Raw genomic sequence first — 57,052 nt, forward strand, 5'->3', positions numbered from 1 at the left:
CGTTTTAAAGATCCTTAACTGATATCCTGGTCAGCTGATCACTCACCAATATCTTTTATTTTTCCATACTTGACGTTTGATAACGCCGAGTGGTGTATGATTAACTTGTCTAACTTTTAAAATCTGTAATTATGGGATTTGGTGGTGGAGCTCAAGCTATGATAACTATTCTCAAAAATAATGAGAAGATGAAGGCTCAGAGATCAAGGTCTAAAGGCCTTTCAGGTAGTTATGAAAACATTAAATTAAATTTAGATTACCCAAAAGCAACACCTAAAATGCTTCGGGATATTCGGGAACAAAAAATTCAAGATAGAAAAAGAACACTTTTTAATCAGTTCTTATTAGTATGTTGCATTCTTGTAGTCCTATCTATTATGATCTATTTTATGTTCTAAAAAAAGAAAGCCACCCATTGGGTGGCTTATATACAATTCGTTACAATTTCAATAATTATGATAGCGCTTCTTTTATTCGCCTAACAGCTTCAATAATTTGTTCGGTGGAAGCTGCATAAGAAATTCTGATACAATTGGAGTTTCCAAAAGCTTCTCCAGTAACTGTAGCGACGTTTGCTTCTTCTAAAAGATACATGGCAAAATCGGAGGCGGAGTTGATGGTTTTTCCTCTAAAAGTTTTTCCAAAAAAGGCTGAAACATTGGGGAACACATAAAAGGCTCCTTCAGGAACATTGCATTGGAATCCTTCAATGTCACCTAAAAGTTTTAAAATTAAATCACGACGTTCTTTAAACTCCTCAACCATGAATTGGATTCTTTCTGGAGATTCAGTCAATGCCGTAATAGCAGCTCTTTGTGCAATACAGTTGGTTCCAGAAGTTATTTGTCCTTGCATTTTGGTACATGCCTTGGCAATCCATTCTGGGGCACCGATGTATCCAATACGCCATCCCGTCATGGCAAAAGCTTTTGCCAAACCATTAACAGTAATGGTGCGGTCGTACATATTTGGAATAGCAGCAAAACTAAAGTTTTTGGCACCATAACTTATATGCTCATAGATCTCATCAGACAAGATATAGATATCTGGATATTTTTCTAAAACTTTGGCCAATGCTCTGTATTCTTCTTCAGAATAAATAGTCCCACTTGGGTTGTTTGGCGAATTGAAGAAAATCATTTTTGTCTTTGGAGTAATAGCGGCTTCCAATTGCTCTGGAGTGATTTTAAAATCATTTTCAATGGAAGAAGGAATCTCTTTATAAGTGGCTTCGCATAGTGTTGCAATGGCTGAATAGCTTACCCAATATGGAGCAGGTAATAATATTTCATCACCTGGATTCAATAAAACTTGAGCTACATTGGCAATAGATTGTTTAGCTCCTGTTGAAACAACTATTTGATTTGGTTTATAATCCAAGCCGTTGTCTCGTTTAAACTTAAGACATACCGCTTCCTTTAAATCCACATATCCATCAACTGGAGAATATGAATTGTAATTGTCATTCACTGCTTGTATAGCAGCTTCCTTAATGAAGTCAGGAGTGTTAAAATCTGGTTCTCCCAAACTTAATCCTATAATATCTTTTCCTTCGGCTCTAAGCTCTCTTGCTTTTGCCGCCATAGCCAAGGTTGCAGAACTTGGCAAACTTTTGATTCTGTCAGACAGTTGGTCCATCGCCATAAAAAATTATGCTTGTAAGGCAGGTTTCATTCCCATTTCTCTTAAGTATCTGAAATGAGCGATTACTGCTTTTCGGGTTGTTTTATATTCGTTATACGGTAAATTGAATTCTTTTGCAGTTTCTCTAACTATCTTAGAGATTTTTGAATAGTGAACATGACTTATATTTGGAAATATATGATGCTCCACTTGGTGGTTTAAACCACCGGTAAACCAGTTGACAATTCTGTTTTTGGTAGAAAAATTAACGGTTGTATTTAATTGGTGGATGGCCCAAGTATTTTTCATAGTACCATCTTTTTCAGGTAATGGCATTTCTGCTTCTTCCATGACATGAGCCAATTGGAAAATAACACTCAAAATCAATCCTGCCGTATAGTGCATAACGAAGAAACCAAGAAGGATTTTCCACCAAGTCACATGATCCATGATAATAAGAGGCAATACAATCCAAACACTTACATAGATAAGTTTTGAGATTACCAATTTACTCCAATTCCAAACCGGATTTGGAAATTTCCCATATGATAATTTACGTTTCATGTAACGTTTCATTTGTTGCCAGTCGGTCGTGATTGCCCAATTAATGGTAAGTAGACCGTAAAGTAAAATGGAATAAAAATGTTGGAATCTATGGTACCAACGCCATTCGGCATGTTTTGAAAACCTAAGAATTCTTCCAGCTTCCAAATCTTCATCATGACCATGAATATTGGTATACGTATGATGCAGCACATTATGTTGCACTTTCCAATTATAAACGTTACCTGCTAAGATATAAATGCTGCTACCCATTAAACGGTTAACCCATTCTTTCTTTGAGTAGGAGCCATGGTTTCCATCGTGCATCACATTCATACCAACTCCGGCCATTCCAATTCCCATGACAATGGTCAAAAGTAATTGTGCCCAACCTGGCATGTCCAAAGTGAGTAGTATAAAATAAGGGGCTAAAAACAAAGAAAACATGACAATGGTTTTTACCCAAAGTTTCCAATTTCCTGTTCTTTTAATGTCATTTTCTTTGAAATAGGTGTTAACTCTCTTATTTAATGTTCTAAAAAAGTTAGCTGAATCTGTTCTCGAAAATGATAAAGTTTTGTTCGTCATCGTTCAAATATTTTCATAAATTGTTACGTGCTTACCTGACACTATAACGTGCCAAAGATACATATAATGTGAACCTATCCTTAAAAAGTTTTCATAAAAATATGCACAATAATTTACCTACTTTTGTCGAAAATTTAGAGTATGGACCTAATCCTTAAATATTTTCCTGATCTAACGGAAGACCAAATTAATAAATTTCGAAAGCTTGAGGAATTGTACCAAGATTGGAATTTGAAAATCAATGTAGTCTCTAGAAAAGACATTGATGAACTTTATTTAAGACATGTTTTACATTCTTTGGCGATTGCTAAGTTTATCCAATTTAAGGATGGCACAAGAATTATGGATGTAGGTACAGGAGGGGGATTCCCTGGGATTCCATTGGCTATTATGTTTCCAAATTGCCAGTTTCATCTGGTTGATAGTATTGCTAAAAAGTTGAAAGTGGTCAATGAGGTTGTTGAAGGATTGGGACTTACAAACGTGAAAACCACACATACTCGGGTTGAGGAAATCAATGAGACTTATGATTTTATTGTCAGCAGAGCGGTGGCGGCAATGCCAACCTTTGTAAGATGGATAAAAGGGAAAGTGGCTAAAAAGAGTCTCCATGAAATAAAAAATGGGGTGATTTACCTTAAAGGAGGTGATTTGGCAGATGAACTGGAGAATTTTTCTACAGCACAAATATTTGAGTTGAACCAATATTTTGATGAGGACTTTTTTGAAACCAAAAAAATAGTCCACCTACCCATTAAATTCAAAGGATAAGTCTTACTTAACAATCAGTTTGGATTGGAAAATGCCATTCTGTTGCGTTTTGATATTTAGAACATAAATGCCGGAAGTCAATCGCAAAGGGATTTGGGTTTTAAATGATAAATCCATGTGTTGTTGATATACCGTTTTACCAGTTAAATCTACTATGGATATTTCGGCATCATTTAACTGATGACTTGAAATTATCGAAAGGGATTCGGAAACTGGATTTTTTTCAAGTCTTATGCTGAGGTTATTCTGCAATACATCTTCACTCGTCAAGGTTTCATTAAATATTTCATTGAGAGCAAATGCTGCATTTCCATTAGTCAAAGTTACATGAGGTTCATTATTTGAAGGAATATAAGTGTTGTCAAATGGGGTGTTATTTAAATTGGGAGTATTATACCAGTTCAAATCGGAAATGGCCAAAGAACTTAAGGTGGGGATAAAATTGAAATATTGCGTGTTGAGGTTAGCAACAAATTCGGCGATTAAAGGATTGCTGCCATTATCAAAAGAATACATGTTGAATTGTCCTCCAGGAGCACTATCTAAACCATCCGAGAATGAAGTAGCTTCTGAATCTGCTGAAAAGGTATAAACGTCCTGCCATCCCCAAAAGTTAACCTGACCAATAAAATGGGTTACCTCTATGGATTGATTCGACAAAGGAGTAAAATGTAATGTGATGATAGCTTGCGTATCAAGGCCGCTAACCTGTCCCGTATCGAAGGTATGATTTAATAATTCCATACCCGGGGTTCCTGTCATCATGCCAGTGCCACTTCCGTTAGAGATTGCCACGTTTCTGATATCCTCAGGAAATCCCATGGCATCGAGTTCTGATTGGAAAGTATCTCTGAAGTTTGGTGCGCCAATGGGTAATGTTTGATTTGGATCTTGTTCATAACTGGAACCGGATTGCAAATGCCCTAAGTAATGGTCAATCAACATTTGTTTGGCGGCTGCACTATTCAATAAATTATTAACAAAAGGTTCTGCTTCAGTAAGGGCAGGATCTCCATTCACCATATAGTTGAAAAGATATTGGATGCCAATAGGAACATTTGCTCCTAAATGGGGAGTGTCAAAAGAAATAAACAAACGTGTGTCATGATCCATACTATTTTGCTCCATGTATCTCAGAGCATAGCGGGAAATTAATCCACCCATACTTGGGCCAACAACCACATTCTCTTCAGTACCCGTTTTCATCCCATTAATGGTATTAATGAGCTCAACAAATATAAAGGCATTCCGTTGGATAAAATCGGCACCGCCATCTATGATGGTAGTTCCATCCGAGGTACTTGTGTATATTGGAAAATTTAAAACTACAATATCAAACCCTTGATCTCTAACGTCATCTCCCAAGTTTTCGCCATTACCATAGTCAAGTAGAGGGTAGATAAGCAAAATGTCTCGATCATCACCAGGATCAAATCCATCTACCACAAAAATGGGTTTGTCCAGAACGCCGTCCACATTGTCGTAATAGATTTTATATTCTCCAGTTCCCAAATGGGGCATGGGATCATCAAAACCTTGGTATGGAATGGTTGAATTGATAGTTGAAATGGCACTCTCGCCACCAGGTTGGGCGAAATTGTATATAGGAAAAAGAAATAGTAGAAAGAGGTAATATTGTTTCATAAGTAAGTTTTTCAATAATTTACTTCTTAAAGATAAACTTTTTACTAATAATTTACTTGAATACAGGTGTTTAAGAAATAAAAATACCTTGAAGTGATCTTCAAGGTATTTAATTTTGTTGATTATAGATCTAAATATTTATAGTCTATAGTATTCTTTTAAAATGCCGTAGCGATATTTAAAGTGAAGCCTGTATTTTGAGGCACGTAGCGACAAATACCACCTACACAGACCAATCCACCCCTTTGTCTTCCATAGCTAGCCCCAATCCTGGTGGAGCCTTTGGTGAAGCTGCCTCCAAAATTGTAATAGTGAACATCTCGATCCTCGTTAGGGTTTCCATAGTTCCACATATCCATAGCAAAAATGCTAAACTTGGAATTGAAATTGTATTCTAAAGTAGCTGCCGCCCAGTTTTTCGCGCGGTCAAAGGTTTTGTCATCAGACCAAAGGTGCTGTCCTTCCATTCTTATGGATTTTCCATTTCCAAATTTATGTGTAGCTTCAGCTGTCAATATGGTAGCATTCACTTCGCCAGTCGTATCTTCTATATATTTTTTGTTGTAAAAAGTGTTGATTCCAGAAAAAATGGTAGTCCATGTTGAGGATAATTTTTTTCTGACCTCCAAGCTTACTTCTCTAAAGTAATTTTCTCCAAAACTTAAAAACCCATCAGAGGTATAAGTTCTTTCTACCTCATTGAATTGTCCTCCTACACCATACCAATTGGAATAATTAAACGCTAGTTTGGTACCATATTTACCGCCCAAAGTAGTTTCTTTTTTAAAGCTATAATAGACGTCCAATTGCCCTCCTATTTCTCCGGCTTTTGCTTGCGGATTGAAGGTTAGTCTTGGTTGCGATTGATAGACGTAAATATTGGCCAAACTGTAATCATGTTGTTTGGTCAGGGCAGGAAGATAATTTAGGTAGTTTTGGTTATAGACATTAGAGCCTTGGTCTCTTTGGGAGAAAAAAGCCATGTTTTCCATACGTCTTAAAGTGGCATCAATTCCTAGTCCGCTTTTTGCATATCCAAAATTTAATAACAAAGCATTTCCACTGAAGTACCTATTAGGGAATAAGGTTCCCAATTCTTGATAAATATCTTCTGTTTTAAAAACATATTCCAAAGAAGAATAAAAATTACCTTCTGAATAATCTAAACGTGTAGAGAAAGCACTGGTCAAATCATTATAATTTGGGTTGTCTATGTCCAAATCTTCCATACGACCTACATAACTTAAGCCTATATTGATTATGGAGTTTTCAAATCCAAAAATATCACTGGCCCCAATTTCGGTGTTGAATCCATAGATTTCTCCACGAGATACTTCAAAACCGTCGCGTTGTCTTCCATATAAACCGGTGAATTGTAGATATGACGTTGGTGAATAGGTAACATGGGCACCTCTCAAGGCATTGTTGATTCCCAATTGCCTGTCCTCCCAGGACCTTAAAATCAGGCCGCTACCAAACTGTTCGTAAAAATAACCCAAGGTTGCTTTTAATTTTTCTGATTTATACCCAACGGCAAAGGTTCCTACATTTGTTCCTTCGTATTTTGGATAAAGATTTAAAAGTGCTTGAGGTTCATAGGCTTCCCCTTGAATGTTGGCAAACCAATTTTTATAATTATAGTTGAGTCTCAGGTAGGTGTTGGATCTAAAATGGTCTTCTTCTGAAAAATCGCCTAGTTTTGGATCATCAACATAATACTGGGAGTTGGATTCCAAACCTCCGCTAAGATGGCCAAAATCTTGTGCAAGAGCATGACCTACAGCCAAAACCATAACTATGGTTAGTAGTTTAAACTTCATATTTTTTTTGGGATCTAATTAGTTGGCGAATTCTTTTACTTTCGCAAATAATTCTTCTTCGGCTCCAGGAGTATATCCAGAATGTCGATAAAGAATTTGATTATTTTTTACAATTAAGGTTACTGGAACCGTAGGTGCATTTAATAGTCTTTTTAAATCGCTGTTGGTGTCTAGAAGTACATCAAATTCCCAGCCTTTACCATTCACTAAGGGTTTTACACGTTTTACCGTTCTGGAATCATCTATGGAAACAGCATATAATTTTACATTGGTTTCATCTTGCCAATCACTGTAAACCTCGCCAATGGCATCCAACTCATTTTTACAAGGCACGCACCACGTTGCCCATAAGGAAACAATAGTCAGTTGATCATTTTTGGAGATGTCCTGAATGTTGACTAAGGAACCATCGAGATTTTTTAAACTTAAATTGGGAAGCTCGTCCTGTGCACGGACAAAAGTAAGCCCAAATACAAAGGAAAGAGTGAGAATTAAGATTTTCATTAGCTTATATATTTTAAAAAATTTCGGGCAAAGTTAGACTTTTTGATATAAAATGAAACTTTTAGGGTTGTTTTTGTAAAAATCAATTAAAATTTTAACGATTTAAAGAATTTATATATATTCGCCACCATTGCACAAAAACAACAATAACTTAACTGAAAAGGTAATGAAAGTAAAACAAACAATCTTCAGAGTATTTTTATTCGTTCTAACGGGTTTGATGGCTTCTTGTAGTTCATCAAGCACTGATGAAGGAGGAGGAACGGAACAAGCATCTTCTATAACAATTTCTTCAAATGCAAGCTCCGTTTATTTAGGGGAGTCTTTTGCATTTACTGTTATGGATAACTTAGGAAACAATGTAACTGCCCAGTCGACGATTTATTTCAATGGTAATGCAACAAGCAGTGCTAATTACACACCATCTCAAGGAGGAACTTTTGATGTTTATGCCAAATATAATAATTTGACAAGCTCTGACATTTCAGTAACTGTTAATGTGGAAGAAACATTATCTTCCATTGTATTAACGGGAGATAAAGAAGCTATGGTTAATGGGGAGACGATCACTTTGACAGCGACTGGAAATGAAGGAACTGATTTTACAGCAGAAGCAACATTTTTTGTAAACGGGGTGGCATTGGAAGGAAATACCTATGTGGCTTCAGAGTACGGAAATATAACTTTCACGGCGTCTTATGATACATATGATAGTAGTGCTCTTAATGTTCTTGTAGGGCACACTGAAAAAGTATTGATTGAAGATTATACGGGAACCTGGTGTGGATGGTGTCCAAGAGTCGCCTACGGTATTGAGTTGGTTGAAGAAGAAACTGAAAACACTGTAGTAGTGGCAATTCACCGTGGAAATAGCAGTGGTTCTTACTATGACCCATACAATTATCCAGCTGAAGATTTAGAAGATTTTATTGGATTAACGGGTTATCCAACAGCTAAATTGAATAGAATTTTTGGATGGGCTTCTCCTGAACCTAATTTTGTAGGGCAAGTATTGAATTATCAAGGCGATGTAGTAGAGCAAGGATTGGCTATAACCTCTAACTTAAATGGTTCAACATTGGACGTGACAGTAAAAATAAATGCTATAGGAGGCCTTCCAGCAGGAACTAAACTTGTAGTTGGTGTTTTAGAAAATGGACTGGTTCAAGACCAAACAAATTACACAAGTTATTATGGTGGTGGATCTGTTCTTTACAATTTTGAACACAATCATGTATTAAGACAAATGCCTGCGGGATTATTTGGAGAGGAAGTATCGGCCAGTGATATGGATGCTACTTCTGGTTTTTATTCTAAAGAATACAGTTTCCAATTGAGCTCTTCAATTCAAAATTCAAATAACTTAACCTTGGCTGCATTTATTACCAATTCGGCGGGAGCAGCAATAAACTCTCAAAAAGCAACCGTGGGAGAAACTAAGGACTTTGACTAAACTAAATACCTTATTTGAAGAAAGCGGAATTTGATTCCGCTTTTTTTATTTTTAGTTCGTTAAAGTTTAATTATAGTAATAAAAAAACCTTGAAGATTACTTCAAGGTTTTTTCTTTTTATTTGATTTTAGATTATCCTAAAAATGGATATCTATAATCTGTTGGAGTTACAAATGTTTCTTTAATAAGTCTAGGTGATACCCATCTTAATAAGTTTTGTGCACTTCCAGCTTTATCATTAGTTCCTGAAGCTCTTGCTCCACCAAATGGTTGTTGTCCAACAACAGCTCCTGTAGGTTTGTCATTGATATAGAAGTTACCAGCACTATTTTCAAGTGCTCTTGTAGCTTCATTAATAGCATACCTGTCTGTTGCTAAAACGGCTCCAGTTAAGGCGTATTCACTAGTTTCATCAAGTAATTGAAGAGTTTCAGAGTATTTGTCAGCTTCGTAAACATATATGGTGATGACAGGGCCAAACAATTCGGTACACATAGTTGTGTATTTTGGATTAGTGGTCAAAATAACCGTAGGCTCAATAAAGTAACCTTTAGATTTGTCATATCCACCTCCAACAATAATTTCAGCATCATCATCAGCTTTAGCTTGGTCGATATATTTGGCCAATTTATCAAAAGAGCCTTCATGGATGACAGCTGTTATGAAATTACCCATATCTTCTGGAGATCCCATTTTAAAGGAATTGACGTCTTCAATAACATAGTTTTTCACATCTTCCCAAAGGTTGTCTGGAATGTATGCTCTTGAAGCAGCGCTACATTTTTGTCCCTGCAATTCAAAGGCACCTCTTGAAATAGCGGTCGCTACTTGTTTCGCATTGGCAGATTTATGAGCGATAATAAAATCTTTACCACCAGTTTCACCTACAATTCTAGGGTAGGTTTTGTAATTGTGGATGTTATTACCAATTTGTTTCCACAGTTCCTTAAAAATAAAAGTAGAACCTGTAAAATGCAATCCAGAAAAATCTGGGTGCGATAAAATGGTGTCCGAAATCATAACTGGATCTCCAAAAACAACATTAATGACGCCATCTGGAACTCCTGCTTCTTTGAAAACATCCATGACAACTTTTGCTGAAAAGACTTGGCTGTCACTTGGTTTCCAAACAACTACGTTACCCATTAAAGCCATACATGAAGGTAGGTTTCCAGCAATTGCAGTAAAATTAAATGGTGTTACAGCATAGGTGAAACCTTCAAGAGGTCTATATTCCACACGGTTCCATGCATCTGACGTGCTTTCAGGTTGCTCTGCATAAATATCAGTCATGTATTGCACATTGAAACGGAGGAAATCAATTAATTCGCAAGCAGCATCTATTTCGGCTTGATGAATGGTTTTGGATTGAGCAATCATGGTGGCGGCATTAATTCTAGCCCTATAAGGACCGGCAATTAATTCTGCAGCTTTTAAAAAGATACCTGCTCGTTGTTCCCAAGGCATTTGAGACCAAGATTTTCTAGCTTCTAAAGCTGTAGAGATTGCTTCTTCTACATGTTTTTTTTCTGCTAAGTGATAGGTTCCTACACTATGTTTATGGTCATGTGGAGGAGACATGGTTCTGGTATTTCCAGTGGAAACATCCTGACCATTGATATAAAGAGGGACATCAATTTGACTATTGAACATCTCTTTGTATGCTTTCAAAACCTCTTCCCTTTCTGAAGAACCTGGAGCATATGATTTAACCGGTTCATTTACAGCAATTGGGACATTGAAAAATGCGTTCGCCATAGATTTTATGATTTTATGGTGTTACTAAATTTTGGAGTACAAAGGTATGTTTTTTATGTGGTTTTTAGTGTAACAAGAGTATCAAAACAAAGTTAAATGCCATAAATTTTGTAAGTTACACGCCAGTATTTTAGACTGCTTGATTTATGTGTACAGTAACGCTAGTTGCGATAGGAGATAGTGGATTTGTATTAACTTCTAATAGGGATGAAGATCCGCAGAGGGAGACCATTGCTCCAAAGATTTATTTTGAGGAAGGAGTAACTATTTGGTGTCCTAAGGATAAAGTGGCTGGAGGAACATGGATTGGTTTAAGTGATAAGCAACGGGTTATTTGTCTCCTTAATGGCGGCTTCACGAGACACAAACGACTGGATAAATACAAAATGAGCCGAGGGGTTGTTGTGAAGGAATTATTAATAGCTGATAATTTTTTGAATTGTATTTCCAAATTTGACTTTTCTCATATTGAACCGTTCACCATTGTAGCTACCGATTGGAATGATTCGCTTTGTTTTTTTGAAATCGTTTGGGATGGATTAGAGGTACATCAAAAGGAATTAGAATTGAAAACCCATATTTGGTCCTCAACGACATTATATGATGAGCAAATGAAATCGGAACGACATCAATGGTTTAAAGAATTTAAAGAGGGTCATAGTCTAAATGAAAAATCTCTTCTGAAATTTCACAAAGCCTATAACTTGAATAAGTATGGTATTATAATGGATCGTGGTTTTGTCAAAACGACCAGTATCACTCAAATAGTGATGAAAAAGGAAGAAATTAAGACTAAGTTTTTAAATCTTCAAGAGGAAGATTCTATGATTCAGGAGACATTTTCCAAAAACCAATTTTATTCATGAGTAACTCGGGAATTATTATTGTTTTGGCTTATCCAGAGACTATTGTTAAGGTGTCTAATGAGTGGTATTCGCCATTATTGAAATATGCAGGAATAGGAAAAAAGGATTATGTAAGGGCAGGTCATGCAGCATTAGTGCTTATTGAAAAGGGCAAAGGTGAAATCTGTTATTATGACTTTGGCAGATATATTACGCCACAGCCAATGGGGCGAGTTAGAAGTAAAGAAACAGATGGTGAATTGGATTTTTCACTGGAAGCCCAATTTACGAATGGTCAAATGACAAATTTGGAAGAAATCTTGTCTTTTTTGGCTACACAACCACAATTTACTCATGGAGTAGGTAATATGTATGCGTCTGTTTGTGATGAGGTTGATTTTGAAAGGGCCAAAGCATTTATTAATGAAATGCAAGATAAGTTACTCATTAGGTATGGGGCTTTTGTGAAAAAGGCCTCTAATTGTGCCAGATTTGTAACAGATGTTTTAATAGCTTCAACGACTAATAAAGTGACCCAGAAAAAATTAATCGGTTTAAAGAGATTTACTCCTAGTACGATAGGAAATGTTGTGGCGGCGGCCAATGATTTGGGAGTCTTTAAAGTTTCAGAAACTGGATTTATCGAACCTTTTTCCTCGGATGTTGGTAAGATAAACAAAGAATGTCTGCTTGATCCTTTAAAGGATTTCAAGCCCAGTTCTTTAGGAACTATGGTCCCCCAAAAAGTGGGTCACGCGGGTCAAAAGGCTCAATGGCTATCTGGTATTGGTTCTGGTGCTTGGTTTGAAATTTTGGAGACTGATGGGTGCCAAGTTGTATTCAGAAGAATTTCCCCAAATGGACATATTGATGTGCATGATGTGTTTTCAACAGAAACTGCGGTTATTGATTGGAATAGTCCATTTGAATTTACACATCACTCCAATTGTAAATTTTTTCATATTCAGCAGGAGGATAAAATTGTGCGGTTTAATAGAGGTATTAATTAAGTGCAAAGGGAGCACTTAGCTTAAAGCTTGGGATAATCACCTGAAACTTATTGGCTGAAGAAAAATTAACCATATTAAAATGACCGCTCATGCAGCCGAAAGGAGAAGATAACAAACAGCCTGAAGTATAGGTGTGTGATTCTCCTGGGTTTAAGACCGGTTTTTTTCCAATAACTCCTTCTCCATTGACGGTTTCAATGTGATTTAATGCATCTTTAATGGTCCAATGTCGGGCAAGTAACTGAACCACATCTTTGCTCTGGTTCTCAATTGTTACCTTGTATCCATAGGCAAATTGAATCCTATAATTCTTATAGAAAGTTCCTTCAAAAGTGGTTTCTACAGAAATTTTAATCCCCCTAGTGACTTGCTGTACCATTTTTGGCTAAACGCTTAAAAAAGTTTTGGTTCTTGCTAAAATAAGAAATTTTAATTGTAAAATGTAAAAAAATAGATGTTAATGATGATTGTCAGGGTTTTAGTTTGAAATATTAATAGAGCTAGCCTCTCCCATTCCAACCAGACGATCAAATCTACTACCTAAATCTCTAAAATAAACTAAGACTTTATAGTTGTTTTCGGTTTGATAAAAATTGCCGCCAATTGCTCCTTCATCTATATTTCCTTTTCTATCTACAAGAACATACTTGTAATTGTAAAATCCTTGTTTCAATAAAAGGAATCCCTCATAGACATTTCTATCTGCATTATAGGTCATTTCATTTTCCTTACTTATAGCATAGTTGTTATAATTTCCATATATATAAGGTGTTTTACCAAGGAATGGTTCGTTGGCCAATAATGAGAAATGAATCCAAGCATAATCGGCTTCAATACTAGGGTTTTCTACATCAAGGGCGGTTATTATGAAATTTCCATTGATATCTGGATTGTACGTATATGGACGATCTTTTCTGGCAATATTGGTAAATAAATAATTGTTATAAAGGTCATGTAATTCAATAAATTGAATGGCATTATTGGCCGCCCTTATGTCTTTGTTGTCAAAATAAAAGTACTCATTGCCAGCCCAGAAACTAGATTCCTTGGTGTATTTGTAGATTAATTCATTACCCATGGTGTATTGAGGCTTCAGGTTGGAGATAGCAGAGTTTAAATTATTATTTTGAATAATTAAGGTTTTTACCGTCTGATCAGGATTGGTAAACTCAATAGAGCTAGAGTTGATGGATATATCAACACTTTGTTTTTCTTCAATAAACCTAACATCTCTTGATCGTTTAATAGCAACTCCAACTTGAGCGCTTTGTTCATAAATCATGAATTTTCTAGAAAACACCAATTCATCATACTCATTGTAAATATGAATCATGTAGTTTCCAGAAATCTTTAAGCGACGTGTTCTTTCATTAGGAATAGTAAGCTCGTAATGAGAATAAATTTGATAAGTGTTGAACGAATTTTGATAGGTCCTTATTCTTTGATTATCATAGCCATCCATAAACTCCGCTTTAGCTAGTACAGAAGGTGTCCAATCAAAATTATAATATTCTATTTTATAGTAGAAGTCAGCTTCTTCCCCATTCAAGGCATCAAATTCCAATTGAATAAAATCTCCTAACTTGATAACTGGGAGCTGACTTTCGTTGGTGTCTCCTTTAAAAGTAATTGTTTTAATATGTTCGGGCGGGTTGACTTCTCTAGTGACCTGAGCATTGGTGTTAATTGAATAAAGAAGAAATAGGAGCGTTAGAGTTAGTCGGATTACCATTCGTTTGTCATTTGTTTTGTAAATATAATCAAATTTTATGCCTTGATATAAAGGGTTTATGATGGCCCTAAAATTAACCTTTTAAAAAAGGTTGGAGCGGTTGATATTATTAACTTTACAATAATTTCAATAGGTTGAGATTTAGGGAGGTTGCTAAACTGATCTAAATCATCATTTTTCCAGAAAGTTTTAGGGAAATTTGTTTTAGAAAGTTATGGAGACAACAGATCTTACAAAAATGGTAGAAGAAATTGATGTGATTCTTGAGAAAATAATTCAAGATCAACACAATTACAAACGTGTGCTCAAGGATATTCATCCCGACCATGAAAAGAGTGCGATTAACTTGATCCATTATCTCACCTTACGCTCGTTTGATCTACGCGAATTGCAACATCAGTTGGGTATTTTGGGAATGTCTAGATTGGCAAGGGCAGAAGCCCATACTGAGGCTAGTTTGAAAATTACGCGCTACTATTTGTTGAAGTTGCTTAATAAGTCTATTGACTGGCCACAGGATTTTAAGGTTTCAATTTTAGATAGTGAACGATTGTTGACTGATAAAACCAATGTTTTGTTTGGGAGGTCCCCAGAAAATAGAAAACAAAGGATCATGGTGACCATGCCTGGTTATGTTGCAAATGATAGGGAAACTGTTGAAAAAATGATTGTCAAGGGCATGAAAATAGCGCGTATAAACTGTGCTCATGACACTCAAGAAGATTGGTTCGATATCATACAACATATTAAGGCCGTAGATGCCACACTTGGGAGAAGAACCATAATTGCCATGGACATAAGTGGACCTAAAATAAGAACTGGAGAAGTGAAAAAGCCCATTGTTCTTTATGAAGGTGATGAATTACAATTGTCTCGAGTTCCTTTGGTGGGAAGAAAGGCGCAATATGATAAGAATGGGGCGCTTCAGGCTCCGGCAATTATTGCCTGTACATTGCCAGAAGTTTTTGATTACCTCCATAAGGAAGATCGTGTATATTTTGATGATGGTGCCATTAAAAGTAAAATTATAGATTTAAATGGTGATATCGCCACAGTTAAAATTCTTAGGTCTGATGAAAAAGGGGTCAAATTAAAGGCGGATAAAGGAATTAACTTCCCAGATTCCAAACTGAACATTAGAGGGTTGACTCATACTGATAGGGAAAACTTAAAATTTATTGCAAAATATGCCGATATCGTCAATTTTTCCTTCGTTAACTCTGTTAGTGATGTTCAGGAAATGCATGAATGTTTAAAGGAATTGAATGCTTTGGATTCTTTAGGAGTAATTTATAAAATTGAGACCCAAGCTGCATTTAACCATTTGGAAGAGATTCTATTGGAAGCCTTAAAAGCGCCAAAGGTAGGAGTGATGATAGCGAGAGGTGATTTGGCTATTGAAACAAGTTGGAAGGATTTGGGTTACATTCAAAAGGAAATGCTGGCATTGTGCAATGCCTGCCATATTCCCATTGTTTGGGCTACTCAAGTTCTTGAAAAGCTAGCGAAGAAAGGACTTCCCAGTAGGTCTGAAATTACTGATGCGGTAACGGCAACAAAGGCGGAATGTATTATGCTAAACAAAGGTCCTCATATTTTGAGAGCGATAGAGCTTTTGGATCAAATAATTGAGCATATGGAGCTATATCAAGATAAAAATGCGCCTTTGTTACCGAAATTAAAAAAACTTAATCACTAATTACTAATAGCGTTTTTGTATTTGTCATAAAAATACATGGGTAGAAATCCGAAGTTTAGGATGACAATTCCCAACGTGATTAAAACACTAGCACCCGGCCAATGTTGGATTTTAAACAAGACACCGGTCGTGCTAATTGCTACGGCGATGTAACCTAAGAAATACATTGTTTTTTTCATGGTAATTTGCTTTTTATGGGTGATTAATAATTGTGTTTCTATTTCAATATGTTCCAGGCCGGCTTCTCCAAATGCATCAATTGCCTGTTCGTAAGCTGTTTCAAAATCAGTTTCTAAAGATTGTTCCAAAAAGCAACAAATATGGTCTAGCAAACTATCAGATAAATCTTCAAGTGTAACACCTCTCAACATAATATCATGCTTTATTTGAGCTATATGATTTTCTGTTAGATTCATATCATATTGGTTTTGGGTTTGATAATTAGTTGCATGGTAGATAGAAAGTCTGATAGCTCGTTAATTTTTTCACTTACTACCTGCTTGCCGTTTTGGGTCAAGTGGTAATATTTTCTTACTCTTTTGCCTATATACACTTTTTCAGTACTTAAAATCTTGTCAGCTTCCAATTTGTGAAGCATGGGATAAAGAGCTCCCTCAGTAATTTCAATTTTACCATTGGTAAGTTCTTTTACTCTTTGAGTGATTTCATAACCATACATTTTATTGTTTTCCTCAAGAAGTTTTAAAATGATGGGTTGAAGTGTTCCTTTTATTAAATCTTTCGAATACATAAGTCAAATATACATAAATATATTAGGTATTAAAATTTTTAGGAATTTATTTTTATATAAGGTGTATCAGAAAGTGTGTAATCTGTCCCTAGTTTGTGTAAAAATTATACGGTTTTGAAATAGATGAAGGCTTATAGAGCTAATATTTTGGTTGTTTTTGGAATGGCACAGGGATTGAATAGGAGTCTGTGAAATCAAATTGAACAAATCGAAACATAATTAATGAGAAAAAATAATAGTCCCTCAGAATTGAATTTGGAGTATCCAAATCAAAATCATCAAACAAATAAAACTTTCAATCCACGAAATACTATAGTTTTGGCGGGAACCTTTCTGCTAATGATTATTGCAGCTTTTCTTGCTGTTTATTATCAAGAACAATTTTTAGCCTTTAGAGAAGAGCGATTGAACTCTACTATTGGAGCCATTTTCTTTTGGATAGCCACTGGTTTATTCTTTTTCAAAGGAGGTTACTTCCTATACACCCTTTATTTATATTTCAGATATCGCTCAGTCAAGGCTGTTTCAAATGAGGAATTGCCTACTTGTACTGTGATTGTTCCTGCATACAATGAAGGTAAACAGGTGTATGCTACTTTATTGAGTCTAGCTCAAAGCGAGTATCCTGAAGAAAAATTGGAATTGTTGGCTATAGATGATGGAAGTCAAGATAATACTTGGTTCTGGATGAATGAGGCTAAAAAAGTATTGGGAGATCGCGTTACAATCCTGCAGCAACCTAAAAATCAAGGGAAGAGGCATGCGCTTTATCGAGGTTTTAAAATGGGTAAAGGAGATATTTTTGTCACGGTAGATAGTGATTCAGTTGTAGATTCTGATACGCTTAAAAACCTGGTAAGTCCTTTTGTTGTTAATGAGAAATGTGGGGCTGTAGCTGGAAACATTAGAGTTCTAAATAATGAGAAGGCATTGTTGCCGAAAATGCTTAATGTAAGTTTTGTATTAAGTTTTGAATTCGTAAGGTCAGCCGAAAGTCAATTAAATTCAGTATTGTGTACCCCTGGGGCTTTAGCGGCTTATAGAAGATCTGCTGTCTTTGCATGTTTGGATGAGTGGATTAATCAGACTTTTATGGGGCAGCCATCAGACATTGGAGAGGACCGAGCGATGACTAACATGATATTGAAGCAAGGGCATTCTGTTCTATTCCAAAGAAATGCTTATGCTTATACAAACGTGCCAGAAAAGTATAAAGGTCTTTACAAAATGTTCATTAGATGGGGTAGAAGTAATGTCAGGGAAAATATTGCCATGGCTAAATATGTATTCACCAATTTTAGGGAAGGTTCAAAGTCGGGAGCTAGACTTCTCTTTTTAAATCAATCCTTCAAAATTGTGATGTGTTATCCTTTTTTGATATTTATGTTACTATTCATATTAACACATCCGGTGCTTTTTATTAGTTCGACGTTGTTGGGTATTTTAATCTTTTCAAGTTTCCCAATGCTTTTCTATGCCAAACGGTACAAATTTTCAGAGTCCTTTTGGGCCTATTCATATAGTATCCTCTATACATTTGGATTGTTTTGGATTACGCCATATGCTATTGCTACGGCCAGTAGAAGAGGTTGGTTAACTAGGGATTTACCAACAGCTTAACATAATAATAAGGGGCATATGGTGAGAGAGGCCTGTTTCAAAAGAAGCAGGCCTTTTTTCTATTTCGAAATTCATTTAGTTCCTTTAATTGTGCTTAAAGGGCTGCCTTTTAAATTCAATTATATTGCTATTGAGATATCTTTTGTATTGAATTAAATGATGAAGAAATAATACTTATTTATGAAGTACATGGTTTTTGAAATTAAGAATGTAGGTTTATCTTAATATGGTGTGGTTTTTTAATTGTTTAAAATAAATATTTGTGTGAAATTGATGTAGAAATTATAGTATACGTGGTATAAAGGCCATTTTCCAGGAGAAATATTGTATTAATTATCAGGTTAACAGATGTTTAAAATGTGCTGTTTTAAGCTATTTAGAATAAGTATAAATAAATAATTAGCATTCATTAAAAAGTTCATTATTTCTATTAAGTTTGTAAATTTGCGTCGATTTTTTGCACAATTAAATTCAATATTGAACCTATGTCAAACGACATTAAGATTAAAAAAGGTCTGACCATTAATCTTGTTGGTGAAGCTGAAAAAAGGCTGGAAAATGCCATTGTTAGCAACTTCTGCACCATCAGACCAGAAGATTTCCACGGAGTTCTTCCGAAACTTATCGCAAAAGAGGGTACTAAAGTTAAAGCAGGTGAAACTATTTTCTACAACAAAGATGTTGAAGAAATGAAGTTTGTATCTCCAGTATCTGGTGAGGTAGTTGAAGTAGAACGTGGAGCGAGAAGACGTATCATGGCTATCAAGATTAAAGCCGATAAAGAGCAAAGCTATGTAGATCATGGTAAATTTGATATCGCTGGAGCTGATGCAGAAAAAGTGAAGTCTTTTTTGCTTGCATCAGGTGCTTGGGTTTTTATCAAACAACGTCCTTATGATGTAATTGCCAACCCTTCAAAATCGCCAAAAGCTATTTTTATTTCAGCTTATGGTACAGCGCCTTTGGCTGCAGATTATGATTTCACTCTGCAAGGTAAAGAAGCTGAGCTTCAGGCTGCTATTGACGCTTTAGGGAAATTGACATCAGGTAAAATCCATGTGAGTGTTGGAGCTAATTCCAATTCGCCTCTAGCGGGACTGTCTGGAATTACACTTCACAAAGTAAGTGGTCCTCACCCTTCTGGAAATGTTGGAACTCAAATCAATAGGATTGATCCTGTTAATAAAGGCGAAACTGTTTATACGGTTAATCCTCAAGATTTGGTGATCATAGGTGAATTGTTACTTACAGGTAAGTTTAATGCAGAACGTGTTGTGGCGTTAGCAGGATCTTCTGTGAAAAAACCAAGATACTTTAAAACCAAAATAGGTAGTGAAGTAGCAACAATGGTTTATGACAATGGAGTGGAGCAAAACGGTAACGACCGAATTATTTCTGGGAACGTTTTAACCGGTAAACAAGTGAAGCCAGATGGTGCATTAGACTATTATAGCAATACCATAACGGTTATTCCAGAAGGAGATGATTATGATTTCTTCGGGTGGAATAGACCTATATTTAATAAAATATCAACTTCTAGAGCATTGACCTTTTCTTGGTTATCTCCTAAGAAGAAATTTGAACTGGATACAAATACCAACGGAGAGCATAGAGCATTTGTGGTAACTGGTAATTATGAAGAAGTTTTTCCTTTAGATATCTATCCAATGCAAATTCTAAAAGCTTGTATGTATAAAGATCTAGATGAAATGGAAGCTTTAGGAATGTATGAGGTAGCGCCAGAGGACTTTGCTTTAACTGAATTTGTTTGTGTTTCTAAACAACCACATCAAAAGATTATTAGAGAAGGATTGGATTTGATGATTAAAGAAATTGGTTAATGATTCGTTTTGTTCTTCAGAATGAAAAATAAGAAATAATGAGTTTAAAAAGTACATTACATAATTTAAAAGAAAAGTATAAAGGTACCAAGATGGCACCGGCGTTCAATGCGTTGCATACTTTTCTATATATGCCTAATGATACCACCCATGGTGGAACTCACATTAAGGCTGCCGATGATTTAAAACGTACCATGAATATCGTTATCATGGCCTTGGTGCCATGTTTGATTTTTGGAATGTTCAATGCGGGATATCAGCATTATATTTCAGCTGGTGCACCTGTTGACTTTTTGTCTTGGGATGCGTTTTACATTGGATTGATAAAAGTATTACCACTAGTTATTGTTTCCTATGGTGTGGGATTGGGAATTGAATTCCTTTTCGCTACTATCAAGGGACATGAAGTGGAAGAGGGTTATTTGGTAACAGGAATGCTGGTTCCTTTAATCGTACCTGTAGATTTACCACTTTGGATGTTGGCTGTAGCCGTAGCCTTTGGTGTTGTTATCGGAAAAGAAGTATTTGGAGGAACTGGGATGAACATCCTAAATCCAGCTTTAACTATTCGTGCTTTCTTGTTCTTTGCTTATCCAACCTGGATGTCAGGGGATAAAGTATGGGTACATGGTGCTGTAGAGAGAGCTAATGAAATAGCTTCAGGAGCCAATGTTGATGCGATGTCTGGTGAAACAATTCTAGGTAGTTTAGCTCAGGGGCAGACCATTGATTATACATGGATGGATATGTTCTACGGTTTTATTCCTGGTTCGGTGGGAGAGACCTCAACCTTCTTGATTTTACTAGGGGGTCTTTTCTTGATTTTTACCAAAATAGGAAGTTGGAGAATTATGCTGTCTTCTGTTTTAGGAGCCATAGCAATGGGCTTGATCTTTAACGGTGTTGTAAGCTCTGGTTGGATTGTAGAGGGTAGTAAGTTCTACGGATTAATGAGTGCCCCATTTTGGCATCATTTATTGATTGGTGGTTTTGCCTTTGGTACTGTTTTCATGGCTACAGATCCAGTTACCGCTTCACAAACTAATAAAGGAAAATGGATTTACGGGTTCTTGGTAGGATTTATTTCTATCCTTATCCGTGTGTTCAATCCAGCTTACCCAGAGGGAGTAATGTTGGCCATATTATTGATGAACGTATTTGCACCTACTATTGACCACTATGTGGTTCAAGGTAATGTGAAGAAAAGAATGAAACGTTTAAAAGCAAAAACAGCTTAAGACAATGAGTAATAAAACAGACAGTAACGTATATACCGTATTATTTGCCGTTGCAATGGTGATTATAGTTGGAGCATTGTTGGCTTTTACGGCTTCATCTTTAAGACCAAGAATTGATAAGAATAAGCAGATTGAAAAGCAGCAAAACATACTTTATGCTATGGGTGTCAATAATAATGACGAGAGTAGCGCTGTGTTTGTGGATGCTAACCAAGCACCAGAGCTTTTCAATGAGTACATCAAAAAGCAATTGGTTCTAGATCTTAATGGTTCAGTTATTAAAGAAGTTGAAGGTGGAGAAATTGTTAAGGATTATGAAACCCAACCTAAAGATGACTATGGAACTGATGTTTATTTAATGGACATCAAAAAAGAGAAAGCAAATAAAGAACAAAGACGTTTGCCTTTATTTATTGGAGAGAAGGATGGAAAAACCTTTTACATCGCTCCAGTTTATGGTAAAGGATTATGGGATGCTATTTGGGGATTTGTTTCCATGGATGAGAATATGGTCGTACAAGGCGTATTTTTTGATCACGCTGGTGAGACACCCGGTTTAGGAGCCAATATTAAAGAGCGTTTCTTTATGGATGATTTTACTGGTGAGTATTTGTTGTCTCAAGGATCTTTTAAAGGAATTGATGTTGCTAAAGGTAATGCCGATCCTAAGAATGAAGACAAAGAAGATAACGCGGTTGATGCCATAGCAGGTGCTACTATTACTGGAAACGGTGTAGCAGCCATGTTGAAAAGCGATTTGAAGCTTTACAAGCCTTATTTTGATAATTTAAAAAACAATTAATTTATGGGACTTTTATCTAAAAAAGACGCCAAGTTAATTACAGATCCATTAGCAGATAACAACCCTATTACTATTCAGGTATTAGGAATATGTTCAGCTTTAGCAATTACGGCGCAATTAAAAGCTTCAATTGTAATGGCTATTTCGGTAATGGCCGTGTTAGGAATTGGTAACGTAGTTATTTCTTTAATACGTAACATTATACCTTCAAAAATTAGAATTATTGTGCAGTTGGTTGTTGTAGCTGCCTTGGTAATTATAGTAGATCAGGTTTTAAAAGCCTTCTCTTATGAATTGAGTAAAACCCTTTCGGTATTCGTGGGATTAATTATTACCAACTGTATCATTATGGGACGTTTTGAAGCTTTTGCCTTAGGTAACGGACCATGGAGATCTTTCCTTGACGGGATTGGTAACGCTGCTGGATATGGATTAATCCTTGTAATCGTTGGTTTCTTTAGAGAGCTTTTAGGTTCTGGAACTTTATTAGGATTTAAAGTTTTAGGAGACCCAATTGAAAAAACAGGTTTGTATTCAATAGGTTATGAGAATAACGGATTTATGTTGTTGTCACCTATGGCCTTGATTGTTGTTGGTATCATTATTTGGGTACAACGTAGTAGAAATAAAGATTTAATTGAAGACTAAATTTAGTTTATGGTTAGAGGTTGATGGTCTATTACAGGCAAGCAACTAACAACAAGAAACTAAAAACTAATATCAAATGGAACACGTAGAATTATTTTTCAAATCAATATTTATAGATAACATGGTATTTGCCACGTTCCTTGGGATGTGTTCTTACCTTGCGGTATCTAAAAAAGTAAGTACAGCAGTTGGTCTAGGGGCAGCAGTTATTTTCGTATTAGCTGTAACTGTGCCGGTAAACTGGTTACTCGATCAATATGTACTTCAACCAGGTGCTTTAAAATGGTTAGGAGAAGAATATGCTTCTTATGATTTGAGTTTCCTTTCTTTTATTATGTTTATTGCTACCATTGCAACCATGGTTCAATTGGTAGAAATCGTAGTAGAGAAATTTTCTCCAGCGTTGTATAATTCTTTGGGTATTTTCTTACCATTGATTGCTGTTAACTGTGCTATCTTGGGTGGTTCATTATTCATGCAGTCTAGAGAAATTCCTTCTATAGGTTTGGCCTTTAATTATGGAATTTCTTCTGGTATAGGTTGGTTCTTGGCTATTTTGGCCATTGCTGCTATCCGTGAGAAAATTAGATATTCAAACGTGCCTGCTCCATTACGAGGATTAGGTATCACCTTTATCATTACTGGGCTTATGGCCATCGGTTTTATGAGTTTTGGAGGTATGTTGACAGGTGGAGATGATGCTGGAAAGAAGGAAGAGAAATCTGCTGTTATAGAGCAACCCGCAACACCAAATGAAGAATTGGTAAAGGAAGAGGTTAAAGAAGAAGTAAAAACATTAGCTAATAATACTAAAGTAAACGAGTAACATGATTTTAGCCGCAGGTACATTAGGAACTGTAGTAGCAACGGTAGCCGCCTTTTTAATAGTAACCATTCTATTGGTTGCCCTGTTATTATTTGTCAAGCAAAAACTATCTCCATCAGGTCCTGTAACCATTAAAATTAATGGTGAAAAGGAAATAGAGGTAGCTTCTGGAGGAACTTTATTGTCTACTTTAGGAAATGCGAAAATATTTTTACCATCAGCATGTGGTGGTGGAGGTACATGTATTCAATGTGAATGTCATGTATTGTCTGGCGGAGGTGAAGCATTGCCAACTGAAACGCCTCACTTTACAAGAAAGGAATTGAAAGAAGGAGCCCGTCTTGGATGTCAAGTGAAGGTAAAGCAAGACATGGAAATTGAAATTCCAGAAGAAATTTTTGGAATCAAAAAATGGGAAGCAGAGGTCGTGAGAAACTACAATGTAGCTTCTTTTATCAAGGAGTTTGTTGTACGTATTCCTGAAGATATGAATTACAAGGCAGGAGGATACATTCAGATAGAAATTCCTCCATGTACAATTAATTATAAAGATATTGATATCACGGCTCACCCTGAAGAGCATGAAACGCCTGATAAGTTTCAAGCTGAATGGGATAAATTTGGTTTATGGCCATTAGTGATGAAAAATGATGAAACTGTTGAGAGAGCTTACTCTATGGCTTCTTATCCAGCAGAAGGTCGTGATATTATGTTGAACGTTCGTATTGCAACGCCGCCATGGGATCGAGCTAAAAATGGTTGGATGGATGTAAACCCAGGAATTGCCTCGTCATACATTTTTAATCAAAAGCCAGGAGATAAAGTAACCATTTCAGGACCTTACGGAGAGTTCTTTATCAACGAGTCAGATGCTGAAATGTTATATGTTGGTGGTGGAGCTGGAATGGCGCCAATGCGTTCACACTTATACCACCTATTCAAAACTTTGAGAACTGGTAGAAAGGTAACTTATTGGTACGGTGGACGTTCTAAGCGTGAGTTATTCTACTTAGAGCACTTTAGAGAATTAGAAAGAGAATTCCCTAACTTTAAATTCTACTTGGCCCTATCTGAGCCTTTACCAGAAGATAACTGGAAAGTTAAAGAGAATATAGATGCACCTGGTGATGGATTTGTAGGATTCATTCACAATTGTGTAATAGAAAATTATTTGAATCATCATGATGCCCCAGAAGATATTGAACTATACTTCTGTGGACCTCCATTAATGAACAAAGCGGTAGAGAAAATGGGACAAGATTTTGGTATCCCAGATGAGAATATCCGTTTTGATGACTTTGGTGGATAGAAAGTCACATGACCTGATAAAATTAAAAAAAACCGACTCCTTCAAGAGTCGGTTTTTTTATGCGCAACTATTGGCTATTCATAGTTGAATTTGTCCGTTTCATTGATTCCTTTCTAAAGATAGATTGTTTATCTTTTACATTTGAATCAAAATGTAATGTCATTCATGGGAAAACAGTATAAAATAGCCATTTGGGTGAGTGCTCTAGTTAGCAGCATTGTTACATTTCCTAGGCTTTTGCGCCCTAGCCTGAATGATATTCCTGCCATGATGGGACATTTCTTCTATTTGTTCCTGTTATGCGTGATTTTTGGCCTGATGGCACAATGGATAATTAAGAAGAATGATAAACGCATCGTTTATGGAGTCTTGTTTTTAATTGTTTCTGGAATTATTTCTGTGATCTATCAAATGATTACCCAGTGGTTTCTGCAAGAGTTTAATCCATTGATTACAGACATGCCCTTGGTAGAAGTCCTTTCAAAAAGACAATTCAATGTTTTAATGTTCTTGAGAGGGGTTGTTTTTAGTATTTTTATTTATCTCATCATGTATTATTTACATGTGTTATCCGATAGACAACAGGCCCTATTGGAAATTGAATCCTTAAAGAAGGAAAAACTTGAAGCCCAATTACATTCCTTAAAGTCCCAAATTAGTCCACACTTTTTGTTTAATTCCCTAAGCACCTTAAGAACCATTGTGCCAGATGCTTCCTCCAAAAAATATGTGTTACAGCTTTCCAATGTGTACCGATATCTTTTAGGGTTTAAGGAAAGTAATGTCACGACTTTAGAAGAAGAATTGGAGTTTATTCAATCTTACTTATATATTTTGCATGAACGCTTTGAGGAAGCTTTAGTGGTAGATATGGATATTGATCAAACATTGAAATCCAAACTATTACCGCCATTGGCATTACAACTTCTTGTTGAAAATGCAATTAAGCATAATGTTGTATCACTAGACGATCCATTATCTGTTCAAATTAAAAATGAAGCATCCCTGTTAGTGGTAACCAATAATCTACAGCCAAAACTCACTCATGAAGAAAGTACAGGCAAAGGACTGGATAACATTAACAAACGATATAAATTATTAGCCAATCAACAAATTGAAATCTATAAAACTGATCAAAACTTCACTGTCAAAATTCCTTTATTAACAGAACAAGATTTAAAATTATGATGGAAGAAAGAAGTTATCCGTTTTTTTTATTCCTTATGGCATTACGCTATTTTGTGTTTGCTGGAATCGCATTTAGTTTGTTTTATATCCTTTTCAAAAGAAACTTTATCAAGATAAAGATTCAAAAATTGTTTCCTAAAAGAAAGGATTATCGCCGTGAGATAGGTTTTTCCTTTTTAACTATGGTGATTTTTTCTCTTTATGCAGCTTTAATCTTTAAGTCACCTTTATCAGAATTTACAAAGATATACAGGGACTTTTCAGAGCATAGCATCTGGTATGTTATCTTCAGTGTCATTTTGGCCATCTTGATCCATGATACCTATTTTTATTGGACTCATCGAATGATGCATCATCCCAAATTGTTTAAATACTTTCATTTGGTTCATCATAAATCCACCAATCCAAGTCCTTGGGCATCTTATTCCTTTCATCCCTTAGAAGCTCTTGTAGAAGGTGGTGTTATTTTGGTAGTTGTTATGCTTATTCCTATTCATCCTGTAGCTATTGCATTATTTATGATATTCATGCTATCTTACAACGTCTATGGACACTTAGGATTTGAGATTTTTCCAAGATGGCTTTTAAAGACCAAATTGGGTTCTTGGTTCAACACGTCAACCAACCATAACATGCATCACCATTATTTTAAAGGTAATTATGGCTTGTATTTTAGATTTTGGGATCAACTTATGGGAACCACACATCCTAAGTATCAGGAAACGCTTAACCAACTAAAGAATTTATGATTACGGTTCTCATTATTGAAGATGAAATAAAAACTGCCAAAGCTCTTAAGCAAAGTATAGAAGATGCATCACTAGATACTCAAGTTTTGGGAATTGTGCAATCTGTAAAAGGGGCATTGAATTGGTTTGAAAATAATGAAGCCCCCGATTTGATTTTCTCTGATATCCAATTAGCAGATGGTTTGAGCTTTGAAATTTACAGACAGATTGATATCGAGTCACCTATCATTTTTTGCACTGCTTTTGATGAGTATGCCATTGATGCCTTTAAAACCAATGGTATTGACTATCTACTCAAACCCATTGATGACGATAAGCTACATGTAAGTTTGGATAAATTTCAAAAGATGAAGAATCTCTTTGGAAAAACTGCTTCAAACGATACGGATAAAAGCAAATTAGATGCCTTATTGTCACAACTTACTAATCCATATAAAAAGACCATATTGGTTCATTTTCAAGGTAAAATGATTCCCTTAAAAATGTCTGAGGTTGCTTATTTGCAATATGATTTGGGGAATGTTTATTTAGTCACATTTTCAAACAAAAAATATACCTTGAATCAAACTCTAGATGAATTGGAGTCCTCCTTAAATCCAGATGAGTTTTTTAGAGCTAACCGTCAATTTATTATTCACAGAGACGCTGTTCAGGATTTGGAGAATTACTTTTCCAGACGTATGGTTTTAAAATTGCAAGTGCCTACTTCCGAGGTGATTATTGTGAGCAAAACCAAGTCTCCACAGTTGCTTAGATGGTTGGAAAATGCCTAATTTAGGTTTCGGACGGTTCATCCTGTAATTTGTCCGTTTCACTTCATTCTTATCATATACCATAGCTTCTAATGCTACTTTTGAGGTGTAAAACTTAATAAATCAAAAGTCATGAAAAAAAGAAGTCTATTTAAAAGAGCCCACATGTTTCTTGCCATCGCTATGGTTGGAATGATCACATTCACATCATGTAATAAAGATGATGAGGATACCAATACACAAACCATCACCGAAGAAGAAGCTGTAGATGCTATAGAAAGTTCATTAGCTAAAGAAACTAATGGAATCTCACAAACTGTGGAAACCGCGGTTATGAAAGCTGACGAAGAAGGTATGTTTAATGAAGCTGCTGATGTGGCATGTGGGGAAACCTACAATGATGCCTATTCTGAAGATTATACAGCTACCAATTATAGTTATAGCTATGATGTGTCCAGAACCTTTTTAATGATCTGTGACGCCAATGCACACCCAGATGTGATGAATTACAGTTTGAACTTTTCTGGAGCTTATGAAACTCCTAGAATGAGCTCTGACGATGAATCAAGTTTAGAATGGACTATGACAGGTTTATCACCTAGTAATAGTGTTGTGGAATTAAATGGAGCCTACGTGAGAGAAGGTTCACAAATATCTAAGGTGAGAAACATGAATCAATTTCAAAGTACCTTAACCATCACCATTCAAAACTTAGCTGCCAATAAATATTCTTATGAAATCTTATCTGGTACTGCTGCTGTGACATTCGTTGGAATATCTTCTACTGGAAACCAATACAGTTACAATGGTTCATTGACCTTTAATGGCGATGGAACAGCCACTTTAGTTATCAACGGAAACACCTATATCATTAATTTATAAATTGAAAAACATGAGAACATTAACCATGATATTTTTAGCAATCGTGATGTTGTTTGTAGGTAAATCTTATGCACAAGACCAAACACCAGAAGAGAAAGCAACTGCTTTAACTGAAAACATGCAGGAGCAAATAGGCTTCTCTGATGAGACCTATAAAAAAGTATATGAGGTAAATTTAACCTTTGCAACTAAAACGCAAAGTTTAAAAACTCAAGATTTGAGTAAAATGAAAAAGTTTCAAGCGCTTAAGGATTTGGATGAAGAACGAGATACTTCTTTAAAACAAATTCTTACAGAAGATGAATATGACGCCTTTCAGGATCATAAGAAAGAGAATAGAAAAACCATGAAAGAGAAGTTTAAAGCTTCAAGAAGTTAGTTAGTTGAGTTTAGATTAGTTTGGGCATCTTGTCAATTTTGATAAGGTGCTTTTTTTTGTCCGTTTCAAATTGAAATTTGTCCGTTTCACTTCATTTGAAGTTATTAGTTTATAGGATAGTACCTATTTTTAAAGTGTTAATCAACCAATCACAATCACATGAAAAAAATTACCCTGTTACTTTTATTACTTGCTAATGTCGGTCTGGCGCAAATTACTTACCAATCTTCAGATTTTGCTCAAATAGGTGATAACTATATCATGAGTCGCATCAATACGGGCATACAAACCACAGATTTTACCATCACTGGCGAAAATTTCGATTGGGATTTTAGTGCTCTATCCGTAACTTCCCAAGAAACGGTAAGTTGGGATGATCCTAATAACTCTGGCTACAAAACTACCTGGTGCTTAACTAATGGATATGTCTTCAATTGTAATGCAGAGTTTAATAATGCCTTTAATTTGGCTACTCAAGTGGTTGATGGTATAGAAATTCAAGATTATGGGGTGACCAACTTAGTAGCTCACTACATGCTTGATTCAGCAGCTTTACAGAATAAAATGTTAGGCGCATCACTTACGATTGCTGGAATTGCTATTCCATTTACCGTGGACTTTGAAAACCCTGATGTGGTCTATGAGTTTCCCATGAATTATAGTGATGTATATACCAATAATGGGAACTTTGAACTCGATTTAAATACGTTAGGAATTCCTATTTTGTACACTTCGGAAATTGAAAGAACGAATGATGTAGAAGGCTGGGGAAGTTTGGTAACTCCTTATGATACTTATTCTGATGTGTTAAAAATGAAAACTACGGTTATCCAAAATGATACCGTGGTCACAGAAACAGAAACCATTCCTACTACCAGAACTACTATTACTTATAGCTGGTTTGATGCAAATTACGGTGTTCCAGTGATGCAGGTTATTGGCGAAGATGTGGCAGGAACTTTTGTACCTACCTCTGCAAGTTATATCGATGTGGAGCAATGTTTGGACCCAAATGCTTTCTTTTCTTATTATCCTGTTGCTCCTGAATTTGATTACGAAACCAATTCTGTAGCTGTGACATTTTTTAATGTGAGCAATAATTATGATTCAGTGTCTTGGGATTTTGGAGATGGTACACCCATTACAGAAAATAATCCAACCTACACATTTGAATGTCCAGGAGTACACCAAGTGATTTTGACAATCACCAATGAATTTTGTGATCCCAACTTAGAAGATAGTATCACTTTACCTGTAGTTATTTCAGATCCTGATGGTTTGTATACCAATGCAGTGACTGTAGATGCCACTAGTTTAACCGCTGTAAGGGACACAGAGGGAACTTCGTACCAATGGGTAGATTGTGATAATGACAATACGGCAATTGAGGGTGAAACGTCGCAAGTATTTATGCCTTCAGAAGATGGAACCTATGCTGTTATCTTAACCACAAATGGCTGTACCTCCATGTCTGCTTGTTATACTTTCGAAAGTTTAAGTGTTTCAAGCTATCATTTGGATGATCAAATAAAATTATATCCAAATCCCACAACAGGCATGCTTCAGGTCATATCTAAAGAAACCATCTCTCAAATTCAAGTGTTTGATGTGCTTGGGAAACAAATAGGGAGTTCTTTAAATCTTTCAAAACACCCATCTGGGATTTATTTTGTCAAATTAACGTCTCAAACAGGAAGTGTTACCAAAAAAATAATAAAACTGTGATTGATGATAGCTAGTGAGTTTGTCTTGCTATTGAACCGGCACGAAAGTGTCGGTTTTTTTATGTTCATAATTAAACAACATAGAACAATCCATTACATTTGAAATTTGATCCAATTCACACAAAGTACTTACAACTGCTGATAGACCTTGAAAAAGAAGTTCTTTATCCTGAGGGTTGTCAGGTTTGTTATTTCTATAATGTACGGGTAATTCATAACCACAAGCTCGTAAAAACGAAACCTCAATACATAATAGTTCCTGTGGAGTATAGCCATTAAAACGCTTTCCTTTAGCCTGGTGAAGCTTACCAAGTAGATTTAACTGGGTAGAGCCATGATCGTCGGATAAATGTTTCCAAAAATCCTGACCGTCCAAAATGTTACCTACCGCACACTGCTTACAACATTCGGGATGTAGCCTATTGCTATGGAATGCCTCGTATAGTTTGTTTATCGCCTGATCAAATCGTTTACTCGTTCTCATAGTTTCATGAATAGGATCCTTAAATTACAGAATTTATTTGAATCGGTCGCTTATAGGTTTATTAAAATTGGATTACATTCTTCTGATTGGATACTACTTATATGTTCAGAATGATGGTTTTAAACATGAAATTGGCAAAGTGGAATCAAAGTTTAATTAGAAATTACGTTGGCCATAGGCATGAAATCTTTGCGTTTTCTATGGGTTTTGTAATACCTTTGCTAAATGGGTAAACCGTTGTCTAAACAAGAAATGCATAATTTGGCTATGAACCATGTAGGGAAGGACCTAGAGGAAAGAGGGTTTGAATTTATAGCGGTTAATAGTCAATTGAAACGTCATCCACAATTTGTTTGTATCGATAAGAATGCCCAATACTATTTTGTGATTGTAAAGGTGGTCTTGTTGCCTGAAAATCCTAATAATTATGATGTGGTTTGGATGGAATCTTTCAAAAAACATGCTCGAGATAAGGATGCCAAAGTCCTTTTCGCTGGAGTGGGATTAGGGAATCCTGATGGCGAAGATTTACCCATTTACCTCAATGAAGAATACCTTATGGAATACAATGGTATCCAAGTCGTAGAAACCAATTTGAACTAAATGAAACAATCTTTACTTGCCCTACTTTTATTAATAGCTTTTTCTTGTTCCAAACCACCTCAAAATACTAAATTATCGGGTCCTGTATTCGGAACTTCGTATTCGGTGATTTACGAAGGTTCTGAAAATTACCAAAAAGATTTCAATAGGCTTTTTAATGAAGTCAACGAATCCATGTCGACTTATATTGAAGATTCTAAAATTTCAAGGATCAATAGAGGGGAAGATGTCGTACTTGACAAACATTTTAAAACCGTTTTTGAGGCTTCTAAGCTTATTTATAGATATACGGAAGGTGCATTTGATCCTACTATAGGAGGTGTTGTAAACGCTTGGGATTTTGGCCCTGAAGGCGCAATTCAAAATATTGACAGTATCCAGGTAGATAGTTTGATGAAATCGGTAGGTTTTAATAGAATGGGAATCGTTGATAGCCATGTGAAGAAAACAGCTCCAAATGCTTTTATTGATTTTAATGCTATTGCCAAGGGTTACGGTGTAGATGTTATTGGGGAATTTTTGGAAAGCAAACAAGTCAAAAATTATTTAGTCGAGATAGGAGGTGAAATAAGATGTAGAGGTTATAACGCGCAAAAGGAAAGCCCATGGAAAGTTGGTGTTGAAATGCCTCATTTTGATGGAAGTCAATCCGTAATGCGCACCATCGATATGGAAGATGCGGCTATGGCAACTTCTGGAACCTACAGAAAATTCAAGGTTGATGGATTAGGAAACCGATATTCCCATATTATTGACACCAAAACTGGCTACCCTAGTAAAACAAACTTATTGAGCATTTCTGTCATTGCAGAAAATTGTATGACGGCTGATGCCTATGCCACAGCCTTTAAAAGCATGGGAATGGATCGTATAGAGGAATTCTTGGTTTCGCATCCCGAACTTCAAGTTTTTTTAATTTTTGAAAATGATAAGGGGGAGCTGGAAACCAAATCATTAAATGGTTTTCCAGAATAATTTTCAATCATTTTCTTGATATACCAGGACTTGACTTTTAGCAATTCGATTATTAAGAACCTTTAAATATCGTAAGGCATTACCGTCTTCATAATCGGTATAGGCTTTAGAAGCCCAGGAAGTTGCTGCCTCTAAATCACCATTAATCTCGTTGATAATGGCCATGTTATAACAAGCGCGTCCCGCTACTTTTGCTTTACGATTGTTGGTCTCCATTTCCCAAAGCTCTGCAGCGCCATCCCAATTTCCTGTTTGAGCGCGCCTTTTTGCAATTTCGAAATTTTCCGTACCTCTTACATAGTATTCACGAGTCACGCGAATTTTATATGGAAAGGTTCGTAAGGCATAATCATGTCCTAAGTGATCACTTATTTGAAGTACATTTTCTTTGCGTCCACTGATGGCCTCTAGCGCTTTGGCAGGATTTACACCTTTGCCTACTGAAGTAGACCATTGGTCAATTACAAACTCATCCAATATTTCTTTGGTAAGATTGTTATAAACTCTAAAACCAGCTTTAATATTGGTTGTTATTTTGGCCGTATGCTCAATCACAGGAATTTTAAGTTCAAAAGCGTTCAACTTTTGTACGGTTTGATTGCTGTAAGCAATGTGGGCATCCGTATCATAAAATGATAGGACGAATAATGCATCCACCTGATATTTTTGACATAATTGATTGACGGTTTCCCATGACATATTACTAGGAAAAATTCCCAAACCTGGATTTTCAACTTGATCGGCTTCTATAAAAGTGACTATCTCAAACTGGTTTAGTTTTTTAAATTCATCTGAAATGCCTTGAACGACACGTTGGGCACCTTCTTTATCCAATAATTTTCCTTCCAGAGAAAAGACTTGATCCATTTGATCTAAGGTTTTATTGGAAGTCGATTCACTTCTGTTAAGGATACCAATGCGCTGTACTTGAGAAGATACATGAACAGGGGCAGGCTCTGTCACACTCATAGTAAGATGGTTCATAGACTGGCAACCAGTCAAAAGGAGAGCCCCTAAAACTAGGGCATAAATAGGGATAGTAATAGTAGGTTTCATGTCTAAATTAGATTTGGGTTAATCTGTTATTTTAGATATTTAGTTAGTGTGCAAAACTTTTTGGGGAAAGTAATTGCATCGGGATAAAGATAACATTTTTAATTTAATGGAATGAAAATTAGTGGTTTGATACAGGAATCTATAAGTGGCTGTTCTAAAATATGGCTGCAGGAAAACATTGTTTCAAGGGCTTAAGAAAGCGAAAGGGAAAAGATGTTCGGAAGGTCCGAAGGACTTTCCTGCGAGCAGTGACCTACCAATTATTTTTAAATTTTTTGCAAGGTTATGCTATTTGGATTTTTCAATTTCCAATTTTATTCTTTTCATAGCGATAATTGCGTTTTCCACTTGTGTTTTCTGTTCCGTTTCGATTTCAACTATTCCGGAGGGAATATGAGTAATTTTAACTTCATTATGGGTTTCTCCACTATAATCAATTCTTATATTTTCCTTTCCGAAATATCTTTCGAGCTCTAAATATCTCTCAGAAAAAGTAAAACAGTCAAATTCTATTTTTCGTTGATTGAATTCATCCCAAAATTGCTCATATGTGATATTATTTTCAATTATCAAGTTTAACTTATTATAGGAATGAGTAACACCATCCATTGGATAGTAAAGTTCAAATCCACCTCTATCTTTGAAACCTATCTTGGCTTTTGCTTTTTTTGAACCTTCTCCAAAATATAAATGATAAATAGTGTCATTTTTTATGTCAAACTCTCTCCAATTCGAGATCCAACCCAAACTAGTTGCGGATTGCATAGAGTCATTTTCAATATATAATTCAGCATAAAGTCCATTGTGGCAAGTACAATAATTTCCGTCTAGCTTCCTTTCGGATTTACATCCGATAACTGTAAAAACCAATATCAGTAATACGTTTTTTAATGTTTTCAGGTGGCTTTTTTTATGTTGCACAACTAATTATAGGAAGATAAATATACCCTTTTATGAGTATTTCTCTCAGAACATGTTAGATTTTTCTGGATTTATTAGCGGCTATTTATTTGCGCACAAAAGGAACAATTTCACCCGGAGCCAAACAATACTTTTCCAGGTCTTCTTTTTCAAAAGTTTTGGTATAATCAACTTCCTCTACTTGAAAACCAATACTTCGTAATTTGTCAAAATAATCCCTGCCGTATACGCGTACGTGGTCATACTGTCCAAAGATTTTGGCTCGTTCCTTTTTATCCGTTATGCTATCATCTTCAAAAGTGGTTGCCCGATTTAAATCCTGCGGAATTTGAAAAACACCCCAACCACCAGGCTTCATAACGCGATACAATTCTTTCATGGCTTGGGTATCATCTGGGATATGCTCCAATACATGATTGCAAAGAATCACATCGTAAGTGTTATCATCAAAAGGAAGGTTGCAAATATCGGCTTTGACATCTGCAAGAGGTGAATTGAGATCAGTTGTGGTATAGTCCAGATGAGGTATATTTCTAAATCGCTTATAAAATGCCTGTTCAGGAGCAAAATGAAGTACTTTCAAATGGTCGGTAAAAAAGTTAGTTTCCTTTGTGAGAAACAGCCATAGTAAGCGATGTCTTTCCAACGAAAGCGTGGACGGAGATAAGACATTGTGCCGCTGTTCTCCATAACCATAGGGTAAAAAACTTTTAAAACTTTTGCCGTCAATAGGGTCGGTGTAGGTAGAGCCTTTTAAAAATGATTCCATGAAAGGCCTAACCACATAGCTGAGCCTAATGAGAATAGGTCTCGGTATGGTATTGAGCAATATTTTAAAAAGTTTTTTCAATGCCTAGGCTTCTTGTAGTTGGTTTGAATTGATTAATTCAGAAATACCATTCCAGAGTTCAATCCTTTTGTTCAAGGCTTCTTTGGCTACTTCCAAAACCTCCTGCCACTTTTGGTCATTCTCCTCACATAGCTCCTCAATCATTTTAAGAGATAGGGGTCCATGCTCATCCCCATCCAACTCAATATGTCGCTTTAAATAATAAGTGAGTTTGGAATAGGTTTGATCTTGGGTTTGTGATTGATTGATAATCTGAAAGAACATATCAGGAATGACATCTTCTCGGCCAAAAGTAAAGGCCGAAGCAATTTTATGAGGCTCCTCTGTGGCAATGATATCAAACGTGAATTTGATAAAGTCGGCAGTTTCTTTTTGAATCTTTACACTATCCAAACTAGAATCAATAGATGCTCCTTTTGAAATTAGATCAATAAAATTTTGGATGGTATGTGTGTTGGCTCCTATTTGATTCATGGCGTCCAAATACATTTCAAAATGACTTTTCGGAATGCCATTTTCATCTAAATCACTTTCCTCACCCAATACGATTTCGTTTATAAATCGAGCCGTTGTGGCATTTTGAGCTGGAACCCATGGTGTTTTCGTACAAGTTAGTTGGTTTTGAAGCGCCTTTAAAAGGGACATAAAATCCCACACGGCAAACACATGTTGTTCCATAAAGATTTTTACATCATCCATATGGGAAAGTGCTTTATAAACTGGATGGTTGTTTAAAGTAGTTCTCAGGTTTGAGAGCTCCTTTTCTACAAATTCAATTCGTTTCATATACTGTTTAAAGGACTAAAGCTTTTTGTCTAAATTCAGTTTCCTCATCACTTTCAATTCCCAGTGCTTCGTAGATATAAGCAAATGTTGAAAGAATTTCTGGTTTACCATCAACTAAGGCCACATCATGTTCAAAATGGGCACTTGGTTTGCCATCAAGAGTCACAATAGTCCAGCCATCTTTAAGTTGCTTGACTTTATGCGTTCCCATATTGATCATGGGCTCAATCGCAACAACCTGACCTTCGATAAACTTTTTACCACGACCACGTTTTCCGTAATTTGGCATTTCTGGGTCTTCGTGCATTTTTTTACCCAATCCATGCCCTACAAGCTCTCTTACAACTCCGTAGCCTTCATTTTCACAAAACTTTTGAATGGCGAAACCAACATCTCCGACGCGGTTACCGTTTTTAAACTCACGAATTCCTACATAAAGAGACTCTTTAGTAATATCGAGAAGTTTTTTGGTTTCAGGAGCAACTTCACCAATTTCAAAGGTATAGGCATGATCACCATAAAACTCATTCATCAAAGCTCCACAATCAATAGAAACGATATCGCCATCTTCAAGTGGTTTGTCTGTAGGAAGTCCATGAACTACGGCTGCATTAACGCTGCAAAGTAGGGTAGAAGGACATCCATAAAGTCCTAAAAAGCCAGGAACCGCGCCATGATCTCTAATAAATTCTTCAGCCATTTTATCCAATTGAAGGGTGGTTACACCAGGTTTTACTTCTTTGGCTAGCATTCCCAAAGTTTTGGAAACAACGAGTGCGCTTTGACGCATCAATTCTATTTCTTCTCTAGTTTTTACTATAATCATATCACAAAAATATCGGCAAAGTTACTTAAAATTTATGGATGTCTATTTATCAACTCGTTTTATGATTTTTGACATGTTTTTCCCTATTATTTGTCTTTAAATTTGTTGAAAATTAGAAGCCATGTATGAGTCTATTACAGCTGATGAAGCACTAAAAGTAGTTAAATCAAACGATAGGGTATATGTTCAAGCTGCCGCTGCCGCGCCACAATCTTTAGTTCAAGCACTTGCAAGAAGACATGAAGAACTTAGAAACGTGGAAGTATGTCATTTACACACCGAAGGTCCGGCACCGTATGCCAATCCAGAATATAAAGATAGTTTTCATGTTAATTCCTTTTTTATTGGAAAAAATGTGAGACATACTTTAAGAGCAGGCAATGGGTCCTATACCCCTGTATTTTTAAGTGAATTGCCCATTTTATTTAAGAGAAACATATTAAAGTTAGATGTGGCATTAATACATGTTTCACCTCCAGACAGACACGGGTACTGTTCTTTAGGAGTGTCGGTTGAAGCTACTTTAGCAGCGATTGATAATGCTAAGCACGTGATTGCCCAGGTGAACCCTAAGATGCCTCGAACACATGGGGCGGGAATTATCCATATTTCAGAGATTGACGCATTTGTTGAGGTTGATACGCCCATTTTTGGTCATGAAGCAACCATACCAACCGATATAGAGAACAAAATTGGGGAGTATGTGGCAGGTCTTATAGAAGATCGAAGCACGCTTCAAATGGGTATAGGAAGTATTCCAAATGCCGTATTATCAAAGTTGACCAGTCACAAAGATTTGGGGCTTCATACCGAGATGTTTTCTGATGGAGTTATTGATTTGATCTTGAATAATGTTATCACCTGTAACTATAAATCGATTAATAGAGGACGAGCCATGGCCACATTCTTGGTTGGGTCTCAACGTTTGTATGATTATGTAGATGACAATCCATTTGTGGAAATGAGAGGCTCTGATTATGTGAATAACGTTTCGGTTGTGAAGCAGAACCCTAAAATGGTAGCCATTAATTCAGCTATTGAAATTGATTTAACTGGCCAGGTTTGTGCCGATTCTATTGGATCAAACATGTACTCTGGGGTAGGTGGGCAAATGGACTTTATTAGAGCCGCCTCATTAAGTGAAGGAGGAAAAGCCATCATTGCATTACCATCAACTACCAGAAAAGGTATCAGTAGAATAGTTCCTTCTTTAAATCCAGGAGCAGGTGTGGTAACAACAAGGGCACACGTTCACTATGTGGTGACTGAATACGGAGTAGCTGATTTATATGGAAAAACTATTAAGCAACGTGTAAAAGCATTGACAGAAATAGCGCATCCCGATCATAGAGAGGACATTGCTAGAACCTACTTTGATTTAATAAACGGATAAAAGTTATTTCTTAAAAAACGAAAATAATCCCCTTTTTTTTGGAGGCTTTATAGGTTCATTGTTTGGGTCAGATAGCATTTGATAAATTTCTCCCCAACCTATAAAGCCTCCAATATTTCTATCGTCTATGAATAAATCAGCGTGGATTTTCCTACTCTTTGTATAGTCAAATTGTTCTTCAGGAAAACTTTTGTTCACCGAATAGAAATGAATTCCATTTTCTTTACAAAACGTTACAGCTTCTTCTAGGCGAACATCACATCTGTAAGTCCAAAGGATTAGTCGGTGTCCATCTTCTTGAAGCTGTCTTAAGGTTTCAAATGCAAATAGTTTAGGTTTTCCAATTTTAGGATAAGCATCCTCTACAATGGTTCCATCAAAATCTACGGCAATGATTAACTTGTTTGTAAAATTCATGTTTCGGTCTTGGTCGTAAAATTACAACTTTAAATAGTATTTTATTTTAGGGTTGATTTTTCCTTAGAATCAGGTATTTAAACTAATGATTTTTGTGTCATAGCTTCTGGCTGTTCTACGCCCATCATGTGTAAAATAGTCGGAGCCATGTCTCCTAGAATACCATTCTTAATTTCTTTCAAGTCTTTGTCAATCAAAATAATTGGGACCGGATTGGTCGTGTGGGCTGTATTTGGTGTGCCATCAGGATTGATCATGGTTTCACAATTCCCATGGTCTGCAATCAACAAAGTTGAATAATCATTTTCAAGAGCGGTTGTAACCACATCTTTTACGCAATCATCAACAGCTTCACATGCTTTGATAGCAGCTTCCATGACGCCAGTGTGTCCTACCATGTCACCGTTGGCAAAATTGAGACATACAAAATCAATATCCCCTTTTTGTAAAACAGGTACTAAAGCATCTCTGAGTTCATAGGCACTCATTTCGGGTTTTAAATCATAAGTGGCCACTTTTGGTGAGTTTCTTAAAATTCTTTCTTCCCCTTCAAAAGGCTCTTCTTTTCCTCCAGAGAAGAAGAATGTAACGTGTGGATACTTTTCAGTTTCTGCAATACGCAATTGTTTTTTGTGATGTTTTTCCAAAACTTCCCCTAGAGTATCCTTTAAGTTGTCTTTGGTATATACCACATGTATGTTTTGGAAGGTGTCGTCATAAGTAGTCATGGTGACATAGTAAAGTGACAACTTGTGCATGTTTTGCTCATGGAAATCTGATTGTGATAGGGCTTCTGTTAATTGACGGCCTCTGTCAGTTCTGAAGTTGAAGAACAGCACCACATCCCCTTCTTGAATTTTAGTAACAGGTTCTTGGTTTTCATCAACCATGACGATAGGTTTGATAAACTCATCAGTAACGTCTTGATCATAACTTTCTTGGATAGAAGCCAAAGCATCTTGGGATTTGCTCCCTTCTCCATTAACCAGGGCGTCATAAGCTAATTTGACACGTTCCCAGCGTTTATCTCTATCCATGGCATAATAACGACCGGTGACGGTTGCTAATTTGGTATTCGTGTCTTTTACGTGATTCTCCAGACTTTCTATAAACCCATAGCCTGATTTTGGGTCTACGTCACGTCCATCTGTGAAAGCATGCACATAAGACGATGGTACACCATAGTCTTTGGCAGCGTCAATCAAACCAAATAAGTGTTTTATGTGCGAGTGAACCCCTCCATCGCTTACCAATCCTAAAAAGTGAACTGGTTTGTTGTTTGATTTGGCATATTCAAAGGCATCTTTAATGACTTTTTCATCTTTTAAAGTGTCTTTTTCAACAGCCATATTAATCTTTACCAAATCTTGATAAACAATACGGCCAGCACCCAAATTCATGTGTCCAACTTCACTGTTTCCCATCTGGCCTTCTGGCAAACCAACATTAAGTCCGTCGGTTCTCAAACTAGCATTGGGGTACTTGGTATATAGGGAATCTATAAAAGGAGTATTGGCATTGTCAATAGCTGAAACTTTTGGGTCTGGAGATTTTCCCCACCCGTCTAAAATCATTAAAATTACTTTCTTATTCATGTTTACAAACTTTGGTACTGTAAAGATAATTCATATAAATGTCTTGAATAAATATGGGACTTTAAAATAAATGACTTTATGGAATTTTTATGATTTCTGAAAGGAACTGGAACCCAAAAAAGAGAGATGTACAAAATTTAACAGATTTGTTCTCTGATAGTTAATAAAATGTTATAAAAAATATTTTGTGTAACAATCTAAAAATTTAATCGTCTCTTTAATACAATCAAAAAAATCATTAATCAAAAATCTTTCATCATGAAAAAAACAGCAGTCATTCTTGCAATCGCATTAGGCTTTTCTTTTAGTCTAGTAAATGCCAATCACAATCCAGTATCATCAACTGCATTGGAAACCTTAATCGGACCAAAAATTAGTCCTTTATGTATGTCAATAGTTAAGGGAGATACAGAAACAGTAAAAAAATTATTAGGACTAGGTGTTGATGTCAATGAAAAATCAGCTGGAATGACTCCAGCAATCTATGCAGCCCGATACAATAGAGTAGAGATTTTAAACTACCTTATTGAAAGCGGTGCAAACTTAAAAGTAAAATGCGACAAAGGCTATACAGCCTTAGAACATGCAGAAATGTCTAATGCTACTGAGGCCAAAGCTGCCATTAAAAGCGCTTTGGATAAATAATCAATAGCATTTTTCATCGGTTGGTTAGTTGAAAAAGCCTCAGGTTACTGGGGCTTTTTCTTTAAATGTTTAAGCGATTTGAACATTGAGAAATGGGTTCCTATTTGAGGTATTTCAAAAGGTTCACCAAAGATTTCAAAACCGTTTCTTAAATAAAAATTAAGTGCTTTTTCTCTGGCATTACACCAAACCAATCCTATTTTCTTCTCCATGAGAATTTTATTTCCAGCATCAATCAATAGACTGCCATAGTTTTTGCCTTGTGCCGATGATAGAACTGCCATCCCTCTTAGTTGAAATTGATTGGGATTAGCCAAGTCTGGATGATGATTTTTTATAAATGTAACCACTCCCACTAATTCGTTTAAGAAATAAAGTCCCAAATGAAATGTGTCAGGATCATCATCGCCATTAAAAACGCAATCTTCTTTGGGTCTGCCTTCCCGCAAGACAGGATGTCTAACTTCATGAGTTTCCAAGGGTGAGATTATTTTCACCTTTAAATCAGGGTTATTCAATTTATAAAGTTTGGCGGGCATGCCATCATAAAAGCCATCGCCGATCCAACTTAAACCAGATTTTATAATGACGTTATGAGAAGCCAAATTGTCTTTATGGGCATGGGCGAAAATAGTCGCCAATTTCAGTGTTTTGAAACCATAGGTAATGGATGCTTTGCAACTTTCTGTGGCATAACCATGCCCCCAATACTTTTTGTAGAAACGATATCCAACTTCAATCAAATGTTCTTTTGGATGAAATTTCAAACCGCACCAGCCTAAGAAAGCATTATCTTCCTTTCTGATAACGGCCCATCTGCCCATATTGTATGTTTTATATTGGTCGTAGGCTTCAATAAATTTTTGAGCTTCTTGAAGTGAGGGGAATGAGGAGTCGCCTGTAAATTGAATCACTTCAGGATCCTTGTTCATCTCAAAAAAATGAATAGCATCCGAAGCATTAAACTCTCTTAAATACAAACGATTTGTTTCAGCAATTAAAGTCATTGAGTTTCAATTGGTATGCTTAAAAGCAGGTTGTTTTTTGTAATTTATGAATTTAAGAACACGATTAATTTTCCAAAAAAAAGAAGAAAAATTTGTTTGGAAATAAAAGTAAGTAATATATTTGCAACTGCAATCGCGGGAGTAGCTCAGTTGGTAGAGCGTCAGCCTTCCAAGCTGAATGTCGCCGGTTCGAACCCGGTCTCCCGCTCAAAAAAAGTCTCACATTTGTGAGACTTTTTTTATTTATTTCAGGTTGTTTAATGATGATCCCGTTTCTATTTCATAAGGGGTTTTCCCACATTCAAATACCCTGCCTGTTAATTCACCTTTTAAGGTAATATTCTCGTTTTCGATGTGTAGCCAACTGCCTTCCCTTAAACCAACCACCGGCTGCGTATTAAATTGATGGAATTCTTTGATTCTGGTTTCTCGAGTTTCGCCCATGTGATTATCTCCAGGTACGGGATCTAAGTAATGAGGGTTTAAGTTAAAAGGAACCATACCTAACGTTTTAAAACTTGGCGGGTAAACAATTGGCATATCATTGGTGGTGTTCATGGTTAACCCACAAATGTTGCTTCCTGCGCTAGTTCCTAAATATTTTGTTCCATTGAAAAGGGCATCCCTTATGGGTTCGATTAACTGGTTTTTGTATAATTGGTTTGCCAAAACAAAGGTGTTTCCGCCTCCTGTAAAAATAGCCTCGGCATTTTTTACTGCTTCAATAGGGTTATTATACGTGTGGATCCCCGTTATGTTTTTACCAATTTTTGAAAAGCCCTTTTGTGCAATTTCAGTATATGCATCATGACTGATGCCTCCCGGTCTGGCATAAGGTATAAACAAGATGTTCGTTATATTTTTAAAGAACACTTCAAGTTCTGGATGCAGGTATTCCAAATAGCCACTCCCATGAATGGTTGAAGTGCTAGCCATTATAATTTGTTTCATTTCGTGTTGTTTTTTGTAAAGGTAGACAATATCAGGTTTAACAAAAGTTTATTATCTTAATAGGATAATATTCATTTGAAAAATAGTTCCTTTAATAAAAACTTTAAAGCGATCTCATGAAACAACTTTTACTTTTCACTTTTTTTTTAATCACTATTTCAACTTTTTCACAAGGTGTCATTAGAAAGGAAATTACCGGCCAAGTGGTTTCCAATGAAAATGATGTAGAAGGTGTAACCATTTATAATAAATCTACTTCCAAAGGAACTATAACAGATCAGTTTGGGGAGTTTACCTTGTTAATGGGAGAGGGTGATATAATAGAGATATCGGCACTTCAATATACTCCAGTATCCTTTCCTGTAGCCAAAGAGACTATGATTACAGGCGTTTTGAAAATTTGGCTAACTGAGCAGGTCAATAGTTTGAACGAGGTCTATGTCTTTTCTTCGGAACTGACGGGTAATTTGGGTGTTGATGTAGATAGCGTTAAAGTGATGAAAATTGACCCCTTGGGGAATTTGACTTTAGGAGATGTGAGGAATATGAATTTCCCGACAGATCATTTAACCAAAGTAGATAATTTCATAACCAGGCAAGGTCAATTTTACAATGGCGTTGATTTTGCGGCCCTATTAAGTGTGTTTTTTAAGAAAAAATCCAAGCCACTTCCTAAACACCAAGAACTGAAGAGAGAAGATCAAATTGTTGATATTTCTGAAAAATATACCCATGCGTTTATAACCCAACAGTTTCATATTCCGGAGGATCAAATAGAAGCCTTTTATTCTTTCTGTTATGAAAAGGGATTTGATGCCGATTTGTTAAAGGATGAAAATGAGGTAGAGCTGATTGAGTATATGGTGAAAATGAGTGAAAAGTTCAGAGGTTTGGGTAATGGGGAAGATTGATGTAATCTTTTTTGTTATCATTTTTCTATCTGCCAATGTTCTGTGCTCCCAAGAAGTGCTGTTATCAGGTAGGGTTACTTCAAATGAGGATGTAGAAAATATCCATGTAATTAATAAAACTTCAAGTAGGTTTACTATTACGAATGAAAAAGGCGAATTCATAATTCCTGTAAAACTTCATGATACCATATTGTTTTCCTCCTTGTTGTATCATCCAAAGGAAATAGTAGTCTACCAGAAAATGATAGAAGAAGGAATAGTAGAAGTCTCATTGACTGATACAACCTATGAATTAAATGAAGTGGTTTTAGGTAAGGTGCTTACGGGAGATTTAATGGATGATGTTTCGGCTGTAGAAGGTGAACCCATCACAGCAAGAAAATTAGGAATACCCAGTTATGAGGGACCACCACCAACCCAAAGTGAAAGACGGTTAAAAGAAGCAACTACTGGAGGAGGATTTGTTCCTTTGAACCCTATTCTTAATGCCATATCGGGACGAACAAAAATGCTCAGGAATAGAATTAAGTTGGAACGCCGAGATGATCTAATGTATGAGATAAGAAGAAGTCTTGAAGATAAATTATTTGAAATGGAAGACTTACCAGAAGAAAGGCGTAATGAATTTTTCTACTTTTGTTCCGAAGACGATATCTTTATCCAACGATGTAAAGTGAGTGGTGATATTGAAATTTTAGAAATGCTATTGGTCAAGCTTCAAGAGTTTAAAAAGCAGTGGCAAACTAAAACCGATTAGTTGGAACACTTTTTGTAAAGAAGTCAAAAAAATCAAATGAAATACCTGTTAATTTTATTCGTAGTGCCACTTATGGCATTTTCCAGTTTGCATAAATATTATGTAAGCATTACCCAAGTGGAATATGTTCCTGAGAAAAAATCGTTGCAACTTATCTCACGAATTTTTATTGATGACCTAGAAGATGTCCTACAAGCTAGGTATGATGAAAATTTAGTAATGGCTTATAAAAATGAAGATAAGCAAGTAGATCTTTATGTTGAAAAATACATAAGGAGTAAATTTGGAATTAAAATTAACGGCCAGGAGGTATCCTTAAATTACATAGGGAAAGAATATGAAGATGATATTGCCATCGTTTATTTGGAAGTTGAAAATGTGAAGAAAATTTCCTCTATTGAAATTACCAATTCCGTGCTCTATGATTTGTATGAAGAGCAACAAAATATCATTCGCACGAAAATTAACTCCAAGAATAAATCCTTTATCCTCACTAGAGAAAATGATAAAGCAATGTTAAATTACGATTAAATGTCTCATTTGCATTGATTTTTTGCTATTTTCCGCCGAATTTTTTACCACTAACAAACTTTTCAAAAGAATAATGAAAATCTACAAGTATTTCTTTCTTTCGATGGCTTTTTTATCTGTTCAAGCTTTTGCACAAGAACAGGAACAAGAAAAGCCCGAAACAAAAACCGGTCATACCAATAACAATAAATTTAAGCAATTGTATGACGAATTTTCAACCCCAAATATGTTCAGGACGGCTTCTGGTGCTCCGGGTCCATCCTACTATCAGCAGCAGGCAGATTACAAAATGGACATAACCTTGGATGATGATAAGGCTACAATTTCTGGATTTGAGACGATTACTTATCACAATAATTCTCCAGACGAGTTAACCTATCTATGGGTTCAATTGGATCAAAACATGAGAGCCAAAGATTCTAAAACGCCTTTAATTGAAGGAAGTGGTGTAGCACCTGCTCAACAACCTTCTGGTTTTGTTTCAACTTATATGAAAGAACCTTTTGATGGTGGTTTCAATATCATGGAAGTAAAAGAAGCGGGCGGAAAGGCGTTACAACATACTATTAACAGAACCATGATGCGCGTTGAATTACCAAAGCCATTAAAATCTGGAGAGAAATTTTCATTTTCAATCAAGTGGTGGTATAACATCAACAATCACGTAGATGGAAGAGGAAGATCTGGATATGAATATTTTGAAAAGGATGATAACCGAGCATATGTTATAGCTCAGTTTTACCCTAGAATGGCCGTTTATAATGATGTAGAAGGATGGCAAAATTCCCAATTCTGGGGACGTGATGAATTTGCGTTACCTTTTGGTGATTTTGAAGTGAACATCACCGTTCCAGCCGACCATATTTTGGATGGTACAGGAGAGTTGGTAAACCGTAAGGATGTTTTTACTAAAGAAATGATGAATCGTTATGAAAAGGCTAAAAAGTCTTATGACGAACCAGTGATTATAGTAACTCAAGCAGAAGCAGAAGCTGCTGAAAAGAATAAATCAACTAAGACTAAGACGTGGAAGCTTCATGCTAAGAATGTTCGTGATTTTGCTTTTACAACATCCAGAAAATATATCTGGGATATGATGGCCGTTAATATCGGTGGAAAAGACATCATGGCAGTATCTTTATATCCTAAAGAAGGCAATCCGTTATGGGAAGATTGGTCAACCAAAGCGGTGGCTAGTACTTTGAAGTCTTACTCAAGAATGACATTTGATTATCCATACCATAAGGCTATTTCAGTTCATGCTAAGAACCAAGGAATGGAATATCCGATGATTTGTTGGAACTATGGTCGTCCTGATGAAAACGGAAATTATAGTGACCGAACCAAGTATGGAATGATGAGTGTTATTATCCACGAAGTTGGACATAACTTCTTTCCGATGATTGTGAATAGTGATGAGCGTCAATGGACTTGGATGGATGAAGGCTTAAACACATTTACCCAATATGTGGCGGAGCAGGATTTTGGTAAATGGTATCCTGATGCCTTATCAGAAGGAGATGAAACCTATCCGTCGAGAAGAGGGCCTGCGGCTAAAATAATCCCTTACATGGGAGGAAATCAAGATTTTATTGCGCCTATTATGACTAAAGGTTTAAATACCTATCAGTTTGGAAGCAATGCTTACAGCAAGCCAGCAACGGCTCTTAATATTTTAAGAACGACCATTATGGGGGAGGAATTGTTTGACTATTCCTATAGAACTTATGCGCAAAGATGGATGTTTAAGCACCCAACGCCAGAAGATTTCTTTAGAACGATGGAAGATGCCTCTGCAGTTGACTTAGACTGGTTTTGGAGAGGTTGGTTCTACACTACAGATTGGGTTGACATAGGAGTGAAGGATGTTAAAAAATACTATGTGTCTTCTGAACCAAACAAATATGTTAAGGATATCGTGGCACAAAGAGGAATGAAAATGTCAGATTTACCTCCATTAGTATACATGGTAGAAGAGGGAAGTGAAGATTATAAGGAAAGTTTAAAGAATGGTTCTGCAGTTGAAAATTCATCTACATTAAAAGAATACCTTATGGACAATTTCACTGCGGATGAAAGAAAGAATATTAAAGAACCAAAATATTTCTATTCTATTACATTTGAAAAACCAGGAGGTTTGGTAATGCCTATTATTGTAGAGTATACCTATAGCGATGGAACTTCTAAAACAGAAACATATCCAGCGCAAATATGGAGATACAATGATAAAGAAGTTAGCAAATCTGTGGCTTCTGATAAGGAAATCGTAAAGATTACAGTTGATCCTAACCTGGAAACTGCAGATATAGACACATCAAATAACAGTTGGCCAAAAGAAGTTCAACAAAGTGATTTTGATAAATTTAAAAATCAGGTAAGAGATTAAAAATTAACAAAAGGCCAGTTGAATTAACTGGCCTTTTTAATTTTCATATAATTCATCTTAGTATATTTGCATCGTGATAGCAAGTGCGATTATATTGTTTATAGGTACACCAGAGGTGATTTTCATTCTCTTCATCGTGGTGTTGGTTTTTGGAGCGGATAAAATTCCAGAAGTAGCCAAAGGCTTAGGGAAAGGCATGCGTATGCTGCGAGATGCTTCCAATGATATTAAATCTGAGATTAATAACAGTAGTGATAAGATGGGTATTGATACCAATATCACCAAAGATGTTCAAGACGAACTCAATAAAGTCAAAGACGATCTAGAGGACTTTACGGGCTCAATAAAAAGGAACATGTAGATTTCTTCTAATCTAAACTCTCCAAAGCATAAAGCAAACGATTTTCAGCATTGGCCTGAGAACCAAACACCGAGCGGTATATCATTTTATCTTTTGTAATTAGTACCCACTGAGGTGTTCCTTCGCTTTGGAAGAAATCATAAATCTCATGTGTTTCATCTAAATAGATGGGGAAGGGTAATTCTTTTGAGGTGAATATACTTTTGATGTCTTCTTCAGAGGTTGTTTGAGTACCAAAATTACTATGAATGCCAATAACAGTTACGTTTTTATGCATGTTCTGCAGCTTGTAGGCTAATGGCACAGCTCTTCCAGTGCATCCTAAACATTGGTTGTTATAAATTAAGAGTAGCAGGTTTTGGTTTTTGTAAATTGACAATAAATCCACTGGATTTTGATCAAAGTCTTGAACCACTATCGAATTTAATTGGTTATCCATTATCTAACGCTTTCTACTTATTGTTAAGCCATCACGTATGGGCAAAATAACGGTTTCAACACGAGAATCTTCCTTCAATAGTTGATTGTATTCAACCAATAGTTTTGTTGACGTATCCTTATCATTAATAGGTTCGGCTACTTTGCCACTCCAAAGAACATTATCTGAAAGGATGATGCCTCCAGGTCTCAATTTGTCTACAATAGCATGAAAATAATTGATGTAATTTGGTTTGTCGGCATCAATAAAAACCAAATCGAAAGTGTGATCAAGTTTTGGAATGATATCTAAGGCATTACCTAAATGCTGATAAATTTGTTCTCCAAATGGTGAGGCGTCAAAATACTTCCTTTGAAAATCCACCAGTTCCTCATTTACGTCAATGGTATGTAATTCACCACCCTTTGTTAAGCCTTCCGCCAAACATAGCGCAGAATATCCTGTATAGGTCCCTATTTCCAATATGTATTTAGGCTGAATTAATTTGGAAAGCATGCTTAAAACCCTTCCTTGGTAGTCGCCACTTAACATTCTTGGTTGTAAAATTTTTTGATGGGTCTCTCTGTTGAGCTTTTGCAGAAGCTCCGGCTCATTTTCAGAGTGCTTTACAACATAGTTGTCAATATGTTCAGGCAGAAAATGCATATTAAGCCAGAATCTTGTTTACTAAATTTTGCTTTTTGACTTCATCATCACCAAATAACCATTGCAATACATTATCCTCCCACATGGCATCCTTTTCAGTTTCGTCGATGATATTTCTCTCAATGGCTAAATCCAAAATTTTCCCTGGATATGAAGATTGGGTAGTGCTTTCCATTTCCCCTAATGGATACGGATCGTCCAAGCCAATTAGCACCTGTTTAGCCGTTTGGTTTTTTATCAATAATTGAAGTGAGCCTGTGTCATGCACTAGGGTGTCAAAGAATATGTTTTTATGCCCCACAGCTTTTCTAGGATGTACTTTACCTTCAAATAAATCATGACGACCATCAAACCCTTGAATACGTCGCCCTAAATTAATCTGGGCCAATTGTCCGCCATGAGCAAAACAAATTCGCATATTTGGATATTTCTCATAGTAACCATTTAAGGTTAGGAAGTGGTAAGCATCTGCGCATTGTGCTAACATCCAGATCAAATGAAATCTCCAAGCAGTGTTTTGAAGTTTGATGAATTTCTCTCCATCATAGGGGTGAATTTCAACGGCCAAATTATATTTGTTGGCTAACTCAAAAATAGGTTCGTTTTCCTCATCAAAAATACAACGCCAAGTTCCAATAGTGTCCATATAATGGGTGGGAAGGCATAATAAGTTCATACCTAACTCTTCCACACAACGCTCAATTTCCCAGCAAGCACCACGAACAAATCCTGGGTGTACTACAAATCCACACGTGAATTTGCTAGGGTTTTCGGCTTGAATTCTACCATTAAAATCATTTTGAAACCTAAGGGCCTGCTTCATCTCTTCTAAACGCAGACCGTTCCCATACAACTGCGACAAGTTGAGTACTACCGCATGATCTATTTTGTAGCGCTCCATCCATTCAAGCTTCTCGTTTAAGAAAAAACTCGAATCGGTTACAGGTCTGCTCCAGTCTTTCTGAAGCATGTATTTTCTGTCTTTGTCAACCCAAAAAATACCCTTATCCTTCATAAATTGAGGAATCTCCTCGGGATAGGGCAATAGGTGAGAATGGCCATTAATTCTTAGTTTGCGTTTCATGTTGGTAGTTGGTAGTAATATTAGTCTTCTAGTTGTACTTTTTTAGGTGGTTGCATCACTTGCCCACAATTGGGACAGGTTCGCTTCTCGGGATCGCCATAGTATTTATCAAAAATTTTGGGCATGTCAGTTTCAATGTTGTCCAATGTAAAATCTTCCTCATACAATTTGGTTGTGCAGTTTTCACAAAACCACAACAAGGCATCTTGCACTCCTTTCTCTCTTGGGTATTCTATAACCAAGCCCACGGTGTTAGCACCACGTTGTGGAGAATGTGGAACTTTTGGAGGCAAAAGAAAGATTTCACCTTCCTTTATGTGAATGTCTTTAGGTTGACCTTCGTCAATAACTTTTAAAACAATATCTCCTTCCACTTGGTAGAAAAACTCAGGAGTTTCATTGTAGTGATAATCTTTACGGCTGTTAGGCCCGCCAACTACCATGACAATAAAGTCGCCATCTTTCCAAACCACTTTATTCCCTACAGGAGGTTTTAACAAGTGACGGTTTTCTTCAATCCATTCTTTGAAATTTATAGGAGAAACTAATTGGCTCATATGTTATTTTTTTAGGCGTGCCCCTTGCGGGTCGGGTTTTTCGCGCTACACGGTAGCTAGCTTCAACCCCTCACGCGGGTTTTGGTTAAATTTACAAACTTTTTGTTCGACCACCATCAACAGGAAGGTTAATTCCGTTGATATAACTGGCGCGAGAACTTGCTAAAAACGTGATAGCATCAGCCAATTCCTCGGGTTGGGCAAAACGTTTGGCTGGCACCGCTTGTTTCATGGCCTCGGCAGCTTCATCTTCACTTTTACCTGTTTTTGCCGATTTATTTTTAATGATTTCCGTCAATCGCTCTGTTCCTGTTGCCCCGGGTAGGACATTATTCACCGTGATTCCAAATTGTCCTAACTCATTGGCTAGAGTCTTGCTCCAGTTTGCAACGGCACCACGAATGGTATTGCTCACCCCTAAACCATCCAAAGGTTGTTTTACTGAGGTGGAAATAATGTTTATGATCCTTCCAAAACCAGTTTCTTTCATAAAAGGAACAACTGCTTGCGCCAAAACGTGATTGCATTTTAAATGTTGGGTAAAGGCATTTTCAAATTCTTCAAGTTTAGCACTAAATACTGGGCCTCCGGCAGGACCTCCTGTATTATTTACCAAAATATGGAAGCCATGGTTTTGAGTTATAAAGGTGTTTACCTTTTCTTGAAGTTCTTCAGGGTTTGAAAAATCAGCAACCAAATAACTGTGCTTGTCTGAGTTTGGTAAACCCCTTAACACTTCTTTTAACTTGGTTTCATTTCGAGCCACTAAAGTGACTGTTGCGCCTTCGTTGGCTAGAGAAATAGCAGTTGCTTTTCCTATACCAGCGGTACTTCCACAAACTAGGGCGTATTTATTATTTAGTTCTAGATTCATTTTCTAAGTTAATTTTTTTTGTCAGGTCGAGCGCAGTCGAGACCTTTCTTAGGGTTTGTATTTGGAATGCGTTGCATTTCGGCATTCAGATAATATTTGAATTAAATCAAAGTCACCATTTGACAATGCTAATTTCTTTTTCCTACTCCATGTTTTAATTTTCTTTTCAAAATAGATTGCTTGTTCAATATCATTGAATTCTTGTTGAAAAACTAATTTTAATGGTCTTCTTTTATAAGTGAAGCATTTTGTGTTTAAACCATTTTGATGTTCTTCAAACCTCCTTCCAAGATTATTTGTAACTCCTGTATAAGTTAAATGATCAGAACAAAGTAATATGTAAACATAATAGGTTTCCATTATTTACCTCTCGACTGCGCTCGAGGGGACATACGATTTTAATATTTTATACAAACATTCTTAGGTTCGGTAAAAAATCGTAAGGCATCAAAGCCGCCTTCACGACCTACACCGCTGGCTTTTACTCCACCAAAGGGTGTACGCAAATCACGTAACATCCATGTGTTAACCCATACAATTCCAGCCTGCAATTGTTGGCTCATTCGCATGGTGCGTTTTAGGTCATTAGTCCAAAGGGTCGTGGAGAGACCATATTTTACCTTATTCGCCATTTGTAAAACTTCATCTTCGGTTTCAAAAGGCATGATAGTTACAACTGGGCCAAAAATTTCTTCTTGATTCACACGGCATTCATCCGTTTTAACCTCAATGACGGTAGGCTCGAGATAATAACCATTTTCAAAACCTTCAACAGTTACCTGGTTGCCCCCGCATAGTATGCTTCCGCCTTCTTCTTTGGCAATATCAATGTAGTTTAAAACCTTTTCCAAATGGGGTTTGGAGACTAAGGCGCCAATATTGGTGTATGTTTTTGCCGGATGACCTACTTTCAGGCCTTTAACTTTTGCAACGAAATCGGCTTTAAATTGGTCGTAAATAGTTTTTTCTACAAAAATTCGGCTTCCGCAAAGGCAAATTTGCCCTTGATTAGCAAATGAGGAACGTACCGTTGTGTTAAGCATATCCTCATAATCACAATCTGCAAAAATGATATTGGGGTTTTTTCCGCCCAATTCCAACGATAGCTTTTTAAACATCGGGGCTGCTACTCTTGCAATATGGGCTCCAGTTGCCGTACCTCCCGTAAAGGAAATGGCTTTAATGTCTGGATGTTCAATAATGGCTTGACCTGTTGAGGTTCCCAAACCATGAACAATGTTTAAAACTCCCTTAGGTAAACCTGCTTCATTACAAATTTCTCCCAGTAAAAAAGCTGTCATAGGCGTAACTTCGCTGGGTTTGGCAACAACACAATTACCAGCTGCTAATGCAGGGGCAATTTTCCATGTAAATAAATAAAGCGGTAAATTCCATGGGGAAATGCAGCCGACAACGCCTATAGGTTGTCTTAGGGTATAATTAATAGCTTGTTGACCTACACTTTCATGACTTTCACTGGCAAATTGCGTAATGGCATTTCCGAAAAATCGAAAATTACTTGCGGCTCTGGGAATGTCTACCGACTTGGCCAAACTTATTGGCTTGCCATTGTCCTTACTTTCAGCTTCTGCAAATCGATCTAGATTAGCCTCCAGTAATTCCGATATTTTAATCAAGATACGGCTCCGTTCTTCCAAAGTCGTTTGCGACCAATTAGGAAAAGCAGATTGGGCTGCTAAATAAGAGTTTTCAACATCTTCTTTAGTTGAATTAGGGATTTGGCCATATACTTCTCCATTGGCTGGACAGTAGTTGTCAATCCAATCGTTAGATGATGGATTATGAAAACTTCCGTTTATATAATTTTGGATTTTTTCCACAAAATATTATAGTTGGTTTGATTCCAAAAGTACAAATAAATTAAGGAAGCTACCCCATGAAAATCCCGTGCATATTTTGTATTTTGGTCTAAGTAATTCGTCTTATGAATGTTGAAAACAGTTTCTCGATTATTCTTTTGACCACTTCTGTATTAATGTTTTTTACAGGTTGGTGGCAAACCAAAAAACCACCTAAATACCAGGAGGACTTTAAAATGCTTTCTAAATCCAAGCGAGCCGGAAGAAGTTCGGAGCATTGGTATTTTTCCTTAAGCTATGGAGGAAACCTTTACTTAAAATTTGCAGGCATTCTTTTTGGCTTAGGTATATTGGGATTTTTGTTAAATTTCCAAATGATGGTTGGTTTTATCCTCGCCATCTCCATTGTTGTTATTGGAGTTGCCGTTATAGGGTTGAAAACGGAAAAGGCTTTAGTTAATAAGTTTGGGAAATAGACTCTAGTTTTTTATTATTCTTGTTTCTTATAAGCCGTTACCTTGATCTCTACAACTAAATCAGGATGAGGTAGCTGATGTACTGCTACCGTAGTTCTTGTTGGGCCTGTTTCTTTCTCAAAGAATTCCCCATAAGCTTTGTTGTAACCAGCAAAATCATTCATATTCACCAAAAAAGTGGTTACATCTACGACATCTTTGATGCTAGCTCCAACGGTTTGTAAGTTTCTGTCGATGTTTTTTAAGACCTCACGGGTTTGAACTTCTATATCCAGTTTTTTGGTGTTCATCTCGTCTATCAATTCGACTCCTGCAATGGTGTTGTCTGGTTTCCTAGAACTAGTACCTGAGACAAAAATGAAATCGCCAACTACTTTTACATGCGGATAGGCTCCTCTGGGTGTTACTTTTTTTTCTTCACTCATCGTTTTATGCGTTTTTAGCAATGCGATCTTCTTCTAAAATATGATCGGTTTCTACTTTAACTTTTTCAAAATTGGTTTTTAAATCATCTTCCATATTTAAAGTGCCATCGGCCAGCATGTTTAAAATGGCTTTGTCCTGGGCACGTCCCCTCAACATGGCTTCTTGATATCCTATATCTTCATTAAAAGTCACTAGGGAATATTTTGAAGCGTACTCTGGAAATTCTTTTTCCAAAGCCATTTCCAATTTTCGTTTTTCCCTAAAGTTAGGGTGATTGACATGACCCTTCATTTCATGGAAATTGTCAATGGCTAAATCAGCTATGGCGTCGGTGTCCTTTTTGCGTCGGGATTCATAAATTTTAAAGATGGTTTCCCAATCCTTATGTTCTTCTTCCAATACTTGATCTAAGACCGTTACATCCTCAAAGGAAGCATTCATCCCCTGCCCATAAAAAGGAACAATGGCATGCGCTGCATCACCCATCAACAAGGTGTTTCCTTTGTAATGCCAAGGAGAACATTTCACTGTTCCCAAAGGCGATGTAGGGTTTTCAAAAAAGTCTTCAGCCAAATTAGGCATCAATTCCAAAGCATCTTTAAAATATTTATCAAAGAACTCCAAAACGCTTTCTTTGGTTGTTAGGTTGTTGAAATTGTATTCCCCTTCATCATAACTTAAGAACAATGTGACTGTAAAACTGCCATCCAAATTGGGTAAAGCAATAAGCATAAACGATTCACGTCCCCAAATATGCAAAGCATTTTTAAAGGTTTTAAAATCACCATTCTCGTTGGGTAAAATAGAAAGTTCCTTATAGCCGTGAGAGAGCCAATTTTGAGAAAAGCTAAAAAGGAATTTTTTACTCAAATAGTAACTTTTTCTCATTGCTGATCCAGCACCGTCAGTCGCGAAAATGACATCGGCATCTTCAACAAACTCAGATTGGCTATTATAATCCTTAAAAGTAGCAGTGGTTTTCTCGAAATCGACAGAAAGGCATTTTTTGTTGAAATGGATGGTAACATTATCATGCTTTTCTGCTTCGTCGAGCAATAGAGAATTCAAGCCACCTCTGGAGATGGAATTGATATATTCCTCTTCGCGCCCGCTGTAAGGGGCTAAGATGGTATTCCCTTCCAAATCGTGAAGCATTCTTCCATTCATAGGAATACAAAGTGGCATCACTTTATCCAGAATGCCGACCATGTTCATGGCTTTGATTCCTCGATCTGAAAAGGCTAAATTTATGGATCTTCCGGCACTTATGTCAACTTTGCGCATGTCTGGACGCATTTCCATAACAGTTACGTTATAACCTCGTTGACCAAGTCGCAATGCTAAAAGAGAGCCACAAAGTCCGGCACCAATAATTAGTATGTTTTGTTGTTTATCTTTCATTTTTTTATTTTCAGAGAACATGAATTCGATTTAATGCAATACATTTTTTATTTTCTGAATCTCGTCATAAGTTAATCTCAGACTTCTTAAACTCAATTCTTGAGCATTTTTTATTGGATGATTAAAACTTATGGAATCATTCAAGGGATTAAATTTGATGTTTAGAACACCATCATGTTCAATTTCTGTAACTAATTCATTTTCTATGATTAGAATAATTCTATTTTCGGTAATGATTAAGCAATCTCTTTTTTTGTTCAAAAGGAAACTGAATAGTCCGAACATTTGATAATTCCAAAACCCTACTTCCGACTTTTTGTCAATAAATAAAATATGTTTTTCATTTGAATAGGGTTTCAAAATTATTTCTTTATCCATTTAAAATCGATTTTAGATTTTCCACCATTCTGTAAACATCTTCAAACGAATTGTATAATGGCACTGGGGCACATCTAATTACATCAGGTTCCCGCCAATCGGCAATGACGCCCGATTTGGTAAGTTTATCAAATAGGTTTTTATCAGCATTTTTTACTTGAATGGATAGTTGGCAACCTCTTTCTTTTGGATTCTCAGGAGTAATGATTCTGATAGTGTCTTCACCCAGTTGTTTCAAAAGAAATTCAAAATACCCTGTAAGTTTTTTTGATTTTTCGTTCAAAGCTTCGATGCCTACTTCACCAAAAATATCTAAAGAAGCTTTGATAGCTGCCATAGATAAAATAGGAGGGTTGCTTAATTGCCAACCTTCGGCACCAGGCAACACATCAAATTCATGTCGCATGTTAAAGCGGGTTTGTTTGTTATGACTCCACCATCCTGTAAAGCGATTCAGTGATTTATCATAGGCATGTTTTTCATGCACAAACGCGCCAGCCAAACTTCCTGGGCCAGAATTTAGGTATTTATAGGTACACCAAACTGCAAAATCAGCATCCGATTCATGAAGCTTTAAATTGACATTTCCAGCACCATGGGCACAATCAAAACCAACAATACAACCATGTTTATGTCCCAAATCTGAAATGCGTTTCATATCAAAAAATTGCCCCGTGTAATAGTTTGTATTTCCAATTAATACAAGTGCAATTTCCTCACCATGTTTATCCAAAAGGCCTTCAAGGTCTTCATATCTCAAAAGTTCTTCACCTTCTCTAGGTTTCCATAAGATAAGCC

At 36.4% G+C, this 57,052-nt stretch carries 60 protein-coding genes and 1 tRNA gene (1 of these 61 only partly in view); 30 read left to right on the forward strand and 31 right to left on the reverse strand.

Annotation, left to right across the window (positions count from 1 at the left end):
* The first annotated feature begins 131 nt into the window (after nt 1–131).
* Nucleotides 132–398, forward strand: a complete 267-nt coding sequence (locus tag ZA07_RS09135; RefSeq protein ID WP_053971389.1) for a hypothetical protein — start codon at nt 132–134, stop codon at nt 396–398.
* A 55-nt stretch (nt 399–453) separates the two neighbouring features.
* On the opposite strand, the gene ZA07_RS09140 is transcribed toward ZA07_RS09135, so the two are convergent.
* Complete coding sequence (locus tag ZA07_RS09140) at nt 454–1,638, reverse strand: pyridoxal phosphate-dependent aminotransferase (RefSeq protein ID WP_197276721.1); 1,185 nt, start codon at nt 1,636–1,638, stop codon at nt 454–456.
* 12 nt (nt 1,639–1,650) lie between these two features.
* A complete protein-coding gene (locus ZA07_RS09145) occupies nt 1,651–2,754 on the reverse strand; it encodes an acyl-CoA desaturase (protein WP_053971390.1) in 1,104 nt (367 codons plus the stop codon).
* 141 nt (nt 2,755–2,895) lie between these two features.
* Between ZA07_RS09145 and rsmG the strand changes: the two genes are divergently transcribed.
* Nucleotides 2,896–3,525, forward strand: a complete 630-nt coding sequence (gene rsmG / locus ZA07_RS09150) for a 16S rRNA (guanine(527)-N(7))-methyltransferase RsmG (protein WP_053971391.1) — start codon at nt 2,896–2,898, stop codon at nt 3,523–3,525.
* A gap of 3 nt (nt 3,526–3,528) precedes the next feature.
* Here rsmG and ZA07_RS09155 read toward each other — a convergent pair whose 3' ends face one another.
* The 3 genes from ZA07_RS09155 to ZA07_RS09165 form a co-directional block, all read right to left on the reverse strand.
* Nucleotides 3,529–5,169, reverse strand: a complete 1,641-nt coding sequence (locus tag ZA07_RS09155; protein WP_053971392.1) for a T9SS type A sorting domain-containing protein — start codon at nt 5,167–5,169, stop codon at nt 3,529–3,531.
* Nucleotides 5,170–5,327: 158 nt separating this feature from the next.
* Nucleotides 5,328–6,989 carry a DUF6029 family protein gene (locus ZA07_RS09160; RefSeq protein ID WP_053971393.1) on the reverse strand — a complete coding sequence of 554 codons (1,662 nt, stop codon included), beginning with the start codon at nt 6,987–6,989 and terminating at the stop codon, nt 5,328–5,330.
* Between the two features lie 18 nt (nt 6,990–7,007).
* Complete coding sequence (locus ZA07_RS09165; RefSeq protein WP_053971394.1) at nt 7,008–7,493, reverse strand: TlpA disulfide reductase family protein; 486 nt, start codon at nt 7,491–7,493, stop codon at nt 7,008–7,010.
* Nucleotides 7,494–7,659: 166 nt separating this feature from the next.
* Here ZA07_RS09165 and ZA07_RS09170 point away from each other — a divergent pair, with 166 nt between their 5' ends.
* Nucleotides 7,660–8,946: an Omp28-related outer membrane protein gene (locus tag ZA07_RS09170; protein ID WP_157492106.1), complete on the forward strand. Its 1,287-nt coding sequence runs from the start codon at nt 7,660–7,662 to the stop codon at nt 8,944–8,946.
* A gap of 132 nt (nt 8,947–9,078) precedes the next feature.
* Here the strand turns inward: ZA07_RS09170 and pruA are convergent, their stop codons facing one another.
* Nucleotides 9,079–10,704, reverse strand: coding sequence for an L-glutamate gamma-semialdehyde dehydrogenase (pruA, locus tag ZA07_RS09175; protein ID WP_053971396.1), 1,626 nt, complete (start codon nt 10,702–10,704; stop codon nt 9,079–9,081).
* 146 nt (nt 10,705–10,850) lie between these two features.
* Here pruA and ZA07_RS09180 point away from each other — a divergent pair, with 146 nt between their 5' ends.
* Together ZA07_RS09180 and ZA07_RS09185 are read left to right on the forward strand one after the other, a co-directional pair.
* Nucleotides 10,851–11,570, forward strand: coding sequence for an NRDE family protein (locus tag ZA07_RS09180; protein ID WP_053971397.1), 720 nt, complete (start codon nt 10,851–10,853; stop codon nt 11,568–11,570).
* A complete protein-coding gene (locus ZA07_RS09185; protein ID WP_053971398.1) occupies nt 11,567–12,559 on the forward strand; it encodes a DUF6695 family protein in 993 nt (330 codons plus the stop codon). Before ZA07_RS09180 ends, ZA07_RS09185 begins: the two co-directional genes overlap by 4 nt.
* Here ZA07_RS09185 and apaG read toward each other — a convergent pair.
* Together apaG and ZA07_RS09195 are read right to left on the reverse strand one after the other, a co-directional pair.
* On the reverse strand, nt 12,552–12,938 hold the full coding sequence (gene apaG, locus ZA07_RS09190; protein ID WP_053971399.1) for a Co2+/Mg2+ efflux protein ApaG: 387 nt from the start codon (nt 12,936–12,938) through the stop codon (nt 12,552–12,554). The genes ZA07_RS09185 and apaG overlap by 8 nt on opposite strands.
* A gap of 99 nt (nt 12,939–13,037) precedes the next feature.
* Complete coding sequence (locus tag ZA07_RS09195) at nt 13,038–14,291, reverse strand: DUF5103 domain-containing protein (RefSeq protein WP_053971400.1); 1,254 nt, start codon at nt 14,289–14,291, stop codon at nt 13,038–13,040.
* Between the two features lie 214 nt (nt 14,292–14,505).
* On the opposite strand from ZA07_RS09195, the gene ZA07_RS09200 reads away from it, so the two are divergent.
* On the forward strand, nt 14,506–15,990 hold the full coding sequence (locus ZA07_RS09200) for a pyruvate kinase (RefSeq protein WP_053971401.1): 1,485 nt from the start codon (nt 14,506–14,508) through the stop codon (nt 15,988–15,990).
* Here ZA07_RS09200 and ZA07_RS16280 read toward each other — a convergent pair.
* A complete protein-coding gene (locus ZA07_RS16280; RefSeq protein ID WP_231628663.1) occupies nt 15,987–16,406 on the reverse strand; it encodes a hypothetical protein in 420 nt (139 codons plus the stop codon). The two genes, ZA07_RS09200 and ZA07_RS16280, sit on opposite strands and share 4 nt — an antisense overlap.
* The gene (locus ZA07_RS09210) at nt 16,403–16,741 is read right to left on the reverse strand and encodes a PadR family transcriptional regulator (protein WP_053971402.1); all 339 of its coding nucleotides are present in this window, start codon (nt 16,739–16,741) and stop codon (nt 16,403–16,405) included. Before ZA07_RS09210 ends, ZA07_RS16280 begins: the two co-directional genes overlap by 4 nt.
* 222 nt (nt 16,742–16,963) lie before the next feature.
* Here ZA07_RS09210 and ZA07_RS09215 point away from each other — a divergent pair, with 222 nt between their 5' ends.
* From ZA07_RS09215 to ZA07_RS09275, 13 genes are all read left to right on the forward strand, one after another.
* Entirely contained in the window at nt 16,964–18,361 is a 1,398-nt protein-coding gene (locus ZA07_RS09215; protein WP_053971403.1) for a glycosyltransferase family 2 protein, read from the forward strand.
* Between the two features lie 485 nt (nt 18,362–18,846).
* Nucleotides 18,847–20,202: a Na(+)-translocating NADH-quinone reductase subunit A gene (locus ZA07_RS09220; RefSeq protein WP_053971404.1), complete on the forward strand. Its 1,356-nt coding sequence runs from the start codon at nt 18,847–18,849 to the stop codon at nt 20,200–20,202.
* 38 nt (nt 20,203–20,240) lie between these two features.
* On the forward strand, nt 20,241–21,440 hold the full coding sequence (locus tag ZA07_RS09225) for an NADH:ubiquinone reductase (Na(+)-transporting) subunit B (protein WP_053971405.1): 1,200 nt from the start codon (nt 20,241–20,243) through the stop codon (nt 21,438–21,440).
* Nucleotides 21,441–21,444: 4 nt separating this feature from the next.
* Nucleotides 21,445–22,242 (forward strand): Na(+)-translocating NADH-quinone reductase subunit C, encoded by a 798-nt coding sequence (locus tag ZA07_RS09230; protein WP_053971406.1) that lies wholly within the window; start codon nt 21,445–21,447, stop codon nt 22,240–22,242.
* 3 nt (nt 22,243–22,245) lie between these two features.
* Nucleotides 22,246–22,890 (forward strand): NADH:ubiquinone reductase (Na(+)-transporting) subunit D, encoded by a 645-nt coding sequence (locus ZA07_RS09235; protein WP_053971407.1) that lies wholly within the window; start codon nt 22,246–22,248, stop codon nt 22,888–22,890.
* A 76-nt stretch (nt 22,891–22,966) separates the two neighbouring features.
* Nucleotides 22,967–23,716: an NADH:ubiquinone reductase (Na(+)-transporting) subunit E gene (gene nqrE, locus ZA07_RS09240; protein ID WP_053971408.1), complete on the forward strand. Its 750-nt coding sequence runs from the start codon at nt 22,967–22,969 to the stop codon at nt 23,714–23,716.
* 1 nt (nt 23,717) lies between these two features.
* Nucleotides 23,718–25,025 carry an NADH:ubiquinone reductase (Na(+)-transporting) subunit F gene (gene nqrF / locus ZA07_RS09245; RefSeq protein WP_053971409.1) on the forward strand — a complete coding sequence of 436 codons (1,308 nt, stop codon included), beginning with the start codon at nt 23,718–23,720 and terminating at the stop codon, nt 25,023–25,025.
* Between the two features lie 165 nt (nt 25,026–25,190).
* Nucleotides 25,191–26,213: a sensor histidine kinase gene (locus ZA07_RS09250; RefSeq protein ID WP_053971410.1), complete on the forward strand. Its 1,023-nt coding sequence runs from the start codon at nt 25,191–25,193 to the stop codon at nt 26,211–26,213.
* Nucleotides 26,210–26,962, forward strand: a complete 753-nt coding sequence (locus tag ZA07_RS09255) for a sterol desaturase family protein (RefSeq protein WP_053971411.1) — start codon at nt 26,210–26,212, stop codon at nt 26,960–26,962. The genes ZA07_RS09250 and ZA07_RS09255 overlap by 4 nt, the downstream gene beginning before the upstream one ends.
* Nucleotides 26,959–27,735, forward strand: a complete 777-nt coding sequence (locus tag ZA07_RS09260) for a LytTR family DNA-binding domain-containing protein (protein ID WP_197276722.1) — start codon at nt 26,959–26,961, stop codon at nt 27,733–27,735. The genes ZA07_RS09255 and ZA07_RS09260 overlap by 4 nt, the downstream gene beginning before the upstream one ends.
* A gap of 111 nt (nt 27,736–27,846) precedes the next feature.
* Nucleotides 27,847–28,596: a hypothetical protein gene (locus ZA07_RS09265; protein WP_053971412.1), complete on the forward strand. Its 750-nt coding sequence runs from the start codon at nt 27,847–27,849 to the stop codon at nt 28,594–28,596.
* Between the two features lie 10 nt (nt 28,597–28,606).
* Nucleotides 28,607–28,975, forward strand: coding sequence for a hypothetical protein (locus ZA07_RS09270; RefSeq protein ID WP_053971413.1), 369 nt, complete (start codon nt 28,607–28,609; stop codon nt 28,973–28,975).
* 159 nt (nt 28,976–29,134) lie between these two features.
* A complete protein-coding gene (locus tag ZA07_RS09275; protein WP_053971414.1) occupies nt 29,135–30,700 on the forward strand; it encodes a T9SS type A sorting domain-containing protein in 1,566 nt (521 codons plus the stop codon).
* Between the two features lie 27 nt (nt 30,701–30,727).
* Here ZA07_RS09275 and ZA07_RS09280 read toward each other — a convergent pair whose 3' ends face one another.
* Nucleotides 30,728–31,183, reverse strand: a complete 456-nt coding sequence (locus ZA07_RS09280) for a hypothetical protein (RefSeq protein ID WP_053971415.1) — start codon at nt 31,181–31,183, stop codon at nt 30,728–30,730.
* Between the two features lie 225 nt (nt 31,184–31,408).
* Between ZA07_RS09280 and ZA07_RS09285 the strand changes: the two genes are divergently transcribed.
* Both ZA07_RS09285 and ZA07_RS09290 read left to right on the forward strand, forming a co-directional pair.
* On the forward strand, nt 31,409–31,786 hold the full coding sequence (locus tag ZA07_RS09285; RefSeq protein ID WP_053971416.1) for a hypothetical protein: 378 nt from the start codon (nt 31,409–31,411) through the stop codon (nt 31,784–31,786).
* Nucleotides 31,787–32,761 (forward strand): FAD:protein FMN transferase, encoded by a 975-nt coding sequence (locus ZA07_RS09290; protein ID WP_053971417.1) that lies wholly within the window; start codon nt 31,787–31,789, stop codon nt 32,759–32,761.
* A 3-nt stretch (nt 32,762–32,764) separates the two neighbouring features.
* Here ZA07_RS09290 and ZA07_RS09295 read toward each other — a convergent pair whose 3' ends face one another.
* The 5 genes from ZA07_RS09295 to map all read right to left on the reverse strand — a co-directional run bounded on the left by ZA07_RS09295 (nt 32,765) and on the right by map (nt 37,200).
* Nucleotides 32,765–33,817, reverse strand: coding sequence for a DUF6340 family protein (locus ZA07_RS09295; protein WP_053971418.1), 1,053 nt, complete (start codon nt 33,815–33,817; stop codon nt 32,765–32,767).
* Nucleotides 33,818–34,105: 288 nt separating this feature from the next.
* On the reverse strand, nt 34,106–34,582 hold the full coding sequence (locus tag ZA07_RS09300; RefSeq protein ID WP_053971419.1) for a peptide chain release factor-like protein: 477 nt from the start codon (nt 34,580–34,582) through the stop codon (nt 34,106–34,108).
* A gap of 241 nt (nt 34,583–34,823) precedes the next feature.
* Nucleotides 34,824–35,588 (reverse strand): class I SAM-dependent methyltransferase, encoded by a 765-nt coding sequence (locus ZA07_RS16160; RefSeq protein WP_053971420.1) that lies wholly within the window; start codon nt 35,586–35,588, stop codon nt 34,824–34,826.
* 3 nt (nt 35,589–35,591) lie between these two features.
* The gene (locus tag ZA07_RS16165; RefSeq protein WP_053971421.1) at nt 35,592–36,374 is read right to left on the reverse strand and encodes a DUF3050 domain-containing protein; all 783 of its coding nucleotides are present in this window, start codon (nt 36,372–36,374) and stop codon (nt 35,592–35,594) included.
* Between the two features lie 7 nt (nt 36,375–36,381).
* Nucleotides 36,382–37,200, reverse strand: a complete 819-nt coding sequence (map, locus tag ZA07_RS09315; RefSeq protein WP_053971422.1) for a type I methionyl aminopeptidase — start codon at nt 37,198–37,200, stop codon at nt 36,382–36,384.
* A 121-nt stretch (nt 37,201–37,321) separates the two neighbouring features.
* Here map and ZA07_RS09320 point away from each other — a divergent pair, with 121 nt between their 5' ends.
* Nucleotides 37,322–38,593 carry an acetyl-CoA hydrolase/transferase family protein gene (locus tag ZA07_RS09320; RefSeq protein WP_053971423.1) on the forward strand — a complete coding sequence of 424 codons (1,272 nt, stop codon included), beginning with the start codon at nt 37,322–37,324 and terminating at the stop codon, nt 38,591–38,593.
* A 3-nt stretch (nt 38,594–38,596) separates the two neighbouring features.
* Here the strand turns inward: ZA07_RS09320 and ZA07_RS09325 are convergent, their stop codons facing one another.
* Both ZA07_RS09325 and gpmI read right to left on the reverse strand, forming a co-directional pair.
* Entirely contained in the window at nt 38,597–39,010 is a 414-nt protein-coding gene (locus tag ZA07_RS09325; protein WP_053971424.1) for a BT0820 family HAD-type phosphatase, read from the reverse strand.
* Between the two features lie 77 nt (nt 39,011–39,087).
* Entirely contained in the window at nt 39,088–40,605 is a 1,518-nt protein-coding gene (gpmI, locus tag ZA07_RS09330; protein ID WP_053971425.1) for a 2,3-bisphosphoglycerate-independent phosphoglycerate mutase, read from the reverse strand.
* Between the two features lie 258 nt (nt 40,606–40,863).
* On the opposite strand from gpmI, the gene ZA07_RS09335 reads away from it, so the two are divergent.
* Nucleotides 40,864–41,250 carry an ankyrin repeat domain-containing protein gene (locus tag ZA07_RS09335; protein ID WP_053971426.1) on the forward strand — a complete coding sequence of 129 codons (387 nt, stop codon included), beginning with the start codon at nt 40,864–40,866 and terminating at the stop codon, nt 41,248–41,250.
* Between the two features lie 44 nt (nt 41,251–41,294).
* Here the strand turns inward: ZA07_RS09335 and ZA07_RS16285 are convergent, their stop codons facing one another.
* The gene (locus ZA07_RS16285) at nt 41,295–42,257 is read right to left on the reverse strand and encodes a GNAT family N-acetyltransferase (protein WP_231628664.1); all 963 of its coding nucleotides are present in this window, start codon (nt 42,255–42,257) and stop codon (nt 41,295–41,297) included.
* 135 nt (nt 42,258–42,392) lie between these two features.
* Here ZA07_RS16285 and ZA07_RS09350 point away from each other — a divergent pair.
* Nucleotides 42,393–42,465, forward strand: a tRNA-Gly gene (locus ZA07_RS09350).
* 35 nt (nt 42,466–42,500) lie between these two features.
* Here ZA07_RS09350 and pepE read toward each other — a convergent pair.
* Complete coding sequence (gene pepE, locus ZA07_RS09355) at nt 42,501–43,208, reverse strand: dipeptidase PepE (protein WP_053971427.1); 708 nt, start codon at nt 43,206–43,208, stop codon at nt 42,501–42,503.
* Between the two features lie 116 nt (nt 43,209–43,324).
* Here pepE and ZA07_RS09360 point away from each other — a divergent pair, with 116 nt between their 5' ends.
* The 5 genes from ZA07_RS09360 (at nt 43,325) to ZA07_RS09380 (ending at nt 48,154) form a co-directional block, all read left to right on the forward strand.
* A complete protein-coding gene (locus ZA07_RS09360) occupies nt 43,325–44,119 on the forward strand; it encodes a carboxypeptidase-like regulatory domain-containing protein (protein ID WP_053971428.1) in 795 nt (264 codons plus the stop codon).
* Nucleotides 44,106–44,876, forward strand: a complete 771-nt coding sequence (locus ZA07_RS09365; protein WP_053971429.1) for a carboxypeptidase-like regulatory domain-containing protein — start codon at nt 44,106–44,108, stop codon at nt 44,874–44,876. The genes ZA07_RS09360 and ZA07_RS09365 overlap by 14 nt, the downstream gene beginning before the upstream one ends.
* A 36-nt stretch (nt 44,877–44,912) precedes the next feature.
* Nucleotides 44,913–45,407, forward strand: coding sequence for a DUF6702 family protein (locus tag ZA07_RS09370; protein WP_053971430.1), 495 nt, complete (start codon nt 44,913–44,915; stop codon nt 45,405–45,407).
* A 73-nt stretch (nt 45,408–45,480) separates the two neighbouring features.
* A complete protein-coding gene (locus ZA07_RS09375) occupies nt 45,481–47,793 on the forward strand; it encodes a M1 family metallopeptidase (protein ID WP_053971431.1) in 2,313 nt (770 codons plus the stop codon).
* A gap of 76 nt (nt 47,794–47,869) precedes the next feature.
* Nucleotides 47,870–48,154: a twin-arginine translocase TatA/TatE family subunit gene (locus ZA07_RS09380; protein ID WP_157492138.1), complete on the forward strand. Its 285-nt coding sequence runs from the start codon at nt 47,870–47,872 to the stop codon at nt 48,152–48,154.
* 7 nt (nt 48,155–48,161) lie between these two features.
* Here ZA07_RS09380 and ZA07_RS09385 read toward each other — a convergent pair whose 3' ends face one another.
* The 7 genes from ZA07_RS09385 to ZA07_RS09415 form a co-directional block, all read right to left on the reverse strand.
* Nucleotides 48,162–48,593: a redoxin domain-containing protein gene (locus tag ZA07_RS09385; protein WP_053971432.1), complete on the reverse strand. Its 432-nt coding sequence runs from the start codon at nt 48,591–48,593 to the stop codon at nt 48,162–48,164.
* A gap of 3 nt (nt 48,594–48,596) precedes the next feature.
* Nucleotides 48,597–49,238: an O-methyltransferase gene (locus tag ZA07_RS09390; protein WP_053971433.1), complete on the reverse strand. Its 642-nt coding sequence runs from the start codon at nt 49,236–49,238 to the stop codon at nt 48,597–48,599.
* Between the two features lies 1 nt (nt 49,239).
* Nucleotides 49,240–50,322, reverse strand: a complete 1,083-nt coding sequence (locus ZA07_RS09395; RefSeq protein ID WP_053971434.1) for an amidohydrolase family protein — start codon at nt 50,320–50,322, stop codon at nt 49,240–49,242.
* 20 nt (nt 50,323–50,342) lie between these two features.
* Nucleotides 50,343–50,879, reverse strand: a complete 537-nt coding sequence (locus ZA07_RS09400; RefSeq protein WP_053971435.1) for a 3-hydroxyanthranilate 3,4-dioxygenase — start codon at nt 50,877–50,879, stop codon at nt 50,343–50,345.
* Between the two features lie 91 nt (nt 50,880–50,970).
* Nucleotides 50,971–51,753 carry an SDR family oxidoreductase gene (locus ZA07_RS09405; protein WP_053971436.1) on the reverse strand — a complete coding sequence of 261 codons (783 nt, stop codon included), beginning with the start codon at nt 51,751–51,753 and terminating at the stop codon, nt 50,971–50,973.
* A 48-nt stretch (nt 51,754–51,801) separates the two neighbouring features.
* A complete protein-coding gene (locus ZA07_RS09410; RefSeq protein ID WP_053971437.1) occupies nt 51,802–52,113 on the reverse strand; it encodes a GIY-YIG nuclease family protein in 312 nt (103 codons plus the stop codon).
* A gap of 38 nt (nt 52,114–52,151) precedes the next feature.
* The gene (locus ZA07_RS09415) at nt 52,152–53,594 is read right to left on the reverse strand and encodes an aldehyde dehydrogenase (RefSeq protein ID WP_053971438.1); all 1,443 of its coding nucleotides are present in this window, start codon (nt 53,592–53,594) and stop codon (nt 52,152–52,154) included.
* A 104-nt stretch (nt 53,595–53,698) separates the two neighbouring features.
* Between ZA07_RS09415 and ZA07_RS09420 the strand changes: the two genes are divergently transcribed.
* On the forward strand, nt 53,699–54,049 hold the full coding sequence (locus ZA07_RS09420) for a hypothetical protein (RefSeq protein WP_053971439.1): 351 nt from the start codon (nt 53,699–53,701) through the stop codon (nt 54,047–54,049).
* Nucleotides 54,050–54,063: 14 nt separating this feature from the next.
* Here the strand turns inward: ZA07_RS09420 and ZA07_RS09425 are convergent, their stop codons facing one another.
* The 4 genes in view from ZA07_RS09425 to kynU are tightly spaced (at most 30 nt apart) and all read right to left on the reverse strand, a layout consistent with a single transcriptional unit that may run on beyond the window.
* Nucleotides 54,064–54,474 (reverse strand): RidA family protein, encoded by a 411-nt coding sequence (locus tag ZA07_RS09425; protein WP_053971440.1) that lies wholly within the window; start codon nt 54,472–54,474, stop codon nt 54,064–54,066.
* A 4-nt stretch (nt 54,475–54,478) separates the two neighbouring features.
* Nucleotides 54,479–55,876, reverse strand: coding sequence for an NAD(P)/FAD-dependent oxidoreductase (locus ZA07_RS09430; protein WP_053972113.1), 1,398 nt, complete (start codon nt 55,874–55,876; stop codon nt 54,479–54,481).
* A 30-nt stretch (nt 55,877–55,906) separates the two neighbouring features.
* Nucleotides 55,907–56,254, reverse strand: a complete 348-nt coding sequence (locus ZA07_RS09435) for a hypothetical protein (RefSeq protein WP_053971441.1) — start codon at nt 56,252–56,254, stop codon at nt 55,907–55,909.
* Nucleotides 56,247–57,052: the 3' portion of a kynureninase gene (kynU, locus tag ZA07_RS09440; protein WP_053971442.1), read on the reverse strand. It continues 466 nt past the right edge of the window; only the last 806 of its 1,272 coding nucleotides appear in the window; its start codon lies off the right edge, out of view; the stop codon is at nt 56,247–56,249. Before kynU ends, ZA07_RS09435 begins: the two co-directional genes overlap by 8 nt.

Origin of the sequence: Mangrovimonas sp. ST2L15 (genome assembly GCF_001280515.1) — a bacterium.
Lineage (GTDB): Bacteria > Bacteroidota > Bacteroidia > Flavobacteriales > Flavobacteriaceae > Mangrovimonas > Mangrovimonas futianensis.

What these genes read in the sequence shown, in the direction of transcription:
- ZA07_RS09135 (WP_053971389.1), top strand. Translation starts at nt 132, where the DNA reads ATGGGATTTGGTGGTGGAGCTCAAGCTATGATAACTATTCTCAAAAAT.
- ZA07_RS09140 (WP_197276721.1), bottom strand. Translation starts at nt 1,638, where the DNA reads ATGGACCAACTGTCTGACAGAATCAAAAGTTTGCCAAGTTCTGCAACC.
- ZA07_RS09145 (WP_053971390.1), bottom strand. Translation starts at nt 2,754, where the DNA reads ATGACGAACAAAACTTTATCATTTTCGAGAACAGATTCAGCTAACTTT.
- rsmG (WP_053971391.1), top strand. Translation starts at nt 2,896, where the DNA reads ATGGACCTAATCCTTAAATATTTTCCTGATCTAACGGAAGACCAAATT.
- ZA07_RS09155 (WP_053971392.1), bottom strand. Translation starts at nt 5,169, where the DNA reads ATGAAACAATATTACCTCTTTCTACTATTTCTTTTTCCTATATACAAT.
- ZA07_RS09160 (WP_053971393.1), bottom strand. Translation starts at nt 6,989, where the DNA reads ATGAAGTTTAAACTACTAACCATAGTTATGGTTTTGGCTGTAGGTCAT.
- ZA07_RS09165 (WP_053971394.1), bottom strand. Translation starts at nt 7,493, where the DNA reads ATGAAAATCTTAATTCTCACTCTTTCCTTTGTATTTGGGCTTACTTTT.
- ZA07_RS09170 (WP_157492106.1), top strand. Translation starts at nt 7,660, where the DNA reads ATGAAAGTAAAACAAACAATCTTCAGAGTATTTTTATTCGTTCTAACG.
- pruA (WP_053971396.1), bottom strand. Translation starts at nt 10,704, where the DNA reads ATGGCGAACGCATTTTTCAATGTCCCAATTGCTGTAAATGAACCGGTT.
- ZA07_RS09180 (WP_053971397.1), top strand. Translation starts at nt 10,851, where the DNA reads ATGTGTACAGTAACGCTAGTTGCGATAGGAGATAGTGGATTTGTATTA.
- ZA07_RS09185 (WP_053971398.1), top strand. Translation starts at nt 11,567, where the DNA reads ATGAGTAACTCGGGAATTATTATTGTTTTGGCTTATCCAGAGACTATT.
- apaG (WP_053971399.1), bottom strand. Translation starts at nt 12,938, where the DNA reads ATGGTACAGCAAGTCACTAGGGGGATTAAAATTTCTGTAGAAACCACT.
- ZA07_RS09195 (WP_053971400.1), bottom strand. Translation starts at nt 14,291, where the DNA reads ATGGTAATCCGACTAACTCTAACGCTCCTATTTCTTCTTTATTCAATT.
- ZA07_RS09200 (WP_053971401.1), top strand. Translation starts at nt 14,506, where the DNA reads ATGGAGACAACAGATCTTACAAAAATGGTAGAAGAAATTGATGTGATT.
- ZA07_RS16280 (WP_231628663.1), bottom strand. Translation starts at nt 16,406, where the DNA reads ATGAATCTAACAGAAAATCATATAGCTCAAATAAAGCATGATATTATG.
- ZA07_RS09210 (WP_053971402.1), bottom strand. Translation starts at nt 16,741, where the DNA reads ATGTATTCGAAAGATTTAATAAAAGGAACACTTCAACCCATCATTTTA.
- ZA07_RS09215 (WP_053971403.1), top strand. Translation starts at nt 16,964, where the DNA reads ATGAGAAAAAATAATAGTCCCTCAGAATTGAATTTGGAGTATCCAAAT.
- ZA07_RS09220 (WP_053971404.1), top strand. Translation starts at nt 18,847, where the DNA reads ATGTCAAACGACATTAAGATTAAAAAAGGTCTGACCATTAATCTTGTT.
- ZA07_RS09225 (WP_053971405.1), top strand. Translation starts at nt 20,241, where the DNA reads ATGAGTTTAAAAAGTACATTACATAATTTAAAAGAAAAGTATAAAGGT.
- ZA07_RS09230 (WP_053971406.1), top strand. Translation starts at nt 21,445, where the DNA reads ATGAGTAATAAAACAGACAGTAACGTATATACCGTATTATTTGCCGTT.
- ZA07_RS09235 (WP_053971407.1), top strand. Translation starts at nt 22,246, where the DNA reads ATGGGACTTTTATCTAAAAAAGACGCCAAGTTAATTACAGATCCATTA.
- nqrE (WP_053971408.1), top strand. Translation starts at nt 22,967, where the DNA reads ATGGAACACGTAGAATTATTTTTCAAATCAATATTTATAGATAACATG.
- nqrF (WP_053971409.1), top strand. Translation starts at nt 23,718, where the DNA reads ATGATTTTAGCCGCAGGTACATTAGGAACTGTAGTAGCAACGGTAGCC.
- ZA07_RS09250 (WP_053971410.1), top strand. Translation starts at nt 25,191, where the DNA reads ATGGGAAAACAGTATAAAATAGCCATTTGGGTGAGTGCTCTAGTTAGC.
- ZA07_RS09255 (WP_053971411.1), top strand. Translation starts at nt 26,210, where the DNA reads ATGATGGAAGAAAGAAGTTATCCGTTTTTTTTATTCCTTATGGCATTA.
- ZA07_RS09260 (WP_197276722.1), top strand. Translation starts at nt 26,959, where the DNA reads ATGATTACGGTTCTCATTATTGAAGATGAAATAAAAACTGCCAAAGCT.
- ZA07_RS09265 (WP_053971412.1), top strand. Translation starts at nt 27,847, where the DNA reads ATGAAAAAAAGAAGTCTATTTAAAAGAGCCCACATGTTTCTTGCCATC.
- ZA07_RS09270 (WP_053971413.1), top strand. Translation starts at nt 28,607, where the DNA reads ATGAGAACATTAACCATGATATTTTTAGCAATCGTGATGTTGTTTGTA.
- ZA07_RS09275 (WP_053971414.1), top strand. Translation starts at nt 29,135, where the DNA reads ATGAAAAAAATTACCCTGTTACTTTTATTACTTGCTAATGTCGGTCTG.
- ZA07_RS09280 (WP_053971415.1), bottom strand. Translation starts at nt 31,183, where the DNA reads ATGAGAACGAGTAAACGATTTGATCAGGCGATAAACAAACTATACGAG.
- ZA07_RS09285 (WP_053971416.1), top strand. Translation starts at nt 31,409, where the DNA reads ATGGGTAAACCGTTGTCTAAACAAGAAATGCATAATTTGGCTATGAAC.
- ZA07_RS09290 (WP_053971417.1), top strand. Translation starts at nt 31,787, where the DNA reads ATGAAACAATCTTTACTTGCCCTACTTTTATTAATAGCTTTTTCTTGT.
- ZA07_RS09295 (WP_053971418.1), bottom strand. Translation starts at nt 33,817, where the DNA reads ATGAAACCTACTATTACTATCCCTATTTATGCCCTAGTTTTAGGGGCT.
- ZA07_RS09300 (WP_053971419.1), bottom strand. Translation starts at nt 34,582, where the DNA reads ATGCAATCCGCAACTAGTTTGGGTTGGATCTCGAATTGGAGAGAGTTT.
- ZA07_RS16165 (WP_053971421.1), bottom strand. Translation starts at nt 36,374, where the DNA reads ATGAAACGAATTGAATTTGTAGAAAAGGAGCTCTCAAACCTGAGAACT.
- map (WP_053971422.1), bottom strand. Translation starts at nt 37,200, where the DNA reads ATGATTATAGTAAAAACTAGAGAAGAAATAGAATTGATGCGTCAAAGC.
- ZA07_RS09320 (WP_053971423.1), top strand. Translation starts at nt 37,322, where the DNA reads ATGTATGAGTCTATTACAGCTGATGAAGCACTAAAAGTAGTTAAATCA.
- ZA07_RS09325 (WP_053971424.1), bottom strand. Translation starts at nt 39,010, where the DNA reads ATGAATTTTACAAACAAGTTAATCATTGCCGTAGATTTTGATGGAACC.
- gpmI (WP_053971425.1), bottom strand. Translation starts at nt 40,605, where the DNA reads ATGAATAAGAAAGTAATTTTAATGATTTTAGACGGGTGGGGAAAATCT.
- ZA07_RS09335 (WP_053971426.1), top strand. Translation starts at nt 40,864, where the DNA reads ATGAAAAAAACAGCAGTCATTCTTGCAATCGCATTAGGCTTTTCTTTT.
- ZA07_RS16285 (WP_231628664.1), bottom strand. Translation starts at nt 42,257, where the DNA reads ATGACTTTAATTGCTGAAACAAATCGTTTGTATTTAAGAGAGTTTAAT.
- pepE (WP_053971427.1), bottom strand. Translation starts at nt 43,208, where the DNA reads ATGAAACAAATTATAATGGCTAGCACTTCAACCATTCATGGGAGTGGC.
- ZA07_RS09360 (WP_053971428.1), top strand. Translation starts at nt 43,325, where the DNA reads ATGAAACAACTTTTACTTTTCACTTTTTTTTTAATCACTATTTCAACT.
- ZA07_RS09365 (WP_053971429.1), top strand. Translation starts at nt 44,106, where the DNA reads ATGGGGAAGATTGATGTAATCTTTTTTGTTATCATTTTTCTATCTGCC.
- ZA07_RS09370 (WP_053971430.1), top strand. Translation starts at nt 44,913, where the DNA reads ATGAAATACCTGTTAATTTTATTCGTAGTGCCACTTATGGCATTTTCC.
- ZA07_RS09375 (WP_053971431.1), top strand. Translation starts at nt 45,481, where the DNA reads ATGAAAATCTACAAGTATTTCTTTCTTTCGATGGCTTTTTTATCTGTT.
- ZA07_RS09385 (WP_053971432.1), bottom strand. Translation starts at nt 48,593, where the DNA reads ATGGATAACCAATTAAATTCGATAGTGGTTCAAGACTTTGATCAAAAT.
- ZA07_RS09390 (WP_053971433.1), bottom strand. Translation starts at nt 49,238, where the DNA reads ATGCATTTTCTGCCTGAACATATTGACAACTATGTTGTAAAGCACTCT.
- ZA07_RS09395 (WP_053971434.1), bottom strand. Translation starts at nt 50,322, where the DNA reads ATGAAACGCAAACTAAGAATTAATGGCCATTCTCACCTATTGCCCTAT.
- ZA07_RS09400 (WP_053971435.1), bottom strand. Translation starts at nt 50,879, where the DNA reads ATGAGCCAATTAGTTTCTCCTATAAATTTCAAAGAATGGATTGAAGAA.
- ZA07_RS09405 (WP_053971436.1), bottom strand. Translation starts at nt 51,753, where the DNA reads ATGAATCTAGAACTAAATAATAAATACGCCCTAGTTTGTGGAAGTACC.
- ZA07_RS09410 (WP_053971437.1), bottom strand. Translation starts at nt 52,113, where the DNA reads ATGGAAACCTATTATGTTTACATATTACTTTGTTCTGATCATTTAACT.
- ZA07_RS09420 (WP_053971439.1), top strand. Translation starts at nt 53,699, where the DNA reads ATGAATGTTGAAAACAGTTTCTCGATTATTCTTTTGACCACTTCTGTA.
- ZA07_RS09425 (WP_053971440.1), bottom strand. Translation starts at nt 54,474, where the DNA reads ATGAGTGAAGAAAAAAAAGTAACACCCAGAGGAGCCTATCCGCATGTA.
- ZA07_RS09430 (WP_053972113.1), bottom strand. Translation starts at nt 55,876, where the DNA reads ATGAAAGATAAACAACAAAACATACTAATTATTGGTGCCGGACTTTGT.
- ZA07_RS09435 (WP_053971441.1), bottom strand. Translation starts at nt 56,254, where the DNA reads ATGGATAAAGAAATAATTTTGAAACCCTATTCAAATGAAAAACATATT.